The 45,401-nt window shown below is 40.7% G+C and carries 55 protein-coding genes and 4 pseudogenes; 27 read left to right on the top strand and 32 right to left on the bottom strand.

Going from position 1 to position 45,401, the window contains the following annotated elements; all coding sequences use genetic code 11:
• A pseudogene (locus tag JCM19038_RS23030) lies at nt 1-478 on the top strand (collagen-like protein); the annotation flags it as partial.
• A 144-nt stretch (nt 479-622) separates the two neighbouring features.
• A pseudogene (fdhA, locus tag JCM19038_RS18965) lies at nt 623-1,836 on the top strand (formaldehyde dehydrogenase, glutathione-independent).
• Between the two features lie 243 nt (nt 1,837-2,079).
• On the opposite strand, the gene JCM19038_RS18960 reads toward fdhA, so the two are convergent.
• Nucleotides 2,080-2,433 (bottom strand): DUF1516 family protein, encoded by a 354-nt coding sequence (locus tag JCM19038_RS18960; RefSeq protein ID WP_042420885.1) that lies wholly within the window; start codon nt 2,431-2,433, stop codon nt 2,080-2,082.
• Nucleotides 2,434-2,869: 436 nt separating this feature from the next.
• Here JCM19038_RS18960 and JCM19038_RS18955 point away from each other — a divergent pair, with 436 nt between their 5' ends.
• Nucleotides 2,870-4,600 carry an ABC transporter ATP-binding protein gene (locus tag JCM19038_RS18955; protein ID WP_042420883.1) on the top strand — a complete coding sequence of 577 codons (1,731 nt, stop codon included), beginning with the start codon at nt 2,870-2,872 and terminating at the stop codon, nt 4,598-4,600.
• Nucleotides 4,601-4,639: 39 nt separating this feature from the next.
• On the opposite strand, the gene JCM19038_RS18950 is transcribed toward JCM19038_RS18955, so the two are convergent.
• Nucleotides 4,640-5,272: an SCO family protein gene (locus JCM19038_RS18950; protein ID WP_042420881.1), complete on the bottom strand. Its 633-nt coding sequence runs from the start codon at nt 5,270-5,272 to the stop codon at nt 4,640-4,642.
• Nucleotides 5,273-5,563: 291 nt separating this feature from the next.
• Between JCM19038_RS18950 and pdxK the strand changes: the two genes are divergently transcribed.
• The 3 genes from pdxK to JCM19038_RS18940 all read left to right on the top strand — a co-directional run bounded on the left by pdxK (nt 5,564) and on the right by JCM19038_RS18940 (nt 6,907).
• Nucleotides 5,564-6,400, top strand: a complete 837-nt coding sequence (pdxK, locus tag JCM19038_RS18945) for a pyridoxine/pyridoxal/pyridoxamine kinase (protein WP_042360700.1) — start codon at nt 5,564-5,566, stop codon at nt 6,398-6,400.
• Nucleotides 6,401-6,517: 117 nt separating this feature from the next.
• On the top strand, nt 6,518-6,646 hold the full coding sequence (locus tag JCM19038_RS24650) for a hypothetical protein (RefSeq protein WP_255343403.1): 129 nt from the start codon (nt 6,518-6,520) through the stop codon (nt 6,644-6,646).
• Nucleotides 6,647-6,667: 21 nt separating this feature from the next.
• Nucleotides 6,668-6,907 carry a hypothetical protein gene (locus tag JCM19038_RS18940; RefSeq protein ID WP_042360701.1) on the top strand — a complete coding sequence of 80 codons (240 nt, stop codon included), beginning with the start codon at nt 6,668-6,670 and terminating at the stop codon, nt 6,905-6,907.
• 32 nt (nt 6,908-6,939) lie between these two features.
• Here JCM19038_RS18940 and JCM19038_RS23025 read toward each other — a convergent pair whose 3' ends face one another.
• Both JCM19038_RS23025 and JCM19038_RS18935 read right to left on the bottom strand, forming a co-directional pair.
• Nucleotides 6,940-7,110 (bottom strand): hypothetical protein, encoded by a 171-nt coding sequence (locus JCM19038_RS23025; protein ID WP_193745172.1) that lies wholly within the window; start codon nt 7,108-7,110, stop codon nt 6,940-6,942.
• A 78-nt stretch (nt 7,111-7,188) separates the two neighbouring features.
• Nucleotides 7,189-7,734, bottom strand: a complete 546-nt coding sequence (locus JCM19038_RS18935) for an NADPH-dependent FMN reductase (RefSeq protein WP_193745171.1) — start codon at nt 7,732-7,734, stop codon at nt 7,189-7,191.
• Nucleotides 7,735-8,147: 413 nt separating this feature from the next.
• On the opposite strand from JCM19038_RS18935, the gene fumC reads away from it, so the two are divergent.
• A complete protein-coding gene (gene fumC / locus JCM19038_RS18925) occupies nt 8,148-9,536 on the top strand; it encodes a class II fumarate hydratase (RefSeq protein WP_042420878.1) in 1,389 nt (462 codons plus the stop codon).
• A gap of 64 nt (nt 9,537-9,600) precedes the next feature.
• Here fumC and JCM19038_RS18920 read toward each other — a convergent pair whose 3' ends face one another.
• From JCM19038_RS18920 to JCM19038_RS18910, 3 genes and pseudogenes are all read right to left on the bottom strand, one after another.
• A complete protein-coding gene (locus tag JCM19038_RS18920) occupies nt 9,601-10,971 on the bottom strand; it encodes a M20/M25/M40 family metallo-hydrolase (protein WP_042420877.1) in 1,371 nt (456 codons plus the stop codon).
• A gap of 208 nt (nt 10,972-11,179) precedes the next feature.
• The gene (locus JCM19038_RS18915; protein ID WP_042360706.1) at nt 11,180-11,359 is read right to left on the bottom strand and encodes a hypothetical protein; all 180 of its coding nucleotides are present in this window, start codon (nt 11,357-11,359) and stop codon (nt 11,180-11,182) included.
• A gap of 17 nt (nt 11,360-11,376) precedes the next feature.
• Nucleotides 11,377-11,942: pseudogene (locus JCM19038_RS18910) on the bottom strand (phosphatidylglycerophosphatase A).
• Nucleotides 11,943-12,044: 102 nt separating this feature from the next.
• Between JCM19038_RS18910 and JCM19038_RS18905 the strand changes: the two are divergent.
• Complete coding sequence (locus tag JCM19038_RS18905; protein WP_042420876.1) at nt 12,045-12,764, top strand: esterase family protein; 720 nt, start codon at nt 12,045-12,047, stop codon at nt 12,762-12,764.
• Between the two features lie 20 nt (nt 12,765-12,784).
• Complete coding sequence (locus JCM19038_RS18900) at nt 12,785-13,213, top strand: GNAT family N-acetyltransferase (protein ID WP_042420875.1); 429 nt, start codon at nt 12,785-12,787, stop codon at nt 13,211-13,213.
• 27 nt (nt 13,214-13,240) lie between these two features.
• Here the strand turns inward: JCM19038_RS18900 and JCM19038_RS18895 are convergent, their stop codons facing one another.
• Entirely contained in the window at nt 13,241-13,471 is a 231-nt protein-coding gene (locus JCM19038_RS18895) for a hypothetical protein (protein WP_042420873.1), read from the bottom strand.
• A gap of 196 nt (nt 13,472-13,667) precedes the next feature.
• Here JCM19038_RS18895 and JCM19038_RS18890 point away from each other — a divergent pair.
• A pseudogene (locus JCM19038_RS18890) lies at nt 13,668-14,161 on the top strand (CotY/CotZ family spore coat protein).
• A gap of 4 nt (nt 14,162-14,165) precedes the next feature.
• On the opposite strand, the gene JCM19038_RS18885 reads toward JCM19038_RS18890, so the two are convergent.
• Nucleotides 14,166-14,864, bottom strand: coding sequence for a CotO family spore coat protein (locus JCM19038_RS18885; protein WP_042420871.1), 699 nt, complete (start codon nt 14,862-14,864; stop codon nt 14,166-14,168).
• Between the two features lie 191 nt (nt 14,865-15,055).
• Here JCM19038_RS18885 and JCM19038_RS22080 point away from each other — a divergent pair, with 191 nt between their 5' ends.
• A complete protein-coding gene (locus JCM19038_RS22080; protein WP_152549518.1) occupies nt 15,056-15,169 on the top strand; it encodes a YjcZ family sporulation protein in 114 nt (37 codons plus the stop codon).
• 46 nt (nt 15,170-15,215) lie between these two features.
• Here JCM19038_RS22080 and JCM19038_RS18880 read toward each other — a convergent pair whose 3' ends face one another.
• Genes JCM19038_RS18880 through JCM19038_RS18865 form a run of 4 tightly spaced genes read right to left on the bottom strand, consistent with a single transcriptional unit; the run spans nt 15,216 to nt 19,172 of the window.
• Entirely contained in the window at nt 15,216-16,226 is a 1,011-nt protein-coding gene (locus tag JCM19038_RS18880) for an ABC transporter ATP-binding protein (protein ID WP_042420869.1), read from the bottom strand.
• Nucleotides 16,223-17,269 (bottom strand): ABC transporter ATP-binding protein, encoded by a 1,047-nt coding sequence (locus JCM19038_RS18875; RefSeq protein WP_042420867.1) that lies wholly within the window; start codon nt 17,267-17,269, stop codon nt 16,223-16,225. Before JCM19038_RS18875 ends, JCM19038_RS18880 begins: the two co-directional genes overlap by 4 nt.
• 49 nt (nt 17,270-17,318) lie before the next feature.
• Nucleotides 17,319-18,239: a nickel ABC transporter permease gene (gene nikB / locus JCM19038_RS18870; protein ID WP_042360712.1), complete on the bottom strand. Its 921-nt coding sequence runs from the start codon at nt 18,237-18,239 to the stop codon at nt 17,319-17,321.
• A 12-nt stretch (nt 18,240-18,251) separates the two neighbouring features.
• The gene (locus tag JCM19038_RS18865; protein WP_042420865.1) at nt 18,252-19,172 is read right to left on the bottom strand and encodes an ABC transporter permease; all 921 of its coding nucleotides are present in this window, start codon (nt 19,170-19,172) and stop codon (nt 18,252-18,254) included.
• Nucleotides 19,173-19,602: 430 nt separating this feature from the next.
• Between JCM19038_RS18865 and JCM19038_RS18860 the strand changes: the two genes are divergently transcribed.
• Nucleotides 19,603-21,051, top strand: coding sequence for an ABC transporter substrate-binding protein (locus JCM19038_RS18860; protein ID WP_052362010.1), 1,449 nt, complete (start codon nt 19,603-19,605; stop codon nt 21,049-21,051).
• Nucleotides 21,045-21,269: a hypothetical protein gene (locus tag JCM19038_RS24045; protein WP_052362008.1), complete on the top strand. Its 225-nt coding sequence runs from the start codon at nt 21,045-21,047 to the stop codon at nt 21,267-21,269. Before JCM19038_RS18860 ends, JCM19038_RS24045 begins: the two co-directional genes overlap by 7 nt.
• A 39-nt stretch (nt 21,270-21,308) precedes the next feature.
• Here the strand turns inward: JCM19038_RS24045 and JCM19038_RS18855 are convergent, their stop codons facing one another.
• Both JCM19038_RS18855 and fabI read right to left on the bottom strand, forming a co-directional pair.
• Nucleotides 21,309-21,545, bottom strand: a complete 237-nt coding sequence (locus JCM19038_RS18855; RefSeq protein ID WP_042420862.1) for a hypothetical protein — start codon at nt 21,543-21,545, stop codon at nt 21,309-21,311.
• A 53-nt stretch (nt 21,546-21,598) separates the two neighbouring features.
• Nucleotides 21,599-22,381 carry an enoyl-ACP reductase FabI gene (gene fabI / locus JCM19038_RS18850; protein WP_042420860.1) on the bottom strand — a complete coding sequence of 261 codons (783 nt, stop codon included), beginning with the start codon at nt 22,379-22,381 and terminating at the stop codon, nt 21,599-21,601.
• A gap of 141 nt (nt 22,382-22,522) precedes the next feature.
• Between fabI and JCM19038_RS18845 the strand changes: the two genes are divergently transcribed.
• Complete coding sequence (locus JCM19038_RS18845; RefSeq protein WP_042420858.1) at nt 22,523-23,293, top strand: metallophosphoesterase; 771 nt, start codon at nt 22,523-22,525, stop codon at nt 23,291-23,293.
• A 10-nt stretch (nt 23,294-23,303) separates the two neighbouring features.
• Nucleotides 23,304-23,741 (top strand): hypothetical protein, encoded by a 438-nt coding sequence (locus JCM19038_RS18840; RefSeq protein WP_042420856.1) that lies wholly within the window; start codon nt 23,304-23,306, stop codon nt 23,739-23,741.
• Nucleotides 23,742-23,773: 32 nt separating this feature from the next.
• Here the strand turns inward: JCM19038_RS18840 and JCM19038_RS18835 are convergent, their stop codons facing one another.
• Genes JCM19038_RS18835 through JCM19038_RS18820 form a run of 4 tightly spaced genes read right to left on the bottom strand, consistent with a single transcriptional unit; the run spans nt 23,774 to nt 26,498 of the window.
• On the bottom strand, nt 23,774-24,655 hold the full coding sequence (locus tag JCM19038_RS18835; protein WP_042420899.1) for an RluA family pseudouridine synthase: 882 nt from the start codon (nt 24,653-24,655) through the stop codon (nt 23,774-23,776).
• The gene (locus JCM19038_RS18830) at nt 24,648-25,442 is read right to left on the bottom strand and encodes an NAD kinase (RefSeq protein WP_042360752.1); all 795 of its coding nucleotides are present in this window, start codon (nt 25,440-25,442) and stop codon (nt 24,648-24,650) included. The genes JCM19038_RS18835 and JCM19038_RS18830 overlap by 8 nt, the downstream gene beginning before the upstream one ends.
• Before the next feature lie 20 nt (nt 25,443-25,462).
• Nucleotides 25,463-26,110 (bottom strand): GTP pyrophosphokinase family protein, encoded by a 648-nt coding sequence (locus JCM19038_RS18825; protein WP_042420854.1) that lies wholly within the window; start codon nt 26,108-26,110, stop codon nt 25,463-25,465.
• A 16-nt stretch (nt 26,111-26,126) separates the two neighbouring features.
• Nucleotides 26,127-26,498: a hypothetical protein gene (locus tag JCM19038_RS18820; RefSeq protein WP_052362003.1), complete on the bottom strand. Its 372-nt coding sequence runs from the start codon at nt 26,496-26,498 to the stop codon at nt 26,127-26,129.
• A gap of 65 nt (nt 26,499-26,563) precedes the next feature.
• Between JCM19038_RS18820 and JCM19038_RS18815 the strand changes: the two genes are divergently transcribed.
• The 5 genes from JCM19038_RS18815 (at nt 26,564) to JCM19038_RS23020 (ending at nt 29,500) form a co-directional block, all read left to right on the top strand.
• Complete coding sequence (locus JCM19038_RS18815; RefSeq protein ID WP_052362001.1) at nt 26,564-27,004, top strand: CYTH domain-containing protein; 441 nt, start codon at nt 26,564-26,566, stop codon at nt 27,002-27,004.
• A 197-nt stretch (nt 27,005-27,201) separates the two neighbouring features.
• Nucleotides 27,202-27,804, top strand: coding sequence for a lytic transglycosylase domain-containing protein (locus JCM19038_RS18810; RefSeq protein ID WP_373903404.1), 603 nt, complete (start codon nt 27,202-27,204; stop codon nt 27,802-27,804).
• A gap of 138 nt (nt 27,805-27,942) precedes the next feature.
• Entirely contained in the window at nt 27,943-28,326 is a 384-nt protein-coding gene (locus JCM19038_RS18805) for a globin (RefSeq protein ID WP_042420847.1), read from the top strand.
• Between the two features lie 27 nt (nt 28,327-28,353).
• On the top strand, nt 28,354-29,256 hold the full coding sequence (locus JCM19038_RS18800) for a ClpXP adapter SpxH family protein (protein ID WP_081831913.1): 903 nt from the start codon (nt 28,354-28,356) through the stop codon (nt 29,254-29,256).
• A 73-nt stretch (nt 29,257-29,329) separates the two neighbouring features.
• A complete protein-coding gene (locus JCM19038_RS23020; protein WP_193745170.1) occupies nt 29,330-29,500 on the top strand; it encodes a hypothetical protein in 171 nt (56 codons plus the stop codon).
• 1 nt (nt 29,501) lies between these two features.
• On the opposite strand, the gene JCM19038_RS18795 is transcribed toward JCM19038_RS23020, so the two are convergent.
• From JCM19038_RS18795 to JCM19038_RS18775, 5 genes are all read right to left on the bottom strand, one after another.
• Nucleotides 29,502-30,629 carry a competence protein CoiA gene (locus JCM19038_RS18795; RefSeq protein WP_042420845.1) on the bottom strand — a complete coding sequence of 376 codons (1,128 nt, stop codon included), beginning with the start codon at nt 30,627-30,629 and terminating at the stop codon, nt 29,502-29,504.
• Between the two features lie 96 nt (nt 30,630-30,725).
• On the bottom strand, nt 30,726-31,385 hold the full coding sequence (gene mecA, locus JCM19038_RS18790; RefSeq protein ID WP_042420843.1) for an adaptor protein MecA: 660 nt from the start codon (nt 31,383-31,385) through the stop codon (nt 30,726-30,728).
• A 315-nt stretch (nt 31,386-31,700) separates the two neighbouring features.
• Nucleotides 31,701-32,096, bottom strand: coding sequence for a transcriptional regulator SpxA (spxA, locus tag JCM19038_RS18785; protein WP_042420842.1), 396 nt, complete (start codon nt 32,094-32,096; stop codon nt 31,701-31,703).
• Between the two features lie 270 nt (nt 32,097-32,366).
• The gene (locus JCM19038_RS18780; protein ID WP_052361997.1) at nt 32,367-33,527 is read right to left on the bottom strand and encodes a putative glycoside hydrolase; all 1,161 of its coding nucleotides are present in this window, start codon (nt 33,525-33,527) and stop codon (nt 32,367-32,369) included.
• A gap of 21 nt (nt 33,528-33,548) precedes the next feature.
• Entirely contained in the window at nt 33,549-33,824 is a 276-nt protein-coding gene (locus JCM19038_RS18775; protein ID WP_042420839.1) for a YciI family protein, read from the bottom strand.
• 168 nt (nt 33,825-33,992) lie between these two features.
• Between JCM19038_RS18775 and JCM19038_RS21385 the strand changes: the two genes are divergently transcribed.
• Both JCM19038_RS21385 and JCM19038_RS21380 read left to right on the top strand, forming a co-directional pair.
• Entirely contained in the window at nt 33,993-34,379 is a 387-nt protein-coding gene (locus JCM19038_RS21385) for a hypothetical protein (RefSeq protein WP_052361995.1), read from the top strand.
• A 101-nt stretch (nt 34,380-34,480) separates the two neighbouring features.
• The gene (locus JCM19038_RS21380; protein WP_052361993.1) at nt 34,481-34,960 is read left to right on the top strand and encodes a hypothetical protein; all 480 of its coding nucleotides are present in this window, start codon (nt 34,481-34,483) and stop codon (nt 34,958-34,960) included.
• Here JCM19038_RS21380 and JCM19038_RS18765 read toward each other — a convergent pair.
• Nucleotides 34,907-35,425 (bottom strand): peroxiredoxin, encoded by a 519-nt coding sequence (locus JCM19038_RS18765; RefSeq protein ID WP_042420837.1) that lies wholly within the window; start codon nt 35,423-35,425, stop codon nt 34,907-34,909. The genes JCM19038_RS21380 and JCM19038_RS18765 overlap by 54 nt on opposite strands.
• Before the next feature lie 55 nt (nt 35,426-35,480).
• On the opposite strand from JCM19038_RS18765, the gene JCM19038_RS23015 reads away from it, so the two are divergent.
• Together JCM19038_RS23015 and trpS are read left to right on the top strand one after the other, a co-directional pair.
• Nucleotides 35,481-35,663 (top strand): hypothetical protein, encoded by a 183-nt coding sequence (locus tag JCM19038_RS23015; RefSeq protein ID WP_042360727.1) that lies wholly within the window; start codon nt 35,481-35,483, stop codon nt 35,661-35,663.
• Between the two features lie 69 nt (nt 35,664-35,732).
• Nucleotides 35,733-36,710 carry a tryptophan--tRNA ligase gene (gene trpS / locus JCM19038_RS18755; RefSeq protein WP_042420835.1) on the top strand — a complete coding sequence of 326 codons (978 nt, stop codon included), beginning with the start codon at nt 35,733-35,735 and terminating at the stop codon, nt 36,708-36,710.
• Between the two features lie 243 nt (nt 36,711-36,953).
• On the opposite strand, the gene JCM19038_RS18750 is transcribed toward trpS, so the two are convergent.
• Together JCM19038_RS18750 and JCM19038_RS18745 are read right to left on the bottom strand one after the other, a co-directional pair.
• Complete coding sequence (locus tag JCM19038_RS18750) at nt 36,954-37,703, bottom strand: DUF3603 family protein (protein ID WP_042420832.1); 750 nt, start codon at nt 37,701-37,703, stop codon at nt 36,954-36,956.
• Nucleotides 37,704-37,766: 63 nt separating this feature from the next.
• On the bottom strand, nt 37,767-38,018 hold the full coding sequence (locus JCM19038_RS18745; protein WP_052361991.1) for a hypothetical protein: 252 nt from the start codon (nt 38,016-38,018) through the stop codon (nt 37,767-37,769).
• Nucleotides 38,019-38,097: 79 nt separating this feature from the next.
• On the opposite strand from JCM19038_RS18745, the gene JCM19038_RS18740 reads away from it, so the two are divergent.
• The 3 genes from JCM19038_RS18740 to JCM19038_RS18730 all read left to right on the top strand — a co-directional run bounded on the left by JCM19038_RS18740 (nt 38,098) and on the right by JCM19038_RS18730 (nt 42,159).
• On the top strand, nt 38,098-40,572 hold the full coding sequence (locus JCM19038_RS18740) for a CBS domain-containing protein (protein WP_042420830.1): 2,475 nt from the start codon (nt 38,098-38,100) through the stop codon (nt 40,570-40,572).
• A gap of 70 nt (nt 40,573-40,642) precedes the next feature.
• Nucleotides 40,643-41,566: an LCP family protein gene (locus JCM19038_RS18735; protein WP_042420827.1), complete on the top strand. Its 924-nt coding sequence runs from the start codon at nt 40,643-40,645 to the stop codon at nt 41,564-41,566.
• Nucleotides 41,567-41,604: 38 nt separating this feature from the next.
• On the top strand, nt 41,605-42,159 hold the full coding sequence (locus JCM19038_RS18730; RefSeq protein WP_052361989.1) for a M15 family metallopeptidase: 555 nt from the start codon (nt 41,605-41,607) through the stop codon (nt 42,157-42,159).
• A 35-nt stretch (nt 42,160-42,194) separates the two neighbouring features.
• Here the strand turns inward: JCM19038_RS18730 and fabF are convergent, their stop codons facing one another.
• The 5 genes from fabF to JCM19038_RS23005 form a co-directional block, all read right to left on the bottom strand.
• Entirely contained in the window at nt 42,195-43,433 is a 1,239-nt protein-coding gene (gene fabF / locus JCM19038_RS18725; protein ID WP_042420825.1) for a beta-ketoacyl-ACP synthase II, read from the bottom strand.
• 30 nt (nt 43,434-43,463) lie between these two features.
• A complete protein-coding gene (locus JCM19038_RS18720; RefSeq protein ID WP_042420823.1) occupies nt 43,464-44,399 on the bottom strand; it encodes a beta-ketoacyl-ACP synthase III in 936 nt (311 codons plus the stop codon).
• A 127-nt stretch (nt 44,400-44,526) separates the two neighbouring features.
• On the bottom strand, nt 44,527-44,733 hold the full coding sequence (locus JCM19038_RS22495) for a hypothetical protein (protein WP_193745169.1): 207 nt from the start codon (nt 44,731-44,733) through the stop codon (nt 44,527-44,529).
• Nucleotides 44,720-44,935, bottom strand: a complete 216-nt coding sequence (locus JCM19038_RS24040; protein WP_081831907.1) for a hypothetical protein — start codon at nt 44,933-44,935, stop codon at nt 44,720-44,722. Before JCM19038_RS24040 ends, JCM19038_RS22495 begins: the two co-directional genes overlap by 14 nt.
• Nucleotides 44,936-45,010: 75 nt before the next feature.
• Nucleotides 45,011-45,169: a hypothetical protein gene (locus tag JCM19038_RS23005; RefSeq protein WP_193745168.1), complete on the bottom strand. Its 159-nt coding sequence runs from the start codon at nt 45,167-45,169 to the stop codon at nt 45,011-45,013.
• Nucleotides 45,170-45,401: the final 232 nt, after the last annotated feature.

Here is a 45,401-nt window from a genome sequence, read left to right as displayed (position 1 = left end):
CATTACAGGCGCTACAGGCTTAGTACCAACACTTGCCCAACCATTTTATAACAGCAATATTCAACCTCAAACAATCGCTGCAAATGCAAACGTACTTCAATTAACGCCAAGTCAATATGCAGGCATTACGTACGATGCAGCGACTGGGACATTTACTATTGTTACTCCAGGTCTCTATTTCGTTGATGTCACTCTAAACACCGCTAACCCTACAACCGCTGGTGCAGTCTTCTCTTTAATCCTTAATGGCAATGTAGCGACACCTGCGGCTCCTGCAGCAAACTCTGGAACAAATGGACCAATATCAATTATACGCGTACAAAACTACGCTGCTGGAGATACCATTCAGATACGAAATTCATCAACGTTCGGCGTAAGCATTGTAAATGCACCAAACCAAACGAGTAGCGCTGGCCATGTAAGTATTTTCCGTTTTGCACCAGGATTTTTAGGAACGTTAATAACAACGACGATTTAGACGTTAAAATCCGACTCTCAGCCATCGAGAGAGTCGGATTTTCAGTTTTTATTAACAGAAACTTCAGATTAAATTGTTATCTTTTAGGGTATAAAATGTATAGCCAAGCTGGCTACTATATTTCTGGAGGAGGTATTAGCTAAATTGACGAACAATCGCGCAGTTGTTTACAAAGGTGCAGGTCACGTTGAAGTTCAGGACACGCCCTATCCTGAACTGGTATTACGAGATGGTCCGGGTGTTCCAAAATCAAATGTTGATCGAAAATGTGAGCATGGTGTGATATTAAAAGTCATCACGACGAATATTTGTGGTAGCGACCAACATATGGTCAGAGGTCGGACAACCGCTCCAGAAGGTCTCGTTCTCGGGCATGAAATCACTGGTGAGGTTATTGAAGTTGGACGAGATGTTGAATTCATCAAGAAAGGTGACGTCGTTTCCGTTCCATTTAATATTGCTTGTGGTCGTTGTGTCATGTGCCAAACGCAAAAAACACATATTTGTACGAACGTTAACCCTGAACGACCTGGGGCTGCTTATGGTTATGTAGATATGGGTGGATGGGTTGGTGGACAATCAGAGTATGTGATGGTTCCTTACGCCGATTTCCAGCTTCTCGTTTTCCCAGATCGGGATTTAGCATTAGAAAAAATTATGGATTTAACGATGTTAACCGATATCTTCCCAACTGGATTCCACGGTGCCTATACTGCCGGCGTTAAGATGGGATCTACGGTCTATATTGCTGGAGCTGGACCGGTTGGACTAGCTGCTGCTCACTCTGCACAACTACTCGGCGCATCTGCTGTCATCGTTGGTGATTTAAATGCAGAGCGTTTACAGCAAGCAAGAGTTTCGGATGTGAAACAGTCAACTTAAAAGAACATGATCGTTTAGGAGAGCAGATTGAACAAATCTTAGGTGTTCCTGAAGTAGATGCCGCTGTGGATGCGGTCGGCTTTGAAGCTTCGGGGCACGGCGAGAGTGGAGAGCAGCCTGCTGCGGTGCTGAACGCAATTATGGACGTGACGCAAGCGGGAGGCGGGCTTGGAATTCCAGGACTCTACGTTACAGATGACCCTGGTGGCGTAGATGAAGATGCTAAGACTGGTTCTTTGAAAGTACGGTTTGGTCTCGGTTGGGCGAAAGCTCATACGTTTGCGACAGGTCAAACACCTGCAATGCAGTACAATCGTAACTTAATGAAATCAATTCTTTCAGGAAAAGCACAAATTGCAAAAGCAGTTAACGCTCAGTTAATTACACTTGATGAAGCACCTAAGGGGTATGAAGATTTCGACAAAGGTGCCGCAAAGAAATTTGTTATTGATCCACACGGAATGGTCAATTCTTAACTTTCATTTTTCATGTCACAATCAAAAAGACACCGCCTGGCGGTGTCTTTTTGAATTAGATTAAGCTAAGTACAATACTGATGACTACAATAAGACCGATAATCATAAGGATCGTGCGTAACATTAGCGCACACCTCTTTTTGTTTGACGTACTTATGTATACCAACATTGACCGCTTTTCAAACGGAAAACAACAAAAATAAGTGGATTGAACTAGTAAAAGGGCGTCTAATGACACCCTTTTTAGAAGCTAATAACTCCAAAGCCCATAAGAGCGACAACAACTAGAATAACAACGGCACCAATGAATCCACCCATACCGTTTTCTCCACGTTTTGTCTTCCCTAAAGACATTTCCATTAATCCCATCATAACAATGGCTAAGATTCCTTTAATAACATACATCGCTGCCCAATTATACTCGATAAGCATTCCAATCCCTGAAATGATCATAATAATAAAGAACAGACGTAAAATCATATGCAAAATCGTACCTGCTTTACGCTTATGTGCTTTATAAAGGAAATAAGCAATAACAAAGAAAATCGCTACAAATGCCCAAGATCCTTGATGTGATGCAAAAAACATATTAAACATGTTCTCATCTCCCCTCTTTATGAATAACTATGACATCTTTAGTTTAACAGCATTGCCGATTACAAGCACTGATAAACCTCTTCCTCTCTTTATCTTCGCAATTGAATATGAACATCTCATGAACAAACATACATTAAAATAAAAAAATTCTAGATGACGAGGATATACCCTACTATTTTTATAAGTTTAATAAAACTCAAGTTAAAATGAATACTAGATTTCATAAAAAAGCTCCTACTAAACGGATTAGTAGGAGTCAAAGTGAATCCATGCAATTTACTCAAGGAGTTACAGGAGTAAGTATATTTTAATCATTAAATTCCAATCTGTCTAGTGTGTTTTAATATATTTTTTTGCCCCTAACGTTACGTAATGACATACAATAAACATTGAATGTATGCTCATCATTCCATTACACCTACATAAGGAGACTATAATGTCCGAAAAGAAACGCACCATAAAAGACTTCTATCAGTTATTCCAACAGTATCGACCACGTATGTGGATCGTTATTGTGGCAATTGCTCTCGTCATAGGCGAGTCTTTACTTTCTTTAATCGTACCCTTAATTACGATGAATATCGTGAACGCAATGGTCGTTGAAGGCTTTCAACTTCAAATTATAGCTACTCTTGTTGTTGTTTTTGTCGCACAAATCATTTTAACCGGTGTTTCACTCTATATGATGATTTATGTTGGAGAAACGATCGTAGCAAGATTACGTACGACGTTGTGGAACAAAATCTTGTATTTACCGATTCAATTCTTCGATCAACATTCATCTGGTGAAACGATGAGCCGAGTCACAAATGATACGAATGTAATTAAGGACTTCTTCACGATGCAACTCATTCCATTTTTCTCGAGCTTTATATCGATTATCGGTTCTGTCATTTTACTTTTTGTGATCGATTGGAAAATGGCGCTTCTTCTAGTCCTCTTTTTACCATTAGCGATGCTCGTCATCTTACCATTAGGTAGTCGCATGTATACGGTCTCTAAATCACTGCAAGATGAAACGGCTGCATTTCAAGGGGATTTAGGGCGTGTTTTAGGCGAGATCAGACTCGTTAAATTGTCCATCGCAGAACCTGTGGAAGAGAAACAAGGAAAATCACGAATTCAATCATTATTTGGTTTTGGGATGAGAGAAGGCAAGATTATGGCTATTGTTATGCCACTCATGACGACGGTAACCCTTGTAGCACTCGTTATCGTCTTTGGATATGGAGGCATTCAAGTCGCTCAAGGAACATTGACCGCTGGTGCGCTCGTTGCGGTTGTCTTTTACATTTTCCAGATTATCTTCCCTGTGACACAACTGGCTCAATTTTATACGCAATTTCAAAAAGCAATGGGCGCCACCGATCGTATTCAATCGATCTTTGAATTTAATTCTGAGAAAGAAAAACTCAATTCATCGGAGAAAACCGATTCAACGGACCTAACGTTTAACAATATATCTTTTGAATACAACACTGAGAAAACAATTTTATCTAACGTCTCATTTACCGCACGCTCTGGACAAATGACAGCTTTTGTCGGTCCAAGTGGCGCTGGTAAAACTACGTTATTCTCTTTGATTGAGCGGTTTTACCTCCCGAATGAAGGAAACATTTATTACGATGGTACAAACATTCAGTCGCATAAATTACATGATTGGCGTAGTAAAATCGCTTACGTATCACAAGATTCACCGTTAATGGCAGGAAGTATCTACAAAAACCTCACGTACGGCTTGGACGATGTTGACGAACAGACAGTTAAAGACGCCGTTTTAAAAGCGAATTTATCGAGCTTTATTGAAGACCTTCCGCAAGGATACTCAACCGAAGTTGGCGAGCGGGGAATACGCGTATCTGGTGGACAAAGACAACGACTAGCAATTGCTAGAGCTATTATTCGTGATCCTGAACTGCTACTACTAGACGAAGCAACCGCTCATTTAGATAGTCACTCTGAAGCGTTAGTTCAAGAAGCACTACAATCTCTCATGAAAAACCGTACAACGCTTGTGATTGCACATCGACTTTCAACCGTGAAAGATGCACATCAGCTCATTGTGTTGGAACGCGGGGTCGTGACTGGCGCTGGCAACCACCAAGCATTATATGAAAATCATCCACTTTATCGAGAACTTGTGGATCATCAAATGATGAATGACTAAAAAACTGAGCTGGACGGTACAACCGTCAGCTCAGTTTTTTTATTTTTCCATTTCTACAAGTGTTTCAATTGCATCGATAATCGGTTCTTTATCGACTTCTAATCCGTCAAATTGTTCAACAACTTGACCATTCATATCGAGTAAATACGTTTGTGTCGAGTGGATAATATCGTCATTTTCAGGATGAGATTGTACGACACTATTAAATGAACTAGCTGCAAAGCTTTCAACTTCTTCACGGTCATATCCTGTTAGGAAATCCCAATTAGAGAAATCTGCATCGTATTGTTCACCATACGCTTTAAGTTTTTCAGGTGTGTCGTGTTCAGGATCTACCGTAAACGAAACAAGGTTTACGTCTAGCCCTTTTTCATCTAACTCATTTTGCAAATTCGTCATGTTCGGTGTCATTAAATTACAAACAGTTGGGCAACGTGTGAAGACCATATTGACGAGGGAATACTTCCCTTTCAAATCTTCATTTGTAACAACTTCATTATCTTGATTCATATACTCAAATTCATGCAATCCTGTTGCCTCTGACTCTTGTTCTACTGCAGCCGTTTCATTCGAATCTTCCATACCCTCAACATCGGATGATTCTGAAGATCCACAAGCTGCTAATACTAACGTTAATGCTAACGCGCTCACAAACACCCATCGCTTCTTCATATAACGTTCCTTCCTCCTTTAAGTAGTCGTCTTGGGGTTCTCTTTCGTAAACAATTCTCTACTTTGAGGAATATGCAATAGCTTGGCAAACATGTCTACATTTCTAAACTGTTCTGATTTTGTCTCATAAAATTTCTAACTAATGATCTCTTAATCAAGCACACAAGTTTACGATGAACGTGTTCAGCTATACATGTGTCTTTATTCAGTTACAATTGTTGTCAATGTTCTACAAAACAGCTTATAATAAACGTAGTATGAGCTTATCATCAAGGGGGATCTATAACGATTATGTCAATTGCTAAAGCATTAACGATTGCAGGATCTGATTCAAGCGGCGGAGCAGGAATACAAGCTGACCTAAAAACCTTTCAAGATCTCGGCGTTTATGGAATGAACGCATTAACAACGATAGTTGCGATGAAACCTGAAGGATGGCATCATCAAGTATTTCCACAACCTGTCGATACAGTCGAAACCCAATTGAATACGATTTTATCAATTGGTGTAGATGCCATGAAGACAGGCATGCTTGGTTCTGTTGACGTCATTGAACTTGCTGCAAATAAAATAAAAGCACACAACCTAACAAACTCTGTCGTAGACCCAGTACTCGTTTGCAAAGGCGAGGACGAAGTACTACACCCAGAAACTGCAGATGCATTACGTGAAGTGCTCGTACCCGTTGCGAAAGTTGCAACACCGAATTTATTCGAAGCTTCTCAACTTGCTCAAATGGAGAAAATCACTACGATTGAACAAATGAAAGAAGCGGCAGGCAAAATTCACGAACGTGGTACTCAATATGTTGTTGTAAAAGGTGGAAAGCAACTCGAACACGATCGTGCAGTCGATGTTGTATACGATGGTAAATCCTTTATTGTCCTTGAAACCGAGAAAATCGACACAACGTACAATCATGGTGCTGGATGTACATTCGCCGCTGCAATTACAGCAGAATTAGCAAAAGGAACTGATGTACACGATGCAATTCGTACAGCTAAAGCTTTTGTTACAGCTGCTATTGAACACGGTGTTCGCTTAAATGAGTATGTCGGTGCAGTCCGTCACGGTGCATACCGTACTTTTGGTGGTCAAGAAACAAAGATTACTGAGCGTACCATCTAATAACACTCAATAAAAACGTCTCCTTTAATATGAGGAGACGTTTTTATTATTTCACGCCTTCACATTCGCCTACTCTTTGCATAGGTTAATATGAAGACAATGAAGGAGCTGGTCTCTTTGAGCGATCAAAATGATAACCAAGAACTCCTCTTATTTATCGTCATCTTACTATTTGGTCTTTTCTCTCTTGGCTATTCAAGAGATGCTGGTGATGACGATGAGTTGGAAGTCGTAGCATTATCCTAATTCACTAGGGAGGCTGCAATCATGAGTGGAGATAAAAAGAAATCCAACAAAAATCAACTTACACCCGAACAGATCGCTGTGATTGCAGGATTATTAACGAATGTCTTGAGTGTGAGGGCGATCTTAGTTGATCGAAATCAAACGGTGGAAATTATCATTCAAGGTGATTTAAGTAAAAAGAAAGACAAAGATAAAATGTTTAAAGAAGTCGCTGACATGCGCTTTGGCGATGTGTGGGATCTCTTTATGAATACAAAATAAATCCCTTGAACGAAAAATCGTTCAAGGGTTTTTCATATTAGATGAACTTTTTTTGCTTGTTCGTAGCTCTGCTCACGCTTCTTTTCAACTTCAATCATCTTCTCTACATCTGATTGATATTCCTGCGTGCTTACTCCGTGAGCTTGGTGCATTGCCTTTTCCATTAGTTCTGTGTAATTCATGGGCTGTTCATTGCTTTTCACGATTAATAGCCTCCTAAATTTAACCATTTCAAAAAATGGCCTTACTATGGCTATTCCCGCTCTTCTATGATTTAAACGTTAGATTTTCTCACTGATCCAAGAAGTAAATGATTGCAAATAACGCGTTACTGTTTTTTGTGTGCGTTCGTCGGTTAGATTACCTTTATCATCGAACTTTTCATTAGCCTTTGCGACATAAACTTCAGGTTTTTGGAACACTTCCGAACCTGCGGCAATGAGTGCTTGTTTCACTTGCTTTTGCGCATGCGCTGTACCAAATCGTGTCGGTGATGCGCCAATTACACCAACGGGTAGGTTTCTTAATACATTTTCATTCGCATCACTACCTACCCAATCAAGCACGTTTTTGATAACCCCCGGCATACTCTCATGATATTCAGGCGTTACAATCAACAAACCATCGCTTTCTTTCAACGCTCGTTTAAGACTCAATACAGCCTCAGGACCACCATCTTCTTCTAAATCTCCATTAAATAGCGGAATCTCTTGAATCTCATACGGAGTGATCGTTACACTGTCTGGTTTCATTGATACCGCTTCTGCTAATAGTTTTGAATTCAACGAATGCTGTCGTAAGCTACCACTAATTGCAATGATCTTCATCATATACACTCCTTTTTTGAACAAAAAAGTGACTCCGCAGGGGACGGCGGAGTCACAACAGAGGATGAGGGATGCAGGCAGGGTGGGAATAACAGTAAATGATAGTCGCACACGTTACAGGGGGACATATGCTATATCTTCAGGAGGGCGTAGTTCCTGATACTGTTAAGAAGTTATGTGTACAAGCACGTTACCCGATAACGTGTCGACGCTTCTCGTATTCACCATTTACCCTGTTAGCTCTTATATACCTCAATAACTTACCTTTTAAACCAGATTTCATAAAAAAAATTATTATTTTTTTGTTTTTATTTATCGCTCTCTTTTTCTTCCATGAAAAGTGGTTTATGATAGTAAGGACAGTGAAATCTGTCAATCCATGTTTATTCTTATTTACAGGGAGCGATTACTAGATGGAATATCGTATTGAAAAAGATACGCTAGGTGAAATGCAAGTACCAGCAGATAAACATTGGGGTGCCCAAACACAACGTAGTGTTCACAACTTCCCAATCGGTTCAGAAAAAATGCCACGTGAAGTGGTACTCGGATTTGCAATTTTAAAGAAAGCTGCAGCACGAGCAAATGAAAGTCTCGGCAAGCTTGATAGCGAACGTGCAGATGCCATTGCAAAAGCTGCAGATGAAGTTCTCGCAGGTAAATGGGACAGCCACTTCCCGCTTGTCGTTTGGCAAACAGGTAGTGGAACGCAATCAAACATGAACATGAACGAAGTTCTTGCGCGAAGAGGAACAGAAATCCTGCAAGAACAAGGAAAAGACATTACCATTCATCCAAACGATGATGTGAACCGTTCACAAAGCTCGAACGATACGTTCCCAACTGCAATGCACATTGCAGCTGTAAGCGATGTCAACCAGAGATTACTACCCGCATTAGCAAAGCTTAAACAAACACTACAACAAAAATCAGAGCAATTTGACTCGATCATTAAAATCGGTCGTACACACCTTCAAGATGCAACACCACTTACACTCGGACAAGAAGTAAGCGGTTGGTATGAAATGCTTCGTAAATCTGAAACGATGATTAGCGAAAGTATTCGCCACTTGCACGACTTGGCTATTGGTGGAACAGCAGTAGGAACAGGAATTAACGCTCACCCAGAATTTGGTGATCGTACTGCCGGCTTCATTAGTGAATACACGTCATTCCCATTCCGTTCTGCACCGAACAAATTCCATGCGTTAACGAGTCACGATGACACGACTTACGCTCACGGTGCCATTAAAGCACTTGCTGCTGACCTTATGAAAATCGCCAACGACGTTCGTTGGTTAGCAAGCGGTCCACGTTCTGGAATCGGCGAGTTAACGATTCCTGCGAACGAACCAGGAAGCTCAATTATGCCCGGGAAAGTAAACCCTACTCAAAGTGAAGCACTTACGATGGTCGCGACACAAGTGATGGGTAACGATGCTGCAATCGGTTTTGCAGCTAGCCAAGGGAACTTTGAATTAAATGTCTTTAAACCAGTTATTATTTATAACTTCTTACAGTCTGTTCAACTTCTTACAGATGCCATGCACTCGTTCCACGATCGTTGTATCGAAGGATTAGAAGCTGAAGAAGCAAACATTGCAAACCACGTGAAGAACTCACTGATGCTTGTAACAGCGTTAAATCCACACATTGGATATGAGAACGCTGCAGCGATTGCTAAGCATGCTCATCAAGAAGGTTTAACACTTAAAGAAGCAGCACTTCAAAGCGGTCACCTTACTGAAGAGCAATTCAACGAATGGGTAGATCCTGCGAAGATGGTTCAACCAAACGCGTAAAGCAAACTTAGGAAAAAACCTAGCATAAGGGAATGCTAGGTTTTTCTATTGGTGTTTATGGCTGTCACTTTCCAATATTAAGGATGACATGACACGTTGTTTCAATTCCTTTAAAAAACAACTCCACATCCATATTTTCATTCGGTGCGTGGTTATCTTCATCTGCATTCGCGTATGGAATTAACAGTGATGGCGTTTTGAGTAACTCTTGAAAAAGATAACCGGGAAACGTTGCTCCAATCGCTGGTAAAACGATTGGCTTCAATTCATGAGCATCGTGTACGGAGGAAATGATTTGCCTAACGCTTTCAAGTTCCATTGATGTTCTCGTTGGCTTACTCGCACCAACCCATTCAATGTCTAAAGACGGATCCACCTGCTGAATATGAGCAACGAGTTTCCTATATATATCGTCAGGATCTTGATCAGCAACAAGTCGAATATCAATTTTCACTTTGGCCTCACTTGGAATGACCGTCTTTTTCCCAGTTCCAGAATAGCCACTTGATAGACCACTAATGTTAAATGTCGGTGTAAGTGTCAACTTCTCATAATATTCTTCACCACTCATATCTAACGCTTCATACCCAATAACTCGCCCCGTCTCTTGAAGATCAAATGGCTGCTCTTGCAAATGCCGAATATCTTTGATCGTCACTGGACGAACATCATCATAAAACCCTTCAATTAGAACTTCTCCATCGGTTCCTTCTCGCATCGATTGCAATACATTGATAAGTTTCCATGCAGGGTTTGGTACGATATTGCCTTTATTGCCAGAGTGATTGTCTTGTGTCGCACCAATCGCTGTAAGCTCGACATACAACATTCCCCGATTGCCTAAATAAACGATTGGACGACCTGTACTATCCAACGGACCATCTGCATTGTACAACACATCTGCAGCTAACAACTCTTGGTGCTCTTTTATGAACGCAGGAAGACTATGGCTACTGCTTTCTTCTTCCCCATCAAATAAAAATTTGACATTGACAGGCAAGTCAACTTGAAGATCTCGCAACGTCTTAATTGCAAAGACATGTGCAAGCATTTGCCCTTTATTATCCCCAACTCCCCTTGCATAGATCTTTCCATTTCTAATTGACGGTTCAAATGGTGGTGTCTCCCAAGCTTCAATTGGCTCTGGAGGTTGCACATCGTAATGTCCGTAGATCAAAATTGTTTTTGTGTTCTTCGGATTAATGATTTCACCATATACAATCGGACTACCTTTTGTTTCGTAAATCGTAGCTTCAATGTCGTAATCTAGCAATTGACGCTTTAAAATCTGTGCGCATTCGTCTACACCAATTTGTTGAGCACTTATGCTAGGTTGCCGTAACAACTCAAATAAAAGATTCAAATACTCTTCTTCATTCAACGCAATTTGCTCTTTAATTTGTTTTTTCAGCGTTGCTGACACATGTGTATTCACGATTAATTCCCTCCAACAAGATCGTTATGTTCACCTTTCTGAATACATTATTATGTAATGAATTTTCAAACTAATTATTCAGTTAACCATAGCGCACCCTATCCAACTTTTCAACCTACTCAATTAGACTACATTTATCTTAAAATGAAACATGGTATGACTCTTCTAAGTCATACCATGTTTCATACTCCCTCTTCTCAAGGAGTCTTTATTCATCATACGTATAACGTACAACATATTTATCATTTCTAAGGCGGATGATCTCGACAAGTGGACCAACCTCATACCCATTTTGCCAATTGTCTTCAAGCTTTGCTTTTATACAACCAGCTTGAAATTTAGAACGGAATGTTTGTTTAAAATAAATCCAATGTGGTCCACGCTTCATTCCTACTGCTCCTTTAACTAGCCGATCAGTTCTTCATCTTCAGGCTTTCTTATGACGACTTTCGTTTCTGCTTCATCGCGATCACGCAATCGATGCGCCAACCTCGCTGATGCATTCGCTGCAATGCTACATACTAAATCATCTAAAACGTATTCACCTGATCCGTTGAACGGTCCAGTTTTCGTATAATTCCAGTCTTCTCTTTATCAAGATACCCAAATGTTGTCACAGCAATGCTACCGAAACCAAAAACAGAGCCAAGGGCGATCGTTTCATCAATTCCAAATAAACTCTCATCACCTGTAATTAGTGATAATAAAGGTTCACTTAAACGACCTTCTTCTGCTAATACGTCCAATTCTATGCCAACCAGTATAGCATGTTGGATCTCTCTTTTCACGAGCACAGCATCAACACTTTCAACACACTCCACCATTGTAAGATTAGGCGCGTATGGGTGTTGTAAATCATATACAATTTCTGCGATCGCGTCAATCTCTACTCCTCGCTCTTGCAACTTCGTCCGTGCGTGATGCGAAATGATATCGCCAGTAACGATAATTTTTTCATCCCTCACGACCATTCCCCCTGTCTTTAATGTAACATATTCACATACAACGCCAAATTTTACTGTAATATGCTATACTTGGAGAGAATTTGAAGTCATAAAAGGAGCGATTTTCACTTGGACGGAACTGTTGAAACCCTTCATTTACAAAGTAAATTGCTTGATCATGAGTTTGATTTGCACGTATATATTCCACCGAACTATCATGAAAACTTCAGCTATAACCTAATCATTACTGGCGATGGACAAGACTTCTTTAAACTCGGAAAAGTCGACCAAAAAATTGAACATTTCATTCTAGAAGACAGCGGTCCTGAAACGATTGTCGTCGGTGTTCCATACCCACGAGTCGCCATGAGACGGAAATGGTATGCTCCTGATGGAGAGCATACGAACGATTATTTACGGTTTATCAAAGAAGAACTTTTACCGATGCTTGAAAACAAATACAATTTAAATCAAGACCCTGATTCGAGATTACTAATGGGTGATTCACTTTCAGCATCTTTGGCATTGATGGCTTGCTTAACTTACCCTGATACATTCCAACGAGCCGTTCTCTTCTCTCCCTATGTTGATGATCAATTAAAAACGATGGTCACTGAAAGCAACTCCCTACATTCACTTAAGATGTATCACCAATTTGGAAGTGATGAGCGTGAAGTAAAAGCGACAGACGGTAGAGTCTTGGACTTTATTGAGATGAATGAATCACTTCATGAATTATTCGCAAATAAACTTCAATCCTACGACTACAAAAAGATCGATCAAGGCAACCATACGTGGTTCACTTGGGGGCCTTTACTCCCGGAAGCACTTGAATTCCACTGGCTTTAAAACGGTAAGGAGAGAATACTATGAAAGCAATCATCGCAACAACTGAAGAAGAAATGAAACAAGTCCAGCAAATCCGCTACGACGTTTTTGTCATTGAACAAGAAGTGTCTGAAGAAGATGAGTGGGATGAATTTGAAGATGAGAGCGTTCATTTTCTTCTAGAAAGTAATCAACAATACGTTGGAGCAGGACGCGTACGCTGGCTTGGAACGACTGGAAAAGCCGAGCGGATTTGTATATTGGAACAACACCGTGGTGCTGGCGCTGGTAAAGCGGTCATGGATGCACTTGAGAGTTATGTAGCTATGAATAATGGAGAAAAGGTTAAGCTTAATGCCCAAACCCAAGCTCGCGGGTTCTACGAGCGTATTGGCTATAGCGTAACGTCTGAAAAAGAATTTTTGGATGCAGGAATTCCGCACGTAACGATGGAGAAAACGATAAACTAAAAATCCGACCTTAATGGGTCGGATTTTTTATATGATACGATCGATTTGTTTCCCTTTACCAGTTACACTCGCTTGTAACCTTCGTTGGTGCAACCACCTTTGTTCCATGTTCTTCACATAAGAAGACGGCTGTTGTTCACGTGTGTACCGATTTACTCTTGCTACTTGAAGGACAGCCGCGTGATTAGATTGTTTTCCTGACAAACGTGAGCCGTATTGAGTTGCGACATCATTATGCACATGTGGAACATAACCCATCATCATCACTCCTTACAAATCATTTACCCGTATTTTAGAAATCAAACACATTTCACGATCAATTCAGCTGAAATTAATCGGCGTAAACCATTGATACGAAGCGATTTTTTTAATCGAAAATAAAACTACACACGCTTTAGGGTAAACGTACATACGATATAGCGAACATGAAGGAAAACCTAAAGGAGTGATGAGCGTGAGCTGCGGTCGCAAAGATTTCGATACTGGCAACTGCGTGTGCGATGCAGTGCTTGCGATTAGTGAAGCACAAGATGCCGTAGAAAAAAAAGGGAGCTGCGCAAACAGTTGTTTTACTAATCTCTTAAAGCCGAACGGGCGTTTCAATGATACGATCCCATTCATGTTAAAAGGTAAAACAGGTGAATTGTTTTGGGCAACTGGTGTTTAACAGCCGACTTCCCAGATGTTTTTGAAACTGTATTCTTCAGAGTTGAGAACATTTGTGAAAAGTCTTGCTGTGCGACATTATCACTACTTCGTCCAACAGGCGACATTCTCTTTACACAATCTTGTTGCGTAGATCCAACATCTTTATCAGATGTTGTTTCACTAGAACGCACGAACTGCTGCATTGAAGTAGATTTAAGCTGCTTCTGCGCAATCCAATGTTTAGATCCAGGCCTTGTTGATAACCCTATCGGGACAATTCCACCAGCACCTGGCATCTAAGGTATTAAACACTAGAGAAATGGTCGAGGGTTAAGTCAATGACATCCTCGTACCGTATCGTTACTTGATAAGGTAATTGTTGGGTCTGCATCGTAAATTGATCTTCTTCAATATCAGTTACGTTGCCGACCCATGTTTCTTCTTTCGTTTGGCAAATACAAACGGTTGGATTTAGCGTTCTCATTTTATAAAGCAACCTTACTTTATCTTCTGTCGAACGATTTTCAAACCCTTTTTTACGTGAAGGCTGGACAAGCTGTTCTGAAGATTTGCGTGAATGCGTCTTTTCTTCACTCGTTCGTACTTCTTTTTTGTTCGTCTCGTTCGTTTTTCTAACTCTTTCTTCAATCGCATCACGCAATATTTCATTTGCTTTAGAATTTGGGGATTCAATGGACTTCTGCCAATTCGGTCCAAGATGTCGATTCAAATCAAATGATCGCTTCTTGGGCACCTCATCTTCATTGGAATCAGGTAAAACTTCTTCACTTACATCGTTTTGTTCCGACACTAGTTCGTCATTCACATGCGTTGGAGAAAGCTCTTTTACAGGCTCTTTTTCCTCAATTTCTTCCAAATGTTCTTTTACCGTTCTTTTGTATAGAAGTTCAAGTTCATTATCACCAACCGTTGGCATTGAATGGTTCGGATTATCAATATATAGAAGAGGTTGAACTTGATTGTGTCTTTTTTTCGTACTCATACCCTTCCTCCCTTTACCCATCGTATTACCACATTGTATTCATGGAATTACAAGCTATGATTACTTTCAAAGCTGAGTAGGTAAAGCGCCCGATTTCAAATTTCTTACACACCCGTTTTAGGTGCTATGCATAGGTTAGTATGGAGAGCAAGCGGTTCTCTAAGAATTCAAGATTCCAGGAGGAATGCTACATGTCAGAATGTTGTCATAGCGGTGGATATGGTGGATCAAACGGTTTAGGCGGATTTGCATTTGTTGTTGTGCTTTTCATCTTACTCATAATCGTAGGTTCTGCATACTGCTAATGCAAATAAACAAAAACAAGTCGCTCCTTAGAGCGACTTGTTTTACTTATACGATTGAAGTCTTTTCAGTTTCCGCAATCTTTTCGATATGATGGCATGCAGCCTTATGAGTTTCATTCATGAACGTCGTTGAACGAAGTTCTGGCTCCTCTGCCTTACAAATATCTGTTGCAAACGGGCAACGTGTGTGGAATCTACAGCCAGATGGCGGATTCATTGGTGAAGGAACATCACCTTGTAAAACGATTCGTTCTCTCGTTTTCGATGGATCTGGAATTGGAATCGCCGATAACAATGCACGAGTATATGGATGTCTTGGACTATCAAAGAGATCTCTTTTATCAGCAATTTCGACGATCTTACCGAGATACATAACGATCACTCGATCAGAGATGTGACGAACAACCCCTAGATCATGAGAGATAAACAAATACGTTAAATCTAGATCTTTTTGTAGTTTCTTTAACAAGTTTAATACTTGTGCTTGTGTTGACACGTCAAGAGCAGATACAGCTTCATCACAAACAATGAGCTTAGGATCTACAGACAAAGCTCGGGCAATCCCGATTCTTTGACGTTGTCCCCCACTAAATTGGAATGGGTAACGTTCTGCTTGTTCTGGCCTTAAACCAACAACTTCCATCAATTCACGAATACGCTCAGGGCGCTTTGCTTTAGGAACAACACCTTGAATTGCCATCGCTTCATCGAGAATTTGTTTAACCTTTTGTCGTGGGTTCAAAGACGCATATGGATCTTGGAAAATAATCTGCATTTCTTTACGCTTTTGACGTAAATCAGATTTGCTAAGCTCCATAAGGTTTTGCCCTTCAAAAAGGATTTCTCCGTCAGTAGGGTCATCAAGTCGTAAAATTGCTCGACCTGTCGTTGATTTACCACAACCAGATTCTCCTACAATACTAAGTGTCTCACCAGGATTTATAGCGAAGGATACGTCATCGACCGCTTTAACTTGGGCTTGCGTACGATTTAGAATTCCGCCTTTTACTGGAAAGTACTTTTGTAAATTCTTTGCTTCAAATAACGGTGTTGTCATTGATTCGTTGCAACCCCTTTCGTCGGGTTCGGTCCATCCCATTCATCCGTATAAATCCAGCAACGTGTTTGACCTGTCGTAATACCTTCATCCACATTGTTAGAAGGTGTTGCGAGTTCTGGATGCTTCTCTACACAAAGATCTCTAGCATAAGGGCAACGCTCTGCAAAGCGACAACCGCTTGGCATGTTCTGCGGCGTTGGAACCGTTCCTGGGATCATTTCAAGCTCATCAAGGTCAATATCGTGACGTGGAATCGCATTCATTAACCCTTGAGTATATGGGTGTAATGGTCGCTTAAACAATGTCTTCACATCTGCTTGCTCCACTACTTCACCCGCGTACATTACAACAACTTTATCTGCCGTTTCAGCAATAACACCTAAATCGTGTGTAATCATTAGAACGGCCATTCCTGACTTCTCTTGAAGCTCTTTGATTAGTTCTAGAATTTGCGCTTGAATGGTTACGTCAAGTGCTGTTGTTGGTTCATCTGCGATCAGAAGTTCAGGGTCACATGAAAGTGCAATCGCGATCATCACACGCTGACGCATCCCTCCAGATAACTCATGAGGATAACGCTTAGCACGATCCTCTGGCGCTGGAATTCCGACAAGTTTCAGCATGTTAACTGCTTCTTGCCATGCTGCTTTTTTGTCGAGTTTCTTATGAATACGAACCGCTTCAGCAATTTGAGAACCGACTGTAAACACTGGGTTTAACGATGTCATTGGCTCTTGGAAAATCATTGAAAGACGGTTGCCTCGATACTTTGCAAATTGTTGCTTTGATTTCTTTAATAAATCTTCGCCGCTTAGTTCAATCGTTCCCCCAACAATTTTACCAGGATGTTGGATTAATCGCATAACTGAAAGTGACGTAATACTCTTACCTGAACCTGACTCTCCTACGATTCCTAATGTCTCGTTACTATTAACGCTAAAATCAACGCCGTCAACGGCCTTAACTTCTCCATCAGGCGTAAAGAATGATGTTTGTAATCCTTTTACTTCAAGTACAGGTGTCTGTTCGTTTGAAGCCATGTCCATGACCTCCTTTATACAATATCGGATCGTGGGCTTCTACCATGAATTAGTTCAAATCAATTCGTTTGTTTAATACTCGGTACGCAATATCGACGAGGAAGTTCACGAAAACAAACGTGATTGCAAGTACGATTACTGCACCTTGTACAACTGGAAAATCTCGTTGACTAATGGCATCTACAACGAGTCGCCCTAGTCCGTTAATCGCAAATACGTTCTCTGTAAGTACAGCTCCACTTAAGAAATAACCGAATTGTAGACCAATGACTGTCACAACAGGTATTAATGCATTACGAAATGCGTGCTTATAGACGACAAAGCGCTCACTTACACCTTTAGCACGAGCTGTACGTACATAATCTTGATCAATGACTTCTAACATGCTCGAACGTGTCATTCTTGCAATAACTGCGGCACCTGCTGTACCCATCGTTATGGCTGGCATGATGACTTGCTGCCACGTCCCCCAACCAGAGGTCGGTAAAACTCCGAGTTGTATCGAGAACCAGTAGATCAAAAGGAGACCTAACCAGAAGTTTGGCATTGACAGACCTACAACGGCCAACGTCATTGTTCCATAGTCACGAATTGTATTACGGTACGTCGCTGAAAGAATTCCGAAGAACAGACCTACAGAAACAGCTACGACCATACCCCAAAGGGCCAGTTCAACAGTTATTATAAAGCGCGGTGCTATGATATCCATTACTGGTTGTCCAGTTCGAACCGATTCTCCAAGGTCAAACATGATGAGATCTCCTAAGAAACGACCGTACTGAACGACGAGTGGATCATTTAATCCTAAATTTTCTCTCATTTGTTCTAATTGAGCTTCAGAAGCAGCTTCCCCTGCCATAACTTGGGCTACATCCCCAGGTACTAATTGAATGATCAAAAAGGCAACGAGGGTAACACCGAACAATACCGGTATAAGCTGTAACAAGCGGCGTAAAATGAAAATATGCACGTCTATTCCTCCTTACTTTTTCGATCTCGGATCAAGTGCATCTCGTAAACCATCACCTAACATGTTGAAAGCGAGTACGAGTAACACAATTGCAATTCCTGGGAATATAGTTAAGTGTGGGTTGTCCCACATGTACGATCTTCCATCATTTAACATTGCACCCCACTCAGGAAGCGGTGGTTGCACCCCTACACCGAGGAAAGATAAACCTGCGGCACTTAGAATTGTCGTCGCAATTTGTAAAGAGGCTTGTACAATGATTGGTGAAGATACGTTCGGTAAGATATGTTGGAAAATAATTTTGCCGTCTCTTGCACCGAGTGCTCGAATCGCTTCCACGTACTCAATATTCTTCACTTCAAGTACGGAACCGCGAACAATCCTTGCAAATACAGGAATATTATAGATGGAAAGTGCGATAATTACGTTGTTCATACTTGCACCTAAAGCACTAACAATTGCAAGTGCTAAAAGAATTCCTGGGAACGCAAGTAGGATATCTGCTGCACGCATAATAATTGTATCCCAAATCTTTCCATAGTAGCCCGCTAAAAGACCGAAAAATATTCCGAAAACGGCACCTATAAGTACTGCAGAAGTTCCAATCCAAATCGTAAGATGTGTACCAAAAATAATCCGACTGTAAATGTCTCGTCCGTTTTGGTCAGTACCAAACCAATGATCTGCAGACGGTGGTGCAAAACGATTTAAGACGTCTGTTGAGGTTGGACTATGCGTCATTAAAGAGAAGTTCCAACCTGGAATCCATTGGGAAAGCACCGTTGATAGCGCGATCAATAAGAAGAAAATGAGAATGATCCCGCCAAATAAAGATGATTTGTTACGAATAAGTTGCTTCATTAATCCTTTAAACCGAGACTCCGGAGCTGCAATTTCTGCTTTACCCGGGCTTTGGTTAACGGTTGACCCCATGTGCTGCTCAACCCCTTCTTATTATGATTCTTTAGCGACAAGCGCTACATGCACAATGAAACATCGACATGATTTTACATGGTTCGTTTAATTATATCAATGTTCACTCTGAATACAATATAATCTGTTAATTTTTCTGTCATATTCCTCCGTTTACGATGCGTTCTCTCTTTTAATGTGATTGATATTCGTTTAATGTACACTCATTTCCTCAAGAAAACTATTGGAAACTAATACCTTTCATGTTGCCCCCTTTTACTATACTTAACGAAAATCAATAATACAAAGCTTACAACAGGAATAAATTGTTGTAAATCGTAAATAAATGTATTGTTTTAATATTTTTTTCGCAAAAAAGAGTATTGAAAGTTTTTAATTCGTAGTTTATAGTATTTCTAAACTTGTTTTACATTAAAAGGGGGATATAAAATTGCGAAAGTTTAAAAAGTCAAGTGTCGTAACACTATCATTAGCTGCTACATTAGCACTTGCTGCATGTTCGTCCGATCCAGAAGAGACTGAAGAAACTGAAGGTAGTGACGGCTCAGCAGAAGAGACAGAAGAGACTGAAGATGGTGACGACGAGGGTGACGGTGAGGTTGCAGCTGGTGACGGCGGTGAGCTAGTGATCGCTGTTGCAGCAGACGGGGTTTCAATGGATCCACACGGATCGAATGACAATCCATCTGCTAAATACCGCTCTCTTGTTTATGAAACACTCGTCACACTTGATTCAGAAACAAATGAATTAACAACAGATGGTCTAGCTGAAAGTTATGAACAAATTGATGATACTACATGGGAATTTTCATTGCATGAAGGCATTGAATTTCATAACGGTGAAGAATTGACTGCTGATGATGTCGTTGCGACTCTTGATAGAATCAGAGATCCAGAAGTAGCTTCTCAAGGTGCATTTCTTTACGAAATGATTGATTCTGTTGAAGCCGTAGACGAGCAAACTGTTCAAATTACCACTGAGTTCCCATTTGCACCTCTTCCAAATCACCTTGCACACAATGCTGGTGGAATTATTAGCGAAGTAGCCATTGAACAACATGATGCAGGTGAAATTAACCTCGATATTGGTGAAGGTGAAGGCGGAACGGGTCAATTCGTTTTTGATTCTTGGAGTCAAGGGTCTGATATTCGCTTTACTGCTAATGAAAACTATTGGGGAGACGCTGCAAATGTCGATTCAGTTGTCTTCCAAGTCATTGAAGAAGAGCCAACAAGAATTGGTAACTTAACAAATGGCGACATTCATATTGCTGACCAGATTCAACCAGCACTTGTAAATCAAGTTGAATCAATTGATGGTGCAAGCCTTTTAGCTGTACCGAGCTTAAGTTTAACGTATGTTGGCTTTAATACTGAAGCTGAACCTTTAGATGACGTTCGAGTACGTCAAGCCATCTCATTATCAATTAATAATGAAGAACTTGTTGAAGGAATTTACGAAGGATACGGTTCAGGTGCTAAGGGACCAATTAACGAACTCGTATTTGGTTATGATCCTGAATTAGAAGACATTGGTTATGACCCAGAACTTGCTCAGGAATTGTTAGCAGAAGCAGGGTACGAAGATGGGTTTGACATTACAATTAAAATGAACGCTGGTAACCCTATTCGTGAACAAACAGCTGTTTACATTCAAGATCAGTTAAATGCAAACGGAATTAATGCACAACTCGAACAAGTTGAATGGGGTGCGTTCCTTGAAGAAACTGGAGAAGGCGACAGTGAACTGTTCGTACTCGGTTGGGTTACTGTAACTGGAGATGCAGACTATGGCATGTACTCATTGTTCCACTCTGATAACCACGGTGAAGTTGGAACCGCTCATTCTATACAAATGAAGAAGTTGACGAATTGTTAGATCAAGCACGTCAAGCAGAAGATCCATCAGAACGTGAAGAACTATATAGTCAAGTTCAAGAAATTCTCGTAGATGAAGCTCCAATGATCTATACTGCTTTTGATGATCTTCGCGTTGGTATTCTTGATTCAGTAGAAGGATTTGTTCAACATCCAAACGGACAATTCGATCTTTCAAATGTTAGTATTTCAGAAGAAGCTGGTGGCTCTAGCTACTAATTTCAACATAAAAAAGCATGCGCATTCGCGCATGCTTTTTTAATGGCCATTTAAGCGATCAACTTGTTCATGAATCGTTTTTTGCCATGCATCGTCTTCTGTAGCATAAGCCAAATAACTCATCGCTTGCAGCTTTTCTTTTTCCCAATAATAGTTTTGTAAATATGTTTTACTTTCATTAAGTTCCGCTCGTTCCATCTCGGTTAAAGGACGGTAATCCTTTTCAAGGATGAGACGAAGAAATCGTTCTGAAACTGCCGAATACATACCGATCACTCACTTTGCTTCTCAATACGTTTACTAAGAAGCATTGCCAAAACCCTTAGTATTTAACCCATGCCGATAATATGGTATCCCCCATCAACGTGAATCGTCTCACCAGTAATCGCTTTAGATAAGTCACTCATTAAGAATAGTGCCGTATCACCGACTTCTTCAGTCGTTACAGTTCTGTGTAGAGGTGCTTTATCTTCAATTTCTTTTAGTACACTATTAAACCCTGCAATTCCTTTAGCAGAAAGTGTACGAATCGGTCCTGCCGAAATCGCATTTACACGAATGCCTTTAGCGCCTAAATCGTTCGCTAAATATTTCATGCTCGCATCTAGTGCGGCTTTTGCGACTCCCATAACGTTATAATTCTTAACAACACGCTCTCCACCTAGGTATGTCAATGTTACAATTGAACCGCCTTCAGCCATTAGTTCGTGGCGATCAATTGCATGAGCAACGGCTGTTAATGAATATGCACTAATGTCATGCGCAAGCTTAAACCCTTCTCTTGACGTTTCCACAAAAGAACCGTCTAGATCTTCGGACTTTGCAAATGCGATACAATGAGCAAGTCCATGAATGACGCCTACTTCTTCTTTAATTTGTTTAAACGTTGCATCGATTTCTTCATCACTCGTAATGTCACAAGGGTAAATAAAATCTGTTTGTCCAATTGAACTCGCAAGCTCTCTCACATTTTTCTCTAACCGCTCACCCGCATACGTAAACACAAGTGTTGCCCCTGCATTTGCTAAACTGCGAGTAATTCCCCAAGCGATACTTCGTTTATTGGCAACTCCCATAATGACGTATGTACGTCCTTCTAATGATAAAGCCATCATTCATTTCCCCTTCCGGTTGTATGCACGTTCTAGTACCTGGTCATAATTATAACATAGTCGAAATGAAAAATCACGATACGTTCACTAGAATTCTCCATTTGAAACTGCTATCATTTTTAATCAGAGGTGAATCGTATTATGTCTGAACAGTTCTATGACATCATTGGCGACACACACGGTTGTTATGAAGAATGTTTACAATTAATACGAACTTGTGGTTACAAAAATGGAATACATCCAGAAAACCGTACGCTCGTATTTATCGGTGATATTACAGACCGTGGTCCCGACTCACTACAAATGATTAGTCTCGTTCACTGGCTCGTATATGAGCGTAAAACAGCCCTTTATGTTCCTGGTAACCATTGCAACAAATTATACCGCTACTTTAAAGGCAATCGAGTCGTCATTAATCACGGACTCGAAACGACTGTTGCGGAGCTCCATGCCCTCTCTCAAGACGAACATCAACTCATCAAGAGGAAATTTATGCAACTGTATGAGCAGTCTTCGTTATACTTAGTATTAGATCATGGAAACGTTGTTTGTAGTCATGCAGGAATTAAGCGACAAGACATCGGTAAGAACGGACGCCAAATACAATCATTTGTGCTTTATGGTGACGTTGATCATCAATCAACAAAAAAAGGACAGCCGCCAATACGCCGCGATTGGGCGTTAAATGAAAAGCGTACTATGCCTTGGGTAATATACGGACATACTCCCGTCATTTCGCCAAGGGTCTTTAACGCTACCATTAATATTGATACTGGTTGTGTATTTGGTGGCAAGTTAACCGCTTTTCATTATCCTGAATTAACATTTTCAACGGTTAGCTCCAACCAGCCATTACAAGTAGACAAATTTAATTCTTATGAACACGAAGAAACAATCGATGACTATAAGTGAGGAATAGATTATGCAAAAAACAAAACGAATTTTACCGTTGGCACTAACACTCAGCCTTCTTACTGCTTGTGGTGCTACCCCAAAGCAAACTGATGGAATTGTTCAACATGACCCTGAAGAGTCTGCCCTTTATTTGACGACTGATCCACCTTCTATGACAATCCATGCTCGCATGATCAATGAGGAAGATACGCCAACTGAGGATATTTATTTACACTTTGATGTTGTAGACGAAGATCTTCAAGAGATTATTGATTACGATGCAATCGCTACAGACGGCGAAGAATTTTCCATTAGCGCTGAAGGGAGTTTTGTCGTGAATGCCTCATTCCCTCTTTCAGAACCTATAGAAGAGGAACACGTGCTAACTGGAATTGAAGCTTACGTTGAAGACGATGAAGGCAATGAGATTTACCGCTTCACTTTCGATCACGCTGAAACTGATTAAAAACAACCAGACGCTTAGGCGTCTGGTTGTTTTTATAGGTTGATACTTAGAAGTTGAACGATGTCTTTTGGAGTAGGTGCATAAAATTGTATTGGTTTTTGAGTAATCGGGTGAACCGTTACGTAGTTGGCTGCATGCAAAGCTTGCCGATTAAGCTGATTCGATATTGAACCATACAATGTATCACCTACAATTGGATAGCCAATCGCACTTAGATGGACACGTATTTGGTGTGTACGGCCCGTAAACAATTTCACTGATAATACTGTGTACCGTTTATGTTCTTCAATACGTTTAACTATTGTTTTTGCCGGCTTGCCTGTTACCGTCACTTGCCGCTCCACAATTGATGATCGATGGCGACCGATCGGTAATGAAATCTTCTTCTCTTCAACCGGAAACTGTCCATCAACTACTGCGATGTAACGTTTATCATGAAAAGACTTTGTTAAAAAGTCATGTGCGTACCGGTGTTTTGCAAACACTACTATGCCACTCGTAAAGCGATCGAGTCGATTTACTGGATGCACACCAAAATATTGCTCACTTATACGCGCATAGTGCATGATTGCTTCTGCTAATGAACGTCCGCGTACACCTTGGGTTGGTAACGTACTCATCCCTGGTTGCTTGTTTACGACAATGAGGTGTTTATCTTCAAATAGAATATCAATGGTTTGGTTGTTTTCACTAAAATGTTCAGGGTGATCCGTTAATGGCATGCCAACAGTGACGAGATCCCCATTCGTAATCACTGTGTTAACATTTGTTTTCTTTCCATTTACACGAAGTTCTCCAAAGCGTTTAATGAATGTAAGCGTTCGACGTGACATCTTCTTTTCCTCTTGCAGAAAGTGCTTTAGCGGATGATGTTGTGAACGTACTTCCCATTCCCAATGTAGTAATCTACTCACCAATAAATGACTCTTTTACTCGCTTCCAAAATGGAAACGGACGAAAACGTGCAAAACGGACGTATTCATCAGATACGCGGCACTGAATGGATTCAATATCCTTGTTTACGAGCGAATAATGATCAATCGTCATTTGCATACTCACATCATTTAATGGTTTTAACAAACACGTATGATGCTCTGGTAGTACGAGTGGTGAACCGATTGTTCGGTAGACACGGTTATTAATCGATGCCATTTCAGCAATTTGCATCGAAGCGAGCGATGGATGTAAAATCGCTCCTCCTAATGCTTTGTTGTATGCCGTACTCCCAGAAGGTGTAGAAATGCACAACCCGTCTCCACGAAACGTTTCAAACACTTCTCCTTTAATCTCAACGTTACAAACGAGTGATCCTTCTGTCGTTTTAACTGTGCATTCATTAAGCGCCAAATGGCGATCTGATGATCCTGCACGATGATAACGAACCGTAACTTCAAGTAACGGGTACTCTACAACTTGGAAAGGGGTCTTTGCAATATGGATGACCAACTTTTCTGCTTCATCTGGAATCCAATCTGCGTAAAAACCTAAATGTCCTGTATGTACACCAACAAAACAGGTATGTTGAAGCCGATGCTTATGCTTATGAAAAGCTTCAAGTAACGTTCCATCTCCCCCAACTGATATAACAATCTCGGGTTCTTGTTCATCTTGTTGTAACTGATGCTCATTTAAGCCTTTACGAATTAACTCAGCAATCTCATTAGACGTGTCATCGCCACGAGATGTGACGTCGTATTTCATGTTCACGTGTTCCCTCCTTATCATCCGTTCTTAAATGATGTTCGATGTTCACCTTGCCTTAGTGCAATGATCGACTGAGCCTCTCGCACTTCACCTTGTATTTTTGACATTTCTTCATCCAAATTATAAGCAGCTTCAGAAGCTCGATACAATCGCTCTTTAATATCGTCTGGAATTTCACCACGATATTTATAGTTCAAAGAATGCTCAATCGTCGCCCAGAAATTCATTGCCATCGTTCGCACCTGAATTTCAACGAGAATATGTTTCGTTCCTTTAATCGTATGAACTGGATAATCAATCACCATATGGAATGAGCGATACCCGCTCGATTTCTTTTCCTTTATATAGTCACGCTCGTTAATGATCGTAATGTCTTTACGACTTCGAATCATGTCTACAATCGTATCGATATCTGTTACAAATTGGCAAACGATACGGATCCCAGCAATATCTTGCATCCGCTGCTCTAATTCACGTAAAGGAATGTCTTTTCGTTTTGCTTTTTCTTCAATGCTACCAATCGGCTTTACCCTTCCAGTGACAAACTCAATCGGTGTATGTCTAGAAGAGCGTTGGTATTGCTCACGTAAACTTCTAAGTTTCACTTTTAATTCTTCAACGGCTTGTTTATACGGTTGTAAGTCTAACTCCCAATTTTCCATCATACACCTTCTCCCTTAGTCACTTTCTTTCGAGAAAATGTTTCACAACAGCGTCAGCCATTTCGCTTCCGTAGTTATTATTATCTGGGATATTATCAAGTAAATATTCCATCTCATCTTGGAAAGAGTCAAGCAATAACTCTTCATTTCCCAGATAAACGGGATAATGATGTTCGTAAATTTCCTCGAGTATTGGCCAAAACATCTCTGGCAACCTTACATGATAAAATGATCCTTCGTTTTCAACGACATAAACGAACGCTAATTCATCTGAATCAGCTAACATTCGCTCGGCATCTTTGAATGTCGACACTTTAAACGAATCGTCTTTTGGAATGATCATCGCTTTTTGATCGACAATTGCGATTTGATCTACGGTTATATTGGACATAAATGCTAATCTCCTTTGCTTACTACTCCTAGATTATGACATAATGCAACAGGAGGTTGATGATCATGACAACTCATGAAGAATTTGAAATTGAAGCGAAACAATTACTTACATCAGATGAGTTTACAAAGCTATGTAATCATTTCAAGTTGAAAAAAGAGGACTTTCAGACACAGCACAATCATTATTTTGACACAGGAAGCTTTCAAATAAAAGAACGAAACGCTGTGTTGCGCATTCGTGAAAAATCTGGAAGCTATGTGCTAACCTTGAAAGTTAAAGAAAAAAGTGGCTCTTTGGAGCGGCACGAAACTCTTCATACGAATGAATTGCCACAAAGCGATCAGTCTCAGCTACTCACTTGGCTGAAAGAGCAATGGTTCATAGAAAGCACTCGACTTATCCATTTAGGATCTTTAGAAACCAATCGTGCGACAATTCCATATGAAGGCGGGACGTTGTTCTTTGATCATAGTCGCTATCTAGGGTGGATGATTATGAACTAGAATTCGAAGGCACATCAAAACAACATGTCGACTCCGTAATGAATACGATCCAGTCATCATTTAACTTGTCAATTGCCGATGAACCTGATCCGAAAGTCAAACGCTTTTTCAAACGGAAAGAAAAGCTATAAAAACAATAAAACATTTGCTATAGTCAAAGTATACTACAGAATAAGGAGCGGGTTGTATTGAAAGCTATCCATCCTTTGTCACACCTTCCCACGACATCTTCACTAAAGGCACCAAGTATTGTAAAAGAGCAAACGGCTACGTTATCTTTTGCGTCCATTTTGCAATCGTTACAAACGCAAACGGTTCATAGTGGCATAGCCACAAATGACCATAACATGAGCCAACCTACATTCCCAACGCTCCTACATGGCAATGTAACAGATGGGATGTCTAACTCATTACCAACGACGCCTTTTAACGCTTACATCCAAGAAAGTGCTGCTAAATATGGGGTAGATGAACGTCTAATTTATGCAATTATTGAAAATGAATCATCGTTTAACCCTAATGCTACTAGTCATGCTGGCGCGCAAGGGTTAATGCAACTCATGCCTGGTACTGCACGATCATTAAATGTCGACAACCCTTATGATCCAAGAGCGAATATTGATGGTGGTACGCGATACATACGTGACATGTTAAATCGCTACAATGGTGATGTAACACTCGCTTTGGCTGCTTACAATGCTGGACCTGGTAATGTTGATCGTTACAATGGCGTTCCTCCATTTAGGGAAACTGAGCGGTATGTTCCTAAAGTACTAAACACATACAATGGACTTGCCTAACTTATTAAATAAGAAGCATGAACTGTCATTATGAACGACCGACAGTTCATGCTTCTTTTTGTCCAGTTCATACTATTTGCCGAGATCTTCACTCGTTGCTACAATGATAATAGTTCGTTATAAGGGAGCTAACAAGTTATGACAATCATTCAACCAACGTCATTATTTGAACGTCTTGGCGGAACAGAAGCTCTTGAGCGAGTGATTGGGACCTTTTATGATTACGTCTCTGAGCATCCTGATCTTAGTCCATTATTTCCAGAAGAATTAACCGAAACGAAGCGGAAACAAGTTCAATTTATGACACAATTCACAGGGGGACAACCCTTATATACTGCAGAGCATGGGCATCCGAGACTTCGAGCAAGACATTTGCCATTTGAAATTACACCGAGACGCGCAGAAGCATGGCTCGTATGTATGAAGCTTGCCATCGAGGATCATGACCTACCACAAGAAGCTACAGAAGAATGGTTTCATCGATTATCACTTACAGCTTCACACATGGTAAATCAACATTAGATCTTGAAAGGGGGATGTACCTTGGTAATGACAAAAGAACAGTGCAATTATTATACAGGGACTTGCGGTGAGGCTGCTGGCGATCAACGAGAGCACCTCATCAACGATCATCGTGTAGAAATTTATGTATTTACTGATCCTCTTTGCCCACTGTGTTGGGGCATTGAGCCAAAACTAAAGAAATTACTCAATGAGTATAATCAATATATTAAAGTACGGTATGTAGTCATGCCCGAAAACGCAAGTGCACGAATTCATGAGCAAAACCAACGTACACTTTCAGATCTATGGGACATTACGAGTACGCAAACAGGGATGTGTTGTGACGGAGATTTTTGGTACGAGAACCCGATTTCTGTTCCTGAAACACCGTCGATTGCTATAAAAGCAGCAGAGATGCAAGGCAGACAATGTGGCATGCGCTTTTTAAGGCGTGTGCGAGAAGCGTTATTCCTAAACAAGCAAGATGTGACAGACGACCATGTATTACTCAAATGTGCACAAGAAGCAGGTCTAGACGAGATTGAATTTCAAAAAGACTTCCATTCTGACTTGGCTAAACAAGCATTAGAAAGTGATCTTCGCACGAAGAATGAAATGGGAGTCAGTGAAGTACCATCTATGATTTTCTTTAATGATTGTATTGAAGATGCAGGTGTGATGATCTCGGGACTACATTCGTATGATGTGTATGAAGATATTCTCACTGAGGTATTAGGCAAAACACCAGTGCCCGAGATGAAACACGATTTATTGTCTTTCGTCAGGCATTATTCACTCGTTGCAACCGCAGAAATTGCGGAAGTGTTTGATTTGACGACAAAAGAAACCAAATCAGCGATGAAACGATTACAACTTCAACAAAAAGTTGAATGCGTTCCTGTAAAGCACGGTGAGTTTTGGAAATACAATTGTCGAACGGAAGAGTAATGACTCTTCCGTTTTTTTTAGCATGTTTACCATTACTACGTACATATACTGTACTTAGATTGGAGGTAGCATGATGAAACCATTCGTTTTAGGAATTACAACAATCGTAGTTAGCTACGTTCTCTTTCTAATGTCTGTACTTCGGTTTATTCCTTTATGGGTTGCTGTTCCATTGCTATTCATATCTATTTTGTTTACCGTTCATTTGTTCAATGAACGTAAACGGTTTAAAGGCTTTTCTTAAATTAACCAAGCTCTGCTCTCGTAATTGAGCAGTTAGAATATAAAAAGCACGTTTGATCGTAACGATGACCTTCATCCGCTGACTTTGGGAATGGGTGAGTGGCTCCTCGATTCGCCAAGGTGGTCATTCGTTTATACAAATAAAAGTATTGAACCATCGCAAGTTCCGCCTGGCGTTCGGTAATTTGCAATTGTTTTGCTATTTCTGATCTTTCCCTTTCAATCCATTCCTCTAAACCTTGATCTTGATGCTTTTGCAAGTTTAAATAGACGTACAATTGCCAAATTAACGGGGGTTCATTAATATACACTTGTGCCGGAACGTACCATCCGACTTCGGAAGGATGTAAGTGGATTGGACACCGGGCAGCCAATAGCTCCTCCTGCACGAGTAACGACAGCCCTTTTGCTAGTTGCCTCTTCCCATAACGGCACTCATTTTTATAGATCAGCTGGCCAGATAATTGTTCTAAATTAACTGAGGATGGCTGAATGATTTTTTTGAAACTGGAATATGTGTAAGGCAGTGATTCTGTAAATGCAGAGGATTTGCGAGGAGAAAGATAACTCACAAGCGTTACCATTTGCAACTGCTTTCCGATGAACAACAAACGAGGATAAGAATGTGGAAAAACGCTACACGTTTCAAGTTGCCACTCTTGCAAATACACAGAACTTGATGAACGATGCAAATACCGCTCTGGCAAAACCCAAATGACTTGAATTCCATGGTTAAAGTAGTTAGACGAGCGTCGTTTAATTTCTTTTCTTTCAATTGCTGAGCATTGTACTTCAAACACATATACCGCCCCATTTATAACGCACCAGACATCTGGTCGTTGATTGACATCGGGCAACCACTTTTCGATTTCAAGATCATCGGCAAAAGGACGCAACCACTCATACAATTGTTGTTTTCCTTGCAAATGCTCTTCTGTCTCTTCTTCTTTCTTTGAACAAATTGATTGACTTGTATGCGCAAAATGAGGTCGCTTAGCAAGTCCATTTTTGTAGATTACCTCTTCATGACATTGGGGGCAATGCCATGTAGTCGCTCGCATTTTTGTTGAATCCTTTTGTAAATGTAAAAGACAAATCGTTTCACCATGACTATTAATCGCTGTGAACATTGTCCACTTCCTCTCATAACCCCTTTAATTAATAGGTAATTCGTCATAGGAATAAAAAATCCTGCAAAAAAGCAAATCCAATTGGATTCACTTTTTTTATGAGAAGTGCGTGGATATGACATGCAATCCATTTTCACTAACAATTGTATTGCCGTATTCTTTAATACGATAAATCGATACGTCTGATTCATTTCCGAACTCTAAGACGCGACTTAAAATATTGTCTTGCTCATCTTCATCGTAGAAATCATCAAATTCAATATGCAAGTAATACGTGTTCTCCATTGAGTAAACTTCATTTTTAACTTGGTTCAATGTGACAGATTGACTCAATCGAATTAAATCTTCAAAATCAGCAAACGCAATGACAATACTTAATGGATCTTCAACAGTTCCCGCATCTCTTTCCTTCTTACGACTACGTAGCTGCTCATCCAGCATATCTACAATGCTTTCATCCATATCATCATCTTTGTCTTTAGAAACTGGGATTTCAAGCTTCACATTGCCATCATTCATCTGGCCACGTGTAACGACAATCTCCAGTCCTTTATCAAATGCCTGAACTTGAATCCATAGAGGGCCCTCAATCTCGAAATTCTCGTGATCATGCGCTTCATTAATCATCTCAAAGAAAAACTCTTCTCCACGCTCACGATTGTACCAGATCTCTTCGCTGTCAAAACCTCTATCCTCAATATCAGCATAGGTAATATAAAATTTAATGGTTGTATCATTAATTCTTTCTATTTCCACGATTTCTCCCTCCTCGGGTTAAAGTGGATGCTCACATTCTTCATGGAGATGTGTTCGTGGTCTCTACATTATATTCTATACGAACTCTCCGGCTTTGTTAAGGATAACTGTACCATTTCTCATGAAAAGAATGCTATTCCTAAGGTTGTTCATTTATACCATTTATCAAATGGAATTTCAAGAGCCACATGTGTCATGAAATGTGATCTTAAAAGGTGTTTTATTAGTGTATATCAGAGTGCATACATTTATGAAGTAATTTGCTCATTTAAAGAAAAAAACTTCTACCCGCAAGGTGATAGAAGTTTTACTTTGTCAATTAACGAGCTTCTGCGCTTCTTGCAAGAAATATGTGCGAATTTGGCGTGGTAAGAAACGGCGAATCTCCGCTTCGTTGTATCCGACTTGAAGACGCTTCTCATCAAAAATGATCGGTCTTCGTAGCAAACCAGGGTGTTCACTAATTAACTCAAAGAGTTGCTGGAGTGGTAACGTGTCCACATCAACATTAAGCTCTTGAAAAATCTTCGAGCGCTTTGAGACAATCTCATCGGTTCCATCTTCAGTCATGCGAACAATATCTTTAACCTCAGCAACTGAAAGAGGTTCTGAAAAGATGTTGCGCTCTTGAAACGGGATGCTATGTTCTTCCAACCAACTTTTCGCTTTTCGACAAGAAGTACAGCTCGGCGAAGTTAACAACGTCACCATAGTAGGACCCTCTCCCTTTTGCAAATAAGTTCAATACTAAAATGATTACTATTCTCATTTCATCGTGTATTCCATAAAGCAAATTGCTCGTAAGTACACACTTGCTTTGCTTTAAAAAAGTGAGATTACATTCATTATACAATAATTATTCTAATCTAAGCAAGGTCAATTCTGTGAGCAATTCACCTGATTTTCTCTTCACATTTGACTTGTACCCTTCACACTCTTTCCCTAAACCTTTTTTCCTAAAAAAATAAACAAAAGCTTAGATTACTTTGTAAAATATGTGCGTTTCGGCGCGTAATTTGTCCCTTCCGAGTAGGTATTTCCAGCATTCCAAATAAGGTATTCATCAATCCCGTGATCTTGTAGCGCTTGAATTTGAGCTTCAACTTCTTCGGGTCCGTATGGAATGTAATTGCCTTCGCCGAGCCATGACGCAGTAAAATCTTGAATCCACGGACGTGTGATCGGTGGTGATGATAATTCGCTTATCCGCTGATTTTCAACCTTTGCATACGCACTAATTAGCTCATACGGCATCGTGTCCGGTGCTTCAATACCGAAATTCCCACTCCAATGACTCGGATAAATCATTGAAGAAATGACGTCCACTGATTCTGCAATTCGGGAGAAGTTCTGTCCAATCCCAGCCGATTCTTGCTCAACCGTTGCATAACCAAATAGATCGACAGAGACATCAACATCAAACGGCTCTAATTCTTCTTTTGCAAACGATACGAAGTCTGTGACTGCTTGGACACGATCAAAGCGATCATAATTGCCAATTGAATATTCAAGCTCACGATCTCTCGTCTCAAAGCCTTCAGGGAAACGAACATAATCAAATTGAATCTCTTTAAACCCTGCCATAGCTGCTTCTTTTGCAATCATGATGTTGTGGTGCCAAACTTCCTCGAGAAAAGGGTTCACAAACGCTTCTCCTCTTCCATTAAGCCAAACGTCACCGCTTTCATCTAGAAACGAAAGTTCTGGCTTTTTGTTCGCAAGAAGTGAGTCTTTAAAAACGACAATTCGCGCAATCGGATACACGTTGTGATCGTTAAGTTCTTTCATCACTGCATCTAAATCTTGAATGTAGTTCGTTGCAATTTCTTTATATGTAGTCGAATGCCCAGGGTTGTATGTTACGTTCCCGTAGTCATCTTTTATATCAATTACCATTGCATTCAGATCACTTTCATCTACAAGAGATAATAATGAATGGAATCTGCTACTACCTGCAGAATGGCTTGATACGTAAATGCCACGAACTGCATCATTGTTAGAGAAGCGTTCAACGTTCAACATTGAATGCTTCTCTAATTCATGAATTTCTTTTCCTGAAATCGATTGATGGGCTTCAATCGTCATAGGAGAATAAAAGAATAGAAAAAGTCCTATTGTAATTAACAACACAACATGACGCACCGTCAAAACTTCCTTTCGCTACTAAGTAGTTCGAAGATGTCCGACGAGCGCCCACTCATGAATCACATAATCTCTTGCACCGTGTACAACGTATGGATCTTCATTCACCAATTTCTCCACAGCGTCATAAGATGGGGATTCGTAAATAATAAGACCTCCAGAACCGTCAACGAAAGGACCTCTAGCAAGTACATGCCCTGTTTCGTGTAACCGTTCCAAGTAATCTAGATGTGCTGGTCGGTGTTCTTTCGATTTCTCTTCGTCTTTTAATGGTAAAAACACTGCATAAGTTGCCATGAATAATCGTCTCCTTTTACTATGTTCAAATGTTCCAACGTCTATGGCTGGTAATTATTTGTTTCCCTTTAAACGTATCAAAACAAACGTGTTCATGACAGGTTTCTGTGTGAAACTGTGAATTTTGGGTATACTATCCTTGGAAATACATATAAAGGATGTCGATAAATGGTTTACTTTCTGTTTATTTTAGCTGTTATCGTAACTGTTCTTGCTGCAATCAAGATCAGTACGTATGCCGATGCAATCACCCGTCTCTCTTCAGTCGGTTCCCTGTTTGTCGGTACGTTCCTTCTTGCTGGAGCAACTTCTTTGCCGGAAGTGACGACAAGTGTTACCGCTGTATTTCTAGAAAACCCTGATATGGCTGTTGGAAACGTACTCGGCAGCAATTTATTTAACTTATCAATTCTTGCTGTATTTCTAATTATTTATCGACATCGCGCAATCTTAAGTTCTGTTCACAAAGAACAACGACACACCGCAATCTTAGGTGTATTAATGACAACATTCGTCGTTGTTGCCCTCTTTTATACGATTGAAATCCTGTTGTAAACATCGGGATTGAATCACTTGTTCTACTCGTTCTTTATGGACTAAGCATCTGGCTTTTACGCGGTGCTGATGAGCAGAATAGTGATGCTGGTGACGAAAAAGTGACAGAGGAGAAATATACGTTAAAACATGCCATTACCGGATTTGTTATTGCTGCGATTATCATCTTAATCTCAGGTACGGTTTTAACGTTTAGTGGTGATCAAATCGCGATCTTAACAGGTTTAGGTTCGAGTTTTGTCGGAAGCTTTTTAATTGCTACGAGTACATCCCTACCTGAAGTTGTAACCGTTTATGTTGCGCTTAAACTGAACAACCACAACCTTGCAGCAGCGTCTATTTTCGGCAGCAATTTATTTAACTTACTCATCTTAGTTCTTTGCGACTTTCTTTACCCTGGTTCAATCTTACTTGCCGCTTCACCGACGAATATATACACCGGAGGGTTCTTACTTTTAAGCAGCCTCGTCGTCACCATTGCCATTTTTAGAGCACAAACGAAGCGACTGAGCATTGCGCTCCCCTTATTAATGCTCTTGTTTTACGCTTCCTCTATGGTGCTTCTCTATCTGCTTCGTTAAGAATGAATGCAGCTTCTCTTTTTGAATCGGTCCAAAAAAACGGGCCGATTCTTCATTTTTTTCATCAAGTAACACGGTTAGTGGTACACCAAACACACCGTATTGTTTACTTACGGAACCCCCTTCATCGTAAAGCACTACATAAGGTAGCTGCTCACCAATTACTTTCACTTCTTCTTTGCTTTGCTCTTCATGAGTCATATTTATGGCCAATACTTGTACATTTTTATCTACTAATTCATCGTACGTTAACGCAAGTTCTGCAATTTCTTCTTGGCATACTTCACACCACGTTGTAAAAAAGACAATCAACTTTCGCTTTCCATCAAAATCACTCAGTTCGATTTGCTCACCGTCTGTACTTGTTAAAGTAAAGTTCGTTGGTCCATTTGCAGCTGCTTGCAACGGAAAGCAAAGTATAAGACCGATGGAGCAGAGACAGACAATGCTTTTCATGAATTCCATAGCAACCCTTCCTTCGTTTCTGCTATAATCAGTGTTTAAGGGAGTGGTCATTGACGTGAGGATCGTAACGATGGTTCTTGCAGTCTGTCTACTTGTATTCGTCATTTTGGATTACACGACAGGATACTCGTTTAGAGCAATTGCAATTGCCTTTTTACTCATATTGATTCCAACGTTCGTCTATGAACGATGGCGTAACAGAAAGCAAGAACGTACATTAAAAGATAACGAACAATAACAACCACCGTTTTTAGGTTATACGTTTCAATACAGATCCATGTATGGCCATTGTGAAAGGATGAAAAAAATGAAGCGAGTATTCTCTGGCATTCAACCGAGTGGTGTCATTACACTCGGCAATTATTTAGGGGCGTTAAAGCATTTTGTCGATCTCCAACATGACTATGAGTCATTGTTTTGTATTGTCGACCAACATGCGGTAACCGTTCCTCAAAACCCTGAAACACTAAAAGACAATAAGCGCAAGCTTGCAAGTCTTTACTTAGCAGCAGGAATAGATCCTAACAAATCAATTATCTTTAACCAATCAGAAGTTCCGGCTCACGCTCAACTTGGATGGATGATGCAATGCATTGCCTATATCGGAGAACTAGAGCGTATGACGCAGTTCAAAGATAAATCAGAAGGAAAAAATGGCGTGTCAGCTGCACTTCTTACGTACCCACCTCTAATGGCAGCAGATATTCTTTTATACAACACTGACGTTGTGCCTGTTGGTGATGACCAGAGACAACACTTAGAGCTTACAAGAACACTTGCTGAACGATTTAATCGCCAATATGCAGAGATCTTTACGGTCCCTGAAACGGTCGTACTCGGAAAACGAATTATGTCTCTACAGCAACCTGAAAAGAAAATGAGCAAATCTGATGAAAATCAAAAAGCATTCATTTCAATGCTGGATGATGAAAAAACGATTACGAAGAAAATCAAAAGCGCCGTAACCGATTCAGACAATCTCATTCGTTACGATGAGGACAACAAAAAAGCAGTTAGCAACTTGCTTACGATTTACTCCATTCTTTCTGGAAAAGAAATTAGTCAACTTGAAGCTGAATATGAAGGCAAAGGATACGGGGCTTTTAAAACCGACCTAGCTGAAGTAGCTGTTGAAGCACTACGACCGATCCAGTCGAGGTTTAAAGAGTTATATGAATCTGATGAAGTAGATCGTATTCTTGATGCAGGCGCAGATCGCGCAAATGAAATTGCAATTCCAATGCTACAAAAAGCAGAACAAGCGATGGGATTACTTCGAGACTAAAAAAACACCAGCGTATATACGCTGGTGTTTTTTATTAGTTCTTTTTCGTGTCATTTCTCCAAACTTTTCCTACAAAAAGGCTTCCGCCAATTGTTCCTACTGCCAAAAGAATGGTAAACACTTGCATGATTGTAATCGCAAGACCGTCCATGTTCTTCCTCCTTGTCCGTAAACCTACACTCATTTCATTATAATGAAAGATTGTTTTCATATAAATGGAGGACATCTATGTTCGCAAAAATGTTATTTATGCATTTCGCTCTCATGTTGCATGTCCCAGAGCTTCTCAAAGAATGGTTGGCCCTTTACTAGTGCTTCGCATAGTTCATAATGTTTTTCGGACCAGCCTTTGCGAATTTCAGTATACATATGATCCCATGCTTCATCTTTTGTAAGCATTTGAATGTCTATATATTTATCTGGTGACCATTCGGTATACCAATACCGTACCTCAGAGTCATACCCCGTCGTTTTTAATTGATCGACCGCCATAAATAACAATTGTTTTAGTTGACGTTCTCTTCTCGTTAATCCATACATATCATCAGGGTGTGGTGAAAGGATATGGTACTGCTTCTCTGATTTTTCTAGTGCCTCATATTCTCGTTCGTCTTCAAGTTGTACAATCGCTTCTAAAGCAAGCTTCTCTTGCCTAGGTGTTAAACGGCTTTTCCGAATCGGCGTTTCATATCCTAACGTATCAATGGCAATTGCGTTCTTTCCGTTCGTTGCAACGAAACAATAATCCAGTGGCAACTTTGACATATTTTTACGAAGTGCACTTTTTTTGTACACCGCATCTAAAAGTAATCTAGGAATTTCTTCTAAACTGTTTTCTAACTGAAAGAATAACGTCTCACTGACTTTGACGACTTCTGCTTGATCTAATACCTCAATCTTATCTTCGCTCTTCCATTCATGGAATGAGCATATATTATAACCATTCTCTTCGCCTTCAAACCAATTGACCCACACATCACGAATCCGTGCCATATGGACGCCCCCTTCCTCTACCATTTAAAATTGTACCTACAGTATAGTCGGGGACGATTTATTTTATTCGTGTTCACTCCTATGATTAACAATTTCATGTTTTTTCTTTTTTCTTCCATTCCTACGGTAGAGGGAGATAAAAGCTAACGATAAACCGCCAAATAAAAAGTATAATTCCGGTCGACGGATGATGAAATCCCAAAATTCGTGTAAGCTATAACCTGACACGATTAAATTGAGGTAAGCAACCATACCAACGCCACCAACTGTTGCTACACTAATGCCAAGTATTGCCATACAAATGCGAAACAGCATGGCACCTTCTCCTCTCATCTCTTCTTACTAAACTTTATGCACAAAAAATGATGCACATGTGCAGAAACGAGTGTGTGATATGAAGCTCATTGCAACGCATAAACAAACCGATTTTGATGGACTTGCTTCTTTACTAGCCGCAAAAAAACTCCACCCCGAAGCTACAATCTTACTCTCGGGTCAACTAAGCCCTGAAGTTCAGCAGTATGTAAGCTTGCATCGCAACAATTTCTCGTACATCGAGGAACGGGAATTACGTATTGATGAGCTTGATCAATTAATTCTCGTTGATACATCAGATGCAGCACGTTGTAGTAACAAGCTACAAGACATCCATCCATTAGAAACGATCATTTACGACCATCACCCAAATGCCCCTAAGGCCAAGGGCATTGTGGCAATGACAGGTGCGTGTGTCACACTATTGTTAGAGGAAATTTATAAGCAGAACTTAGCGATTGAACCTTGGGAACGAACATTATTTGCACTTGGATTGTATAGCGATACAGGCTCTTTTATGTTCGAATCAACGACAGCACGCGACGTAAAAATGTTAAATCAACTTTTCACAGACGGAATCTCATTGCTAACCGTCAACCAATTTCACTCTCAAACGTTAACAGAAACGCAACAACACTTACTAAAGCGTCTGTTGGACCACTATGAATCCATTCATCATGAAGGAATCTCTTTCATATACAGTGTGATTGAACTCGATCAACATGTTTCAAACTTAAGTGCGATTGTAGAACGGTGGGTACCATTAATCGGTGGTGACGGCTGCATTGCCATCGTTAAGATGAAAGACACCATTTTTGTCGTCGCAAGAAGTTCACATGAACGCTTTGATGTTCGTACCTTAATGGAATTACTCGGAGGAGGCGGTCATCACGCTGCTGCTGCTGCAACAACTAAAAACCAATCGATTCAAGACGTAGTTGACGTTATCATTCAGCAATATAAATCATCCATTAAGCCTGCAACGACTGTTCGTCAAGTGATGAGCACACCGGTAAAAACAGTTGCAATCGACGCTACGATCGATGATGTATTACAACGCTCGTTACGATTTGGCCACTCAGGTTTTCCAGTTGTCGATGAAGATCACTTACGCGGCATCATTTCCGTTCGGGATGCAAATAAAGCACACCATCACGGTCTTGGCCATGCTCCTGTTAAAGGTCACATGACTGAGAACGTAATTACGGTTACAGTAGACACCGCATTAGAAGAAGCTGAAACCCTTATTATTGATCATGACATCGGTCGTCTTCCTATTATTGAAGATGATCGATTAGTTGGAATTTTAACGAGGTCAGACCTTCTTCAATCGCTTTATTCAAGAAAGCCAACTGAACAAAAGTCTGATGCCTGTGTCCAGCTTCCTACTTTTATTCAAAAAGACCTAGAAAGTCTCGGTAGCCTCGCGGATGACTATGGTGTTCGCATTTATCTTGTAGGCGGGATTGTACGAGATCTTTTATTAGAGAAACCAAATGATGACATCGATATAGTTGTTGAAGGAGACGCCGTACAGTTTGCTAAATTTGTTGGACATTCATGGGAAAAGGAAGTGGTTGTTCATGAATCCTTCCAAACTGCAAAATTGAAAATCACAGATGACTTAACAATTGACTTAGCAACGACTCGTGCAGAGTATTATGACCACCCTTCAGCATTACCACAAGTTATTCGTACTCACTTAAAAGAAGATATGTACCGTAGAGATTTTACGATTAATGCGATGGCAATTTCCTTAAATCATGATTCATTTTTGAAGCTCATCGATCCTTTTGGCGGAAGACGAGACCTTGAAAAACAATTGCTTCGTCCTCTTCATAATCTTAGTTTTATTGAAGATCCAACTCGAATTCTTCGTGGGTTGCGGTTTGAAGATCGTTTTGGCTTTCGGTTGACCGAAGAAGCTGAACGCTTTGCTTCTGATGCGAAAAGCGCTATTTCAAAGCTTTCATTTGAACGTATTGGCCAAGAGTGGGTAAAAGTCACTCAAGAAAAAAGCTACCAACGCATCGCAAAACGACTTGATGAACTAAACTTACTCACTGCATTCTTTCCCGGTGCCACATACGCGTCAAATGTTGCAAGCGTCTACACTTGTCTAGCTAATGAGCGTTTAGATGAGCAACCGTTTTTTACGTTATATCCACTGTATGTGCAGAATGTCTCTTCTTTACAATTTATCGCGAAAACAAAATATGAAAGAAGAATCATGAAAGAGCTTATTGAACTAAATCACTTAGACGTTAAATCCCTACAAACATACGGTTCATGGCACGAAAAAGCGCATCACTTGCAGCAGTCATCACTGTTACTTTTTAATTGCGCGGTTTCACTGCCAATTTCATTAAGAAGCTATGTTACAAAACGTGAACACTTAGATGTACGATTGCGAGCTGAAGAGCTCATTGAACTCGGCGTTCAGAAAGGTCCTGAAATCTCAAGACGACTTCTACAGCTGGAATGCAAACAACTAGACAACCCGTCCTTAACAAAAGAAGAGTCCATTGCATTTATAAAAAAATTATCTTTATAAATTTGTAATAGATATTTTATAATCGCAATCTTTCTGTTATAATTATGAGTCGAAACGGAGGGGGACAGCAATGAGAAAGATTAACGACCTTTTATTTGGCAAAGTTACTATCAACAAGGTCTATTTCCTTCTTGTTCTTGTCATTCTGCTGGTTGCGATTCCACTGGGTTTTCAAAGCACAAACAGTCTCATTGCATCTGATGAGTTTGATGAGCAAACATTACATGCTCAACAAGCGATCAACGAATCTGTTAGTGACATTGAGGCGGTCGACGAACCGTTTCAAGTGCTGATGTTCTCAGTTAATGATCAAGAGTCAAATAACAGTTCAGCAATTATGCTTGCTCAATTTGACCCGGCCGATGGCGATACAAGAATCGTATCATTGCTTAGTGACAGCTACGTATCAGTACCTGGACATCAGAATCATAAGCTAGGCTCTGTTTATCAATTAGGGGGACTAGAGCTTTTAGAAAGCACACTACTAGAAAACTTCCAATTATCAGTTGACTATTTCGTTAAGGTAGATATAGAAGGATTCGCGAGCATGGTTAATACCATTGCTCCAACAGGAATCAACCTCGACAATCAACGATATTACGGAGAAGATTTCGTGCAAGATCTTCGAGATGTAGGTCAAGGGGAGTTTGATCGCACAAACCGACACCAACAAATCGTATCGCACATTCACGATTACTTGCTCGATAATATGACCGTTCGTGATGCACAAACGTTAATTGCAGCGTTCACGACACATCTAGAAACGAATATACCTACTGGTAAATTGTTTAGAATCAGCACAGATTATATTAATTCAGCATCTGATTCAATCGCAGCCATTACCATTCCATATAAAGATAGTTACACTTATGAATACTCTTTGAATAAAGATGAAGAAATCATTTCTTTCGACTCACAATTAAACAAAGATTACCTTCATTCGTTTTTAGATGAACAATTATCATCAGATGAACTCGCCCATGACATCGAATAACTCATGGCGAGTTTTTTCTGTAGGAGACTTGTGTACAGGTGAGAGCATTCCTTTCTTTCTTATTTACATTATCGTTTGTATTCGTTATTTTTTTCGTTATTCATTTTTATGAAGAACAACAATCTGAACGCAAAGCACTCGCTGAAGAAATCATTGTAGAAGAAGAATTACACCGAGAAATTGTCTCAAAGAAAGAAACGTTAATTGATCAAGCTTCTGAAATCGGAATTACAATCGTTATAACAGATGGGTATCGAACATTCGCTGAACAAGATGAGCTTTATGCAAGAGGCAGGCAAGACGACGGACAAATTGTCACCCACGCACAAGGCGGTGAATCGTACCACAATTATGGGCTTGCAATCGATTACGCACTTATGAATGACGCTGGAGAAGTCATTTGGGACATTGACTATGACGGGAATGGAAATGGCAAATCAGATTGGTACGAAGTCGCTGAAATTGCTGAATCTCTCGGGTTTGAATGGGGTGGACGCTGGACACACTTTCCTGACTACCCCCATTTGCAGATGACATTTGACTTCTCCATCCGTGAACTTCAAGAAGCACATGAAACGGTTCACACGGAATAAAAAAAGGCTTGCCATATACATGACAAGCCTTTTTGCTATTGCTTAAATCGTTTAAAGAGTAGGGTTGCATTATGCCCGCCAAAACCGAATGAATTGTTCAACGCGGCATCTCCGTTAAACGCTTTTTTCTCATTCGCCGCATAATCCAAGTCACATTCTGGATCTTTTTCATGCAAGTTAATCGTCGGTGGTGCGATTCGGTTTTCTAAAGCTTTAATCGTAAAGATTGACTCTACTGCACCCGTCGAACCGAGCATATGACCGGTCATCGATTTCGTAGAGCTTACGATTAGCTCTTTGGCATGATCTTGGAACACGTCCTTAATCGCCATCGTCTCGTATTTATCATTGTATGGCGTGCTCGTTCCATGCGCATTGATATAACCAACGTCTGCTTTATCAATACCCGCATCTTCAATTGCAAGTTCCATTGAACGTTTAGCTCCTTCGCCCTCAGGTGCAGGCGCAGTCATATGATACGCATCCCCTGTTGCCCCGTAACCAACGATCTCTGCATAAATATGAGCACCACGTTGCTGTGCACTTTCCAAAGATTCAAGAATTAAAATTCCAGCACCTTCACCGATCACAAAGCCATCACGATTTGCATCAAATGGTCTCGATGCTTCCTTAGGGTTGTCGTTCGTCGTAATTGCCTTTGCCGATGCGAAACCCGCTACTGCCATGCTCGTAATCGGAGCTTCACTACCCCCTGTAATCATAGCATCTGCCTCGCCACGTTCGATGACGCGAAACGCATCCCCAATCGCATTTGTTCCTGAAGCACATGCGGTTACTGTACAAGAGTTAATTCCTTTTGCGCCAAATCGAATCGATACTTGTCCAGCAGCCATATCCGGAATCATCATTGGTACGAAAAACGGACTCACTCTTCGAGCACCTTTTTCTAAAAACGTACGAAATTGTGATTCATACGTTTCCATACCACCAATTCCTGATCCAATCCAGACGCCAACTCTCGTAGCGTTATCGTCGTTAATTTCAAACTTCGCATCATCAAGAGCCATTTTCGCAGAAGCAACCGCGTATTGAGTAAAGCGGTCCATTTTACGCGCGTCTTTTTTATCCATATACTGCTCTGGATTGAAGTCTTTCACTTCACCAGCGACATGCACATTAAACAGTTCTCGATCTAAGCGTTCCATAAAGTCAATTCCAGTTTCTCCAGCTAATGCCCGACCAAACGAGCGTTCAACGTCATTTCCTAAAGGATTAACCGTACCCATCCCTGTAACTACTACACGACGTGTCATTTTCTTCTCTCCTTTAATACAAAAAATGATTTAACGACCCCAATAAAGTGCGATTCCACCCCATGCAAGGCCGGCGCCAAAGCCTACCATGACGACAAGGTCTCCGTCTTTAATCTTACCATCATTTAACTCTTCAACAAGAGCAATTGGAATGGATGCCGCTGATGTATTCCCATACTTGTGAACGGTCTCAGCCATCTTCTCTTTCGGCAAATCCAATCGTTGTCTCGCAGCTTCCATAATTCGTATATTCGCTTGGTGCGGAACGAGGAAATCTACATCATCTTTCGTTAAGTTCGCTTTTTCAACGAGATTCATACACGTATCACCCATTTGACGAACGGCAAACTTAAACACTTCACGTCCGTTCATACTAATTTTCGGGTCCGCTTTAATGTGATCTGCACCTGCACCATTTGCGCCTAGCTCAAAGGAAACAATTCCTCGGTTGTCTGCAACTGGTCCAACTACAGCAGCACCTGCACCATCTCCAAATAATACTGCGGTGTTGCGATCTTCAAAGTTCGTTACCTTAGAAAGCTTCTCAGCACCTACGACGAGAATCTTATCGTATGTACCTGTTTGAATAAATTGACTCGCTGTAACGACTCCGTATATAAACCCAGCACAAGCTGCACCAACGTCCATTGCAGCAGCATTTTTAGCACCGAGTCGCTCTTGGATCAACGTGGATACCGATGGAAACAAATAATCCCCTGTTACTGAAGCTACAACAATCAAATCAAGCTCTAAAGGATCTACTTCAGCATTTTTTAATGCGTCCAATGCCGCATAGTATGACATGTCCGAAGTATTAATATCATCATGTGCAAATACACGTTGTTCAATGCCCGTTCTTGAACGAATCCATTCATCTGACGTATCAAGTGATTGTTCAAATTCCGAATTCTTGACAACTTTTCCGTCCGTATAACGCCCAACACCATAAATCCCTGCTCGTCGCATCCCCGTGCCTCCCTAGTTCTACCTTAGTTTACACTTAGTATTATGACCTAGTACCAATTATAATGCAGATCATCATCGACTTCAATGACAAAAACCACAGATGAATAGATTCATCTGTGGCAAAAGGTTACCATTTCGGTCTTGGTCGCCCGTATGGACCAAAGTTCGGTCCAAAATTCGGGCCGAAGTTCGGTCCAAAACCCGGACCGTAGTTGGGTCCGAAATTCGGACCATAATTAGGACCGTAGTTCGGTCCCCCATAAAAATATCCCGGTGGTCCTGGGGGTCCCGGTGGCCCAGGAGGTCCTGGTGGACCGTACTTACATATCCCCACCAAAACCGCCAAAGAACAATGGTCCGACCGCTAAGCCTGCCAAAAAGGGCAAGAATGGACCAAAAAATCGTTCATCTTTTCCATGAGGGCCATGGTTACCTTGATGGCGAACAGGACGTTGACTATACGCTTGGCGATAAGGGTATTCTACATAACCACTATACCGCCCGTTCCTCACTGTATCTGCGTACGTTCGTTGCATGGGTACCTCCCTTTCTAATCGTTAACTATCCTATGATTAAACAAGGGTTTTGCGCCTGTACAACGGACAAAGATTTCACGAACGACGTAATACGAGAAACTCAACGAGAAACCCAGCTGCAATTGCCATTAGAATATTCCCCCACTCTGGCAAAGGCGTGAATAGATCAAGCATTAAATAGCTGCTAATCGCAATAATTCCAAATAAAATTATACCTAAAACGTGTCGATTCAATTTCATCACTACTCTCTGGTTCGCTCTCTCCATTGTAGCGCAACTTTCATCAGCTAAAAAGTAACGGTGTTGACGTGAGGATTTTTTGTAATGCTCGCTAATTGCTATAGCGCTTGGTTGGCACTTCGGGCTTGGGCTGCGCTATCCTATTCTTGTTCCGGGCTTCACCACTCTTATTCCGCGCACACTCTCTCTTGTTCCACGCTACTCGACTCTTGTTCCAGCGCTACTC

Origin of the sequence: Geomicrobium sp. JCM 19038 (assembly GCF_000698125.1) — a bacterium.
Taxonomy (GTDB): domain Bacteria; phylum Bacillota; class Bacilli; order Bacillales; family Marinococcaceae; genus Geomicrobium_A.
This window is presented reverse-complemented; position numbering and strand designations above follow the sequence as displayed.

Excerpts from the sequence above, each read along its gene's own strand:
- JCM19038_RS18840 (WP_042420856.1), top strand. The coding sequence starts at position 23,304 with ATGCAAAAAACAAAACGAATTTTACCGTTGGCACTAACACTCAGCCTT.
- JCM19038_RS18830 (WP_042360752.1), bottom strand. The coding sequence starts at position 25,442 with ATGAAATACGACGTCACATCTCGTGGCGATGACACGTCTAATGAGATT.
- JCM19038_RS21385 (WP_052361995.1), top strand. The coding sequence starts at position 33,993 with ATGGTTTACTTTCTGTTTATTTTAGCTGTTATCGTAACTGTTCTTGCT.
- pdxK (WP_042360700.1), top strand. The coding sequence starts at position 5,564 with ATGTCAATTGCTAAAGCATTAACGATTGCAGGATCTGATTCAAGCGGC.
- fumC (WP_042420878.1), top strand. The coding sequence starts at position 8,148 with ATGGAATATCGTATTGAAAAAGATACGCTAGGTGAAATGCAAGTACCA.
- JCM19038_RS18935 (WP_193745171.1), bottom strand. The coding sequence starts at position 7,734 with ATGAAGATCATTGCAATTAGTGGTAGCTTACGACAGCATTCGTTGAAT.
- JCM19038_RS18955 (WP_042420883.1), top strand. The coding sequence starts at position 2,870 with ATGTCCGAAAAGAAACGCACCATAAAAGACTTCTATCAGTTATTCCAA.
- JCM19038_RS18815 (WP_052362001.1), top strand. The coding sequence starts at position 26,564 with ATGACAACTCATGAAGAATTTGAAATTGAAGCGAAACAATTACTTACA.
- JCM19038_RS18895 (WP_042420873.1), bottom strand. The coding sequence starts at position 13,471 with ATGGGTTATGTTCCACATGTGCATAATGATGTCGCAACTCAATACGGC.
- JCM19038_RS18915 (WP_042360706.1), bottom strand. The coding sequence starts at position 11,359 with ATGAAGCGTGGACCACATTGGATTTATTTTAAACAAACATTCCGTTCT.
- JCM19038_RS18740 (WP_042420830.1), top strand. The coding sequence starts at position 38,098 with ATGAAGCTCATTGCAACGCATAAACAAACCGATTTTGATGGACTTGCT.
- JCM19038_RS18735 (WP_042420827.1), top strand. The coding sequence starts at position 40,643 with ATGAGAAAGATTAACGACCTTTTATTTGGCAAAGTTACTATCAACAAG.
- JCM19038_RS18875 (WP_042420867.1), bottom strand. The coding sequence starts at position 17,269 with ATGGCTTCAAACGAACAGACACCTGTACTTGAAGTAAAAGGATTACAA.
- JCM19038_RS18800 (WP_081831913.1), top strand. The coding sequence starts at position 28,354 with ATGACAAAAGAACAGTGCAATTATTATACAGGGACTTGCGGTGAGGCT.
- JCM19038_RS18900 (WP_042420875.1), top strand. The coding sequence starts at position 12,785 with ATGAAAGCAATCATCGCAACAACTGAAGAAGAAATGAAACAAGTCCAG.
- JCM19038_RS18765 (WP_042420837.1), bottom strand. The coding sequence starts at position 35,425 with ATGGAATTCATGAAAAGCATTGTCTGTCTCTGCTCCATCGGTCTTATA.
- JCM19038_RS18865 (WP_042420865.1), bottom strand. The coding sequence starts at position 19,172 with ATGGGGTCAACCGTTAACCAAAGCCCGGGTAAAGCAGAAATTGCAGCT.
- JCM19038_RS18880 (WP_042420869.1), bottom strand. The coding sequence starts at position 16,226 with ATGACAACACCGTTATTTGAAGCAAAGAATTTACAAAAGTACTTTCCA.
- JCM19038_RS18825 (WP_042420854.1), bottom strand. The coding sequence starts at position 26,110 with ATGATGGAAAATTGGGAGTTAGACTTACAACCGTATAAACAAGCCGTT.
- JCM19038_RS22080 (WP_152549518.1), top strand. The coding sequence starts at position 15,056 with ATGTCAGAATGTTGTCATAGCGGTGGATATGGTGGATCAAACGGTTTA.
- JCM19038_RS18775 (WP_042420839.1), bottom strand. The coding sequence starts at position 33,824 with ATGGCAACTTATGCAGTGTTTTTACCATTAAAAGACGAAGAGAAATCG.
- JCM19038_RS18805 (WP_042420847.1), top strand. The coding sequence starts at position 27,943 with ATGACAATCATTCAACCAACGTCATTATTTGAACGTCTTGGCGGAACA.
- JCM19038_RS24040 (WP_081831907.1), bottom strand. The coding sequence starts at position 44,935 with ATGCAACGAACGTACGCAGATACAGTGAGGAACGGGCGGTATAGTGGT.
- fabI (WP_042420860.1), bottom strand. The coding sequence starts at position 22,381 with ATGGCTTTATCATTAGAAGGACGTACATACGTCATTATGGGAGTTGCC.
- fabF (WP_042420825.1), bottom strand. The coding sequence starts at position 43,433 with ATGACACGTCGTGTAGTAGTTACAGGGATGGGTACGGTTAATCCTTTA.
- JCM19038_RS23020 (WP_193745170.1), top strand. The coding sequence starts at position 29,330 with ATGAAACCATTCGTTTTAGGAATTACAACAATCGTAGTTAGCTACGTT.
- JCM19038_RS18750 (WP_042420832.1), bottom strand. The coding sequence starts at position 37,703 with ATGGCACGGATTCGTGATGTGTGGGTCAATTGGTTTGAAGGCGAAGAG.
- JCM19038_RS18820 (WP_052362003.1), bottom strand. The coding sequence starts at position 26,498 with ATGTCCAATATAACCGTAGATCAAATCGCAATTGTCGATCAAAAAGCG.
- spxA (WP_042420842.1), bottom strand. The coding sequence starts at position 32,096 with ATGGTGACGTTGTTAACTTCGCCGAGCTGTACTTCTTGTCGAAAAGCG.
- JCM19038_RS18885 (WP_042420871.1), bottom strand. The coding sequence starts at position 14,864 with ATGAGTACGAAAAAAAGACACAATCAAGTTCAACCTCTTCTATATATT.
- JCM19038_RS18795 (WP_042420845.1), bottom strand. The coding sequence starts at position 30,629 with ATGTTCACAGCGATTAATAGTCATGGTGAAACGATTTGTCTTTTACAT.
- JCM19038_RS18960 (WP_042420885.1), bottom strand. The coding sequence starts at position 2,433 with ATGTTTAATATGTTTTTTGCATCACATCAAGGATCTTGGGCATTTGTA.
- JCM19038_RS18720 (WP_042420823.1), bottom strand. The coding sequence starts at position 44,399 with ATGCGACGAGCAGGGATTTATGGTGTTGGGCGTTATACGGACGGAAAA.
- JCM19038_RS18940 (WP_042360701.1), top strand. The coding sequence starts at position 6,668 with ATGAGTGGAGATAAAAAGAAATCCAACAAAAATCAACTTACACCCGAA.
- trpS (WP_042420835.1), top strand. The coding sequence starts at position 35,733 with ATGAAGCGAGTATTCTCTGGCATTCAACCGAGTGGTGTCATTACACTC.
- JCM19038_RS18950 (WP_042420881.1), bottom strand. The coding sequence starts at position 5,272 with ATGAAGAAGCGATGGGTGTTTGTGAGCGCGTTAGCATTAACGTTAGTA.
- JCM19038_RS18845 (WP_042420858.1), top strand. The coding sequence starts at position 22,523 with ATGTCTGAACAGTTCTATGACATCATTGGCGACACACACGGTTGTTAT.
- JCM19038_RS18745 (WP_052361991.1), bottom strand. The coding sequence starts at position 38,018 with ATGCTGTTTCGCATTTGTATGGCAATACTTGGCATTAGTGTAGCAACA.